General features: G+C 60.9%; 57 protein-coding genes, 1 tRNA gene and 2 pseudogenes (1 of these 60 only partly in view). 29 read left to right on the top strand and 31 right to left on the bottom strand.

The features are described 5' to 3' along the window. The first annotated feature begins 240 nt into the window (after positions 1–240). Positions 241–1,398 carry a class C beta-lactamase gene (ampC, locus tag G9X68_RS20150; RefSeq protein ID WP_171603941.1) on the top strand — a complete coding sequence of 386 codons (1,158 nt, stop codon included), beginning with the start codon at positions 241–243 and terminating at the stop codon, positions 1,396–1,398. Between the two features lie 123 nt (positions 1,399–1,521). Here ampC and G9X68_RS20155 read toward each other — a convergent pair whose 3' ends face one another. Both G9X68_RS20155 and G9X68_RS20160 read right to left on the bottom strand, forming a co-directional pair. Then, positions 1,522–2,298 (bottom strand): DUF1194 domain-containing protein, encoded by a 777-nt coding sequence (locus G9X68_RS20155; protein ID WP_171603942.1) that lies wholly within the window; start codon positions 2,296–2,298, stop codon positions 1,522–1,524. A gap of 253 nt (positions 2,299–2,551) precedes the next feature. Beyond that, on the bottom strand, positions 2,552–3,454 hold the full coding sequence (locus G9X68_RS20160; RefSeq protein ID WP_171603943.1) for a LysR family transcriptional regulator: 903 nt from the start codon (positions 3,452–3,454) through the stop codon (positions 2,552–2,554). Between the two features lie 187 nt (positions 3,455–3,641). Here G9X68_RS20160 and G9X68_RS20165 point away from each other — a divergent pair, with 187 nt between their 5' ends. Next, complete coding sequence (locus tag G9X68_RS20165; protein WP_171603944.1) at positions 3,642–4,367, top strand: SDR family NAD(P)-dependent oxidoreductase; 726 nt, start codon at positions 3,642–3,644, stop codon at positions 4,365–4,367. Beyond that, the gene (locus G9X68_RS20170) at positions 4,361–4,849 is read left to right on the top strand and encodes a RidA family protein (protein ID WP_171603945.1); all 489 of its coding nucleotides are present in this window, start codon (positions 4,361–4,363) and stop codon (positions 4,847–4,849) included. The genes G9X68_RS20165 and G9X68_RS20170 overlap by 7 nt, the downstream gene beginning before the upstream one ends. An 80-nt stretch (positions 4,850–4,929) precedes the next feature. Here the strand turns inward: G9X68_RS20170 and G9X68_RS20175 are convergent, their stop codons facing one another. Further along, entirely contained in the window at positions 4,930–5,469 is a 540-nt protein-coding gene (locus G9X68_RS20175) for a Pycsar system effector family protein (protein ID WP_168312892.1), read from the bottom strand. Between the two features lie 129 nt (positions 5,470–5,598). On the opposite strand from G9X68_RS20175, the gene G9X68_RS20180 reads away from it, so the two are divergent. Both G9X68_RS20180 and G9X68_RS20185 read left to right on the top strand, forming a co-directional pair. Continuing rightward, the gene (locus G9X68_RS20180; protein ID WP_171603946.1) at positions 5,599–9,357 is read left to right on the top strand and encodes a FecR domain-containing protein; all 3,759 of its coding nucleotides are present in this window, start codon (positions 5,599–5,601) and stop codon (positions 9,355–9,357) included. Further along, entirely contained in the window at positions 9,357–11,327 is a 1,971-nt protein-coding gene (locus tag G9X68_RS20185; RefSeq protein ID WP_171603947.1) for a CHASE2 domain-containing protein, read from the top strand. The genes G9X68_RS20180 and G9X68_RS20185 overlap by 1 nt, the downstream gene beginning before the upstream one ends. A 55-nt stretch (positions 11,328–11,382) precedes the next feature. On the opposite strand, the gene G9X68_RS20190 is transcribed toward G9X68_RS20185, so the two are convergent. Continuing rightward, positions 11,383–12,273 carry a LysR substrate-binding domain-containing protein gene (locus G9X68_RS20190; RefSeq protein WP_171603948.1) on the bottom strand — a complete coding sequence of 297 codons (891 nt, stop codon included), beginning with the start codon at positions 12,271–12,273 and terminating at the stop codon, positions 11,383–11,385. A gap of 171 nt (positions 12,274–12,444) precedes the next feature. Between G9X68_RS20190 and G9X68_RS20195 the strand changes: the two genes are divergently transcribed. Next, positions 12,445–13,341: a DMT family transporter gene (locus G9X68_RS20195; RefSeq protein WP_171603949.1), complete on the top strand. Its 897-nt coding sequence runs from the start codon at positions 12,445–12,447 to the stop codon at positions 13,339–13,341. A gap of 31 nt (positions 13,342–13,372) precedes the next feature. On the opposite strand, the gene G9X68_RS20200 is transcribed toward G9X68_RS20195, so the two are convergent. Continuing rightward, entirely contained in the window at positions 13,373–13,909 is a 537-nt protein-coding gene (locus G9X68_RS20200; protein WP_171603950.1) for a GNAT family N-acetyltransferase, read from the bottom strand. A 44-nt stretch (positions 13,910–13,953) separates the two neighbouring features. Beyond that, positions 13,954–14,706: a nucleotidyltransferase domain-containing protein gene (locus G9X68_RS20205; protein WP_171603951.1), complete on the bottom strand. Its 753-nt coding sequence runs from the start codon at positions 14,704–14,706 to the stop codon at positions 13,954–13,956. Positions 14,707–14,989: 283 nt separating this feature from the next. Between G9X68_RS20205 and G9X68_RS20210 the strand changes: the two genes are divergently transcribed. Continuing rightward, positions 14,990–15,685, top strand: coding sequence for a fumarylacetoacetate hydrolase family protein (locus G9X68_RS20210; protein WP_171603952.1), 696 nt, complete (start codon positions 14,990–14,992; stop codon positions 15,683–15,685). A gap of 10 nt (positions 15,686–15,695) precedes the next feature. Continuing rightward, on the top strand, positions 15,696–16,226 hold the full coding sequence (locus G9X68_RS20215) for a gamma carbonic anhydrase family protein (protein ID WP_168312897.1): 531 nt from the start codon (positions 15,696–15,698) through the stop codon (positions 16,224–16,226). A gap of 40 nt (positions 16,227–16,266) precedes the next feature. Here the strand turns inward: G9X68_RS20215 and G9X68_RS20220 are convergent. Then, positions 16,267–16,969: pseudogene (locus tag G9X68_RS20220) on the bottom strand (methyltransferase family protein). An 89-nt stretch (positions 16,970–17,058) separates the two neighbouring features. Then, a complete protein-coding gene (locus tag G9X68_RS20225) occupies positions 17,059–17,460 on the bottom strand; it encodes a hypothetical protein (RefSeq protein ID WP_032992435.1) in 402 nt (133 codons plus the stop codon). Between the two features lie 434 nt (positions 17,461–17,894). Here G9X68_RS20225 and G9X68_RS20230 point away from each other — a divergent pair. Next, a pseudogene (locus G9X68_RS20230) lies at positions 17,895–18,204 on the top strand (hypothetical protein). 31 nt (positions 18,205–18,235) lie between these two features. On the opposite strand, the gene G9X68_RS20235 reads toward G9X68_RS20230, so the two are convergent. The 4 genes from G9X68_RS20235 to G9X68_RS20250 form a co-directional block, all read right to left on the bottom strand. Further along, positions 18,236–18,634, bottom strand: coding sequence for an ester cyclase (locus tag G9X68_RS20235; RefSeq protein WP_171603953.1), 399 nt, complete (start codon positions 18,632–18,634; stop codon positions 18,236–18,238). Between the two features lie 167 nt (positions 18,635–18,801). Beyond that, positions 18,802–19,200 carry a Fur family transcriptional regulator gene (locus G9X68_RS20240; RefSeq protein ID WP_011652680.1) on the bottom strand — a complete coding sequence of 133 codons (399 nt, stop codon included), beginning with the start codon at positions 19,198–19,200 and terminating at the stop codon, positions 18,802–18,804. Continuing rightward, complete coding sequence (gene znuB / locus G9X68_RS20245) at positions 19,197–20,012, bottom strand: zinc ABC transporter permease subunit ZnuB (RefSeq protein WP_171603954.1); 816 nt, start codon at positions 20,010–20,012, stop codon at positions 19,197–19,199. The genes G9X68_RS20240 and znuB overlap by 4 nt, the downstream gene beginning before the upstream one ends. Further along, complete coding sequence (locus G9X68_RS20250; RefSeq protein WP_171603955.1) at positions 20,005–20,916, bottom strand: ATP-binding cassette domain-containing protein; 912 nt, start codon at positions 20,914–20,916, stop codon at positions 20,005–20,007. The genes znuB and G9X68_RS20250 overlap by 8 nt, the downstream gene beginning before the upstream one ends. A gap of 102 nt (positions 20,917–21,018) precedes the next feature. Here G9X68_RS20250 and znuA point away from each other — a divergent pair, with 102 nt between their 5' ends. From znuA to G9X68_RS32045, 3 genes are all read left to right on the top strand, one after another. Beyond that, complete coding sequence (gene znuA, locus G9X68_RS20255) at positions 21,019–22,095, top strand: zinc ABC transporter substrate-binding protein ZnuA (RefSeq protein ID WP_171603956.1); 1,077 nt, start codon at positions 21,019–21,021, stop codon at positions 22,093–22,095. Positions 22,096–22,208: 113 nt separating this feature from the next. Continuing rightward, entirely contained in the window at positions 22,209–23,414 is a 1,206-nt protein-coding gene (gene zigA, locus G9X68_RS20260) for a zinc metallochaperone GTPase ZigA (RefSeq protein ID WP_171603957.1), read from the top strand. Next, positions 23,411–23,590, top strand: a complete 180-nt coding sequence (locus G9X68_RS32045; protein ID WP_244956228.1) for a hypothetical protein — start codon at positions 23,411–23,413, stop codon at positions 23,588–23,590. Before zigA ends, G9X68_RS32045 begins: the two co-directional genes overlap by 4 nt. 113 nt (positions 23,591–23,703) lie before the next feature. Here the strand turns inward: G9X68_RS32045 and G9X68_RS20265 are convergent, their stop codons facing one another. Then, entirely contained in the window at positions 23,704–24,030 is a 327-nt protein-coding gene (locus tag G9X68_RS20265) for an RcnB family protein (protein WP_171603958.1), read from the bottom strand. Between the two features lie 434 nt (positions 24,031–24,464). On the opposite strand from G9X68_RS20265, the gene G9X68_RS20270 reads away from it, so the two are divergent. Together G9X68_RS20270 and G9X68_RS20275 are read left to right on the top strand one after the other, a co-directional pair. Continuing rightward, positions 24,465–24,848 carry a VOC family protein gene (locus G9X68_RS20270; protein WP_171603959.1) on the top strand — a complete coding sequence of 128 codons (384 nt, stop codon included), beginning with the start codon at positions 24,465–24,467 and terminating at the stop codon, positions 24,846–24,848. 241 nt (positions 24,849–25,089) lie between these two features. Continuing rightward, positions 25,090–26,421, top strand: a complete 1,332-nt coding sequence (locus G9X68_RS20275) for a hemolysin family protein (RefSeq protein ID WP_171603960.1) — start codon at positions 25,090–25,092, stop codon at positions 26,419–26,421. 1,275 nt (positions 26,422–27,696) lie between these two features. On the opposite strand, the gene chrA is transcribed toward G9X68_RS20275, so the two are convergent. After that, positions 27,697–29,115, bottom strand: a complete 1,419-nt coding sequence (gene chrA, locus G9X68_RS20280) for a chromate efflux transporter (RefSeq protein WP_171603961.1) — start codon at positions 29,113–29,115, stop codon at positions 27,697–27,699. 1 nt (position 29,116) lies between these two features. Further along, a complete protein-coding gene (locus G9X68_RS20285; protein ID WP_171603962.1) occupies positions 29,117–29,932 on the bottom strand; it encodes a chromate resistance protein ChrB domain-containing protein in 816 nt (271 codons plus the stop codon). Between the two features lie 378 nt (positions 29,933–30,310). On the opposite strand from G9X68_RS20285, the gene G9X68_RS20290 reads away from it, so the two are divergent. Beyond that, positions 30,311–30,628, top strand: a complete 318-nt coding sequence (locus G9X68_RS20290; RefSeq protein WP_171603963.1) for a hypothetical protein — start codon at positions 30,311–30,313, stop codon at positions 30,626–30,628. A 220-nt stretch (positions 30,629–30,848) separates the two neighbouring features. Here the strand turns inward: G9X68_RS20290 and G9X68_RS20295 are convergent, their stop codons facing one another. The 6 genes from G9X68_RS20295 to G9X68_RS20320 all read right to left on the bottom strand — a co-directional run bounded on the left by G9X68_RS20295 (position 30,849) and on the right by G9X68_RS20320 (position 35,342). Then, entirely contained in the window at positions 30,849–31,151 is a 303-nt protein-coding gene (locus G9X68_RS20295) for a hypothetical protein (RefSeq protein ID WP_171603964.1), read from the bottom strand. Between the two features lie 176 nt (positions 31,152–31,327). Beyond that, positions 31,328–31,624 (bottom strand): hypothetical protein, encoded by a 297-nt coding sequence (locus G9X68_RS20300; RefSeq protein WP_171603965.1) that lies wholly within the window; start codon positions 31,622–31,624, stop codon positions 31,328–31,330. A 153-nt stretch (positions 31,625–31,777) separates the two neighbouring features. Next, positions 31,778–31,853 (bottom strand) — tRNA-Lys (locus G9X68_RS20305). Positions 31,854–32,057: 204 nt separating this feature from the next. Beyond that, positions 32,058–32,969: a PhzF family phenazine biosynthesis protein gene (locus G9X68_RS20310; RefSeq protein WP_171603966.1), complete on the bottom strand. Its 912-nt coding sequence runs from the start codon at positions 32,967–32,969 to the stop codon at positions 32,058–32,060. Between the two features lie 484 nt (positions 32,970–33,453). Beyond that, positions 33,454–34,224, bottom strand: a complete 771-nt coding sequence (locus G9X68_RS20315; protein WP_171603967.1) for an NUDIX hydrolase — start codon at positions 34,222–34,224, stop codon at positions 33,454–33,456. A gap of 8 nt (positions 34,225–34,232) precedes the next feature. Further along, positions 34,233–35,342 carry an endonuclease/exonuclease/phosphatase family protein gene (locus G9X68_RS20320; RefSeq protein WP_171603968.1) on the bottom strand — a complete coding sequence of 370 codons (1,110 nt, stop codon included), beginning with the start codon at positions 35,340–35,342 and terminating at the stop codon, positions 34,233–34,235. 385 nt (positions 35,343–35,727) lie between these two features. Between G9X68_RS20320 and G9X68_RS20325 the strand changes: the two genes are divergently transcribed. Genes G9X68_RS20325 through G9X68_RS20330 form a run of 3 tightly spaced genes read left to right on the top strand, consistent with a single transcriptional unit; the run spans position 35,728 to position 36,229 of the window. Continuing rightward, positions 35,728–35,895: a DUF4189 domain-containing protein gene (locus G9X68_RS20325; RefSeq protein ID WP_342355368.1), complete on the top strand. Its 168-nt coding sequence runs from the start codon at positions 35,728–35,730 to the stop codon at positions 35,893–35,895. Beyond that, entirely contained in the window at positions 35,835–35,969 is a 135-nt protein-coding gene (locus G9X68_RS32210) for a hypothetical protein (RefSeq protein WP_280526517.1), read from the top strand. Before G9X68_RS20325 ends, G9X68_RS32210 begins: the two co-directional genes overlap by 61 nt. A gap of 47 nt (positions 35,970–36,016) precedes the next feature. After that, a complete protein-coding gene (locus tag G9X68_RS20330) occupies positions 36,017–36,229 on the top strand; it encodes a hypothetical protein (protein WP_171603969.1) in 213 nt (70 codons plus the stop codon). A 32-nt stretch (positions 36,230–36,261) separates the two neighbouring features. Here the strand turns inward: G9X68_RS20330 and G9X68_RS20335 are convergent, their stop codons facing one another. From G9X68_RS20335 to G9X68_RS20350, 4 genes are all read right to left on the bottom strand, one after another. Then, positions 36,262–37,281 carry an ABC transporter ATP-binding protein gene (locus G9X68_RS20335; protein ID WP_171603970.1) on the bottom strand — a complete coding sequence of 340 codons (1,020 nt, stop codon included), beginning with the start codon at positions 37,279–37,281 and terminating at the stop codon, positions 36,262–36,264. After that, the gene (locus G9X68_RS20340) at positions 37,269–38,963 is read right to left on the bottom strand and encodes an ABC transporter permease (RefSeq protein ID WP_171603971.1); all 1,695 of its coding nucleotides are present in this window, start codon (positions 38,961–38,963) and stop codon (positions 37,269–37,271) included. Before G9X68_RS20340 ends, G9X68_RS20335 begins: the two co-directional genes overlap by 13 nt. A gap of 7 nt (positions 38,964–38,970) precedes the next feature. Beyond that, the gene (locus G9X68_RS20345; RefSeq protein WP_171603972.1) at positions 38,971–39,948 is read right to left on the bottom strand and encodes an ABC transporter substrate-binding protein; all 978 of its coding nucleotides are present in this window, start codon (positions 39,946–39,948) and stop codon (positions 38,971–38,973) included. A 236-nt stretch (positions 39,949–40,184) separates the two neighbouring features. Next, a complete protein-coding gene (locus G9X68_RS20350; RefSeq protein WP_171603973.1) occupies positions 40,185–40,952 on the bottom strand; it encodes an alpha/beta fold hydrolase in 768 nt (255 codons plus the stop codon). Between the two features lie 231 nt (positions 40,953–41,183). Here G9X68_RS20350 and G9X68_RS20355 point away from each other — a divergent pair, with 231 nt between their 5' ends. From G9X68_RS20355 to G9X68_RS20365, 3 genes are all read left to right on the top strand, one after another. After that, on the top strand, positions 41,184–41,654 hold the full coding sequence (locus G9X68_RS20355) for a MarR family winged helix-turn-helix transcriptional regulator (protein ID WP_171603974.1): 471 nt from the start codon (positions 41,184–41,186) through the stop codon (positions 41,652–41,654). 217 nt (positions 41,655–41,871) lie between these two features. Continuing rightward, on the top strand, positions 41,872–42,930 hold the full coding sequence (locus tag G9X68_RS20360; protein ID WP_171603975.1) for an aldo/keto reductase: 1,059 nt from the start codon (positions 41,872–41,874) through the stop codon (positions 42,928–42,930). 202 nt (positions 42,931–43,132) lie between these two features. After that, positions 43,133–44,176, top strand: coding sequence for a DUF2278 family protein (locus tag G9X68_RS20365; RefSeq protein ID WP_171603976.1), 1,044 nt, complete (start codon positions 43,133–43,135; stop codon positions 44,174–44,176). Positions 44,177–44,216: 40 nt separating this feature from the next. On the opposite strand, the gene G9X68_RS20370 is transcribed toward G9X68_RS20365, so the two are convergent. Then, the gene (locus G9X68_RS20370; RefSeq protein WP_171603977.1) at positions 44,217–45,437 is read right to left on the bottom strand and encodes an aminotransferase-like domain-containing protein; all 1,221 of its coding nucleotides are present in this window, start codon (positions 45,435–45,437) and stop codon (positions 44,217–44,219) included. A gap of 268 nt (positions 45,438–45,705) precedes the next feature. On the opposite strand from G9X68_RS20370, the gene G9X68_RS20375 reads away from it, so the two are divergent. The 6 genes from G9X68_RS20375 (at position 45,706) to G9X68_RS20400 (ending at position 49,000) form a co-directional block, all read left to right on the top strand. Continuing rightward, entirely contained in the window at positions 45,706–46,806 is a 1,101-nt protein-coding gene (locus G9X68_RS20375) for a branched-chain amino acid aminotransferase (protein ID WP_171603978.1), read from the top strand. A 341-nt stretch (positions 46,807–47,147) separates the two neighbouring features. Next, positions 47,148–47,357, top strand: coding sequence for an AbrB/MazE/SpoVT family DNA-binding domain-containing protein (locus G9X68_RS20380; RefSeq protein ID WP_003541204.1), 210 nt, complete (start codon positions 47,148–47,150; stop codon positions 47,355–47,357). After that, entirely contained in the window at positions 47,357–47,734 is a 378-nt protein-coding gene (locus G9X68_RS20385) for a type II toxin-antitoxin system VapC family toxin (protein WP_171603979.1), read from the top strand. The genes G9X68_RS20380 and G9X68_RS20385 overlap by 1 nt, the downstream gene beginning before the upstream one ends. 118 nt (positions 47,735–47,852) lie before the next feature. Then, a complete protein-coding gene (locus G9X68_RS20390) occupies positions 47,853–48,104 on the top strand; it encodes a ribbon-helix-helix domain-containing protein (protein ID WP_171603980.1) in 252 nt (83 codons plus the stop codon). Further along, complete coding sequence (locus tag G9X68_RS20395; RefSeq protein ID WP_024320838.1) at positions 48,088–48,423, top strand: type II toxin-antitoxin system RelE/ParE family toxin; 336 nt, start codon at positions 48,088–48,090, stop codon at positions 48,421–48,423. The genes G9X68_RS20390 and G9X68_RS20395 overlap by 17 nt, the downstream gene beginning before the upstream one ends. Then, the gene (locus tag G9X68_RS20400; protein WP_171604353.1) at positions 48,413–49,000 is read left to right on the top strand and encodes a class I SAM-dependent methyltransferase; all 588 of its coding nucleotides are present in this window, start codon (positions 48,413–48,415) and stop codon (positions 48,998–49,000) included. The genes G9X68_RS20395 and G9X68_RS20400 overlap by 11 nt, the downstream gene beginning before the upstream one ends. 42 nt (positions 49,001–49,042) lie before the next feature. Here the strand turns inward: G9X68_RS20400 and G9X68_RS20405 are convergent, their stop codons facing one another. The 3 genes from G9X68_RS20405 to G9X68_RS20415 all read right to left on the bottom strand — a co-directional run bounded on the left by G9X68_RS20405 (position 49,043) and on the right by G9X68_RS20415 (position 51,631). Continuing rightward, entirely contained in the window at positions 49,043–49,804 is a 762-nt protein-coding gene (locus G9X68_RS20405) for a hypothetical protein (RefSeq protein WP_171603981.1), read from the bottom strand. Between the two features lie 92 nt (positions 49,805–49,896). Beyond that, on the bottom strand, positions 49,897–50,916 hold the full coding sequence (gene ilvC / locus G9X68_RS20410) for a ketol-acid reductoisomerase (protein ID WP_003560822.1): 1,020 nt from the start codon (positions 50,914–50,916) through the stop codon (positions 49,897–49,899). A 49-nt stretch (positions 50,917–50,965) separates the two neighbouring features. Continuing rightward, positions 50,966–51,631, bottom strand: coding sequence for a TetR/AcrR family transcriptional regulator (locus G9X68_RS20415; protein WP_020050738.1), 666 nt, complete (start codon positions 51,629–51,631; stop codon positions 50,966–50,968). Between the two features lie 141 nt (positions 51,632–51,772). Between G9X68_RS20415 and G9X68_RS20420 the strand changes: the two genes are divergently transcribed. Both G9X68_RS20420 and G9X68_RS20425 read left to right on the top strand, forming a co-directional pair. Beyond that, on the top strand, positions 51,773–52,252 hold the full coding sequence (locus G9X68_RS20420) for a hypothetical protein (protein WP_171603982.1): 480 nt from the start codon (positions 51,773–51,775) through the stop codon (positions 52,250–52,252). A 22-nt stretch (positions 52,253–52,274) separates the two neighbouring features. Further along, positions 52,275–52,640, top strand: coding sequence for a DUF4087 domain-containing protein (locus G9X68_RS20425; protein ID WP_171603983.1), 366 nt, complete (start codon positions 52,275–52,277; stop codon positions 52,638–52,640). A gap of 84 nt (positions 52,641–52,724) precedes the next feature. On the opposite strand, the gene G9X68_RS20430 is transcribed toward G9X68_RS20425, so the two are convergent. Next, a complete protein-coding gene (locus G9X68_RS20430) occupies positions 52,725–54,407 on the bottom strand; it encodes a hypothetical protein (RefSeq protein ID WP_171603984.1) in 1,683 nt (560 codons plus the stop codon). After that, positions 54,407–55,368, bottom strand: the 3' portion of a protein-coding gene (locus tag G9X68_RS20435; protein WP_171603985.1) for a glycosyltransferase family 2 protein. 97 nt of this gene lie beyond the right edge of the window; only the last 962 of its 1,059 coding nucleotides appear in the window; its start codon lies off the right edge, out of view — the gene reads right to left on this strand; it ends in the stop codon at positions 54,407–54,409. Before G9X68_RS20435 ends, G9X68_RS20430 begins: the two co-directional genes overlap by 1 nt.

Genomic DNA, 55,368 nt, shown 5'->3' on the forward strand with positions numbered 1-55,368 from the left:
GGGCCGCCTGCTCGACCGGCCGGCTTGGCCGTAGAGCCGGGCTACGACACGCGCCGGCCGGTCGACCATCCGACTCCGTTTGAGCCAACAGAATGCTTCAATCTAACCCGGAAAGGCTCTAGCCCTAGATTTTCTTGGATCTCCTCCGAGATATCGTCGTTTGCTGCCGTAGAACAATGCCATTAAATGCCGTCCTCATGCGCCTTTGCGCTGATGAAGCTGCTTTTAGAGGATGAAGAAATGAAGCGTGATTGGATAGGAATTCTATCGGCCGCATTGGTCTCGACATGCATTTCCACAAGTGGCTTTGCGGCTGACGAGCTGAAACTAAAAGCCATCTCGGACACCGCAATAAAACCAATCATGGATAAATACGGCATTCCGGGCATGGCCGTTGCCATCACCGCTGACGGACAGAACCACATCTTCAACTACGGCGTCGAGTCGAAGGACACTGACAGGCCCGTCACCCCGGCGACCATGTTCGAACTGGGATCGATCAGCAAAACCTTTACAGTCACCCTCACCTCTTACGCGGACGTGACCGGCCGACTTTCGCTGTCGGACAAGGCAAGCAAATACCTTCCGTCGATGAAGGGAAAGCCCTTCGGCGATGTCGTGCTGAAGGATTTGGGCACGCACACTGCTGGCGGATTTCCGCTGCAAGTTCCCGATGAAGTCAAAACCGAAAAGCAGCTGATGGAGTATCTCGCGACCTGGAAACCATCATATGCCGCCGGAACGCACCGAACATACGCCAATCCAAGCATCGGCGCGCTCGGATATATAACGGCAAAAAGCATGGGCAAAGATTTCGCAGCTCTTATGGAAGACCAATTGTTTCCCTCCCTTGGATTGAAAAGCACGTTTATTGATGTGCCGAAATCGCGGATGGTCGACTATGCCCAAGGCTACAAGCGAACCGGTGAGCCGGCTCGGATGACACCTGCCATTCTTTCGTCCGAGGCCTATGGGGTGAAATCCACAGCAAGCGACATGATCCGGTTCATCGACGCGAACATGGGTCTGGTCGAGCTGGACGATAAGCTGCAGCAGGCGATCACGAATACGCACAAGGGATACGTCGATGTCGGCGCGATGACCCAAGACCTTATTTGGGAACAGTATTCCTATCCCGCGACGTTGACGACGTTGATGGACAACAATTCCGGCGCCATGCTCAAGACCATATCCGCCAAGCAACTGACGCCGGCGATGGAACCGCGCGACGATGTGTGGGTCAATAAAACCGGTTCCACGAATGGTTTCGGCGCATATGTCGCATTCATCCCGAAAGAGCGGCTCGGCATCGTCATTCTGGCCAACAAAAACTATCCCAACGAGGACCGCGTCTCTGCCGCTTACCAGATACTGACTGATATAAGTTCGGCGCGTTGACCCGGTAGAGCATGATGCCGAAAAGTGTGCGCGGTTTTCGGACGACCTCATGCTCTAACTATGTAATTCAGGACAAGATTGAGATTTTAGGCCGACCCGGCCTAAAATCATCCTGTTCTGGCATCAACGGTCGAAGATGTCCCGCCATTGCTTCTCACCGATCAGGCAGTCGGTACCCGTCTCGGCGCCGGCTGTTTTCTGCACCGTCGCCGGCGGGGAAATGCCGCTGATCTCCAGCACCAGCTTGCGGCGCACGGCGACGGCGAAATCCTCGATCTTGCGCACCGGCAGCACGAAGGCGCCGGGACCGCCGATCACGCAATCGGCGTAATATTTGTCGAGCCCGTCAGGCGCATCGGAAGGCCGCAGCATGATGGCGAGGCCGTTGATGATCATGCCAGCTTCCACCGCCCTGTCGCGGGCGGGCGTCACGGGATTGCCGGAATTGTTCGGGCCATCGCCGGAAACATCGATCACCTCGCGCCGGCCCTGAAAGGGGCTGGCGATGATCATGCTGGTGCCCTGGGCGATCGCGGTGGAGATCGAGGTGCGTCGCTGCGTTGCGATCGGCCGAGCTTCAAGCTTGTCGGCAAAAGCAATCGCATCCTCTTCCGTCTCGATCACCTGCCAGTCGATGACGGAATCCTGGACGACATAGCCTGCCCATTCGAAATAGCTGATGGCGATGCGCCCGGTCAGCCCGCCCTTCACCGCGTCGATGAATTCCTTGTGCTTGAGCGCTTCGACATAACCCTCGCGCTGGATGCCGATCTCCTCGAAGTCCATCGACCGCGAGGTGTCGACGGCAAGCACCAGCGTCACGTCGACCTCGTTTGCGCCGGCTCCGGCGGCCGGAACGACGGCAGAAAGACCCATGAGCACCGCAAGCGTCGTCAGCATCGGCAAATCCCCGCGCCATCCAAGCCTGCGAACTCTAGCACAGCTTGACCAACGCAGGACGTCACGCCACCCGCGCAGCTTCAATTTTCGGTGATGGCTTGGCTCAGGCGACTTGAAGGGCAACCGCGGCACCCTTCAACGCCTCTCATCCTGCGGCGCGTAGCCCGCAAGCGAAGCCTCGAAGGACACGTCCCAACGCTGCTTTTTGCATCCATCTGACGCCGGCTCTCTTGGTGGCGCAGAGCCGGTGTTCTCAGTGTAAGGGAAGCCACAGGGGACTTTTCCATGCCTTCAGCGCGTCGAGAAAGACCTGCAGGCGCAGGGGCAGGAAGCGGCGGGTGGGATAGACGGTATGGACGAAAATTTCCTCGGACGACCAGTCCGGCAGCAGGCGGATGAGTTCGCCTTTTCTGATCTGCTCGTCGCAATAGGTCGAGGGCAACAATCCGATCCCGTGTCCGCGATAAGTGAAAGCGCTGACCGCGTCGAAATCCCGGCTCGATATTGACCCGGAGACATGCACGCCGACCGATTTGCGGCCGCTGACGAGATGCCATTCCGCCTCGCCGTTGCGGCCGTTCAAGAGTACGCAGTGATGGTCCCTCAAGTCTTCCGGCTTTGAGGGAAGCGCCCTGCCCTTCAGATAGTCCGGCGCGGCAACCAGATAACGCACGCTCTTTCCGAGCCTCTGCGCGACGATGGAGGAATCCTTGAGTTCGCCGAAGCGGATGGCGAGATCGACATTCTCGGCGATCAGATCGAGAAACAGGTTGGTGACGAAGAGATCGACCTGGATATTGGGATAGGTCTTCAGGAAGGATGAGATGAATTCGTAGAAGACCTCCTGCCCGAAGATGACAGGCACCGAGATCTTCAGCAGACCTTCCGGTTTTCTCTGTGTCTCGGTGAGCGCTTGCTCGGCGTCGAGGAGATGGGCGAGCGGTTCGCTGCACCTGTCGTAATAGGCCCGGCCCTGCGCGGTCAAGCTCAGCTTGCGGGTTGTCCGCTGCATGAGCGTCACGCCGAGCTGCTCCTCCAGCGACGTCACCTTCCGGCTGACGGTCGATACCGGCATGCCGAGGGAGCGGGCAGCACGGCTGAAGCTGCCATACTGCGCTACCTTCACGAAAACAGCGATGTCGTTCAGATCGGCCATGCATTGATTTTTGCATGGACGCAAAAGAGAATCCAGATATTTCCATCTAATCAGGTAATGGAGTTTTCGCCATATTCACCTTGCGAAACAACCACAACCCGATGGAGGCGCATTCGCAGCAGCCCCATCTCGAGCGACCTGGCCTTCGAAGGCCCAGGTTGCCCGAACCAGATCTATGGAGTTCAACATGACTACGAGAAAAACAGTCATCGTCACGGGCGCCTCCCAGGGTATCGGAGCCGGCCTCGTCAACGCCTTCATCCAGCGCGGCTATAATGTCGTCGCCACCTCGCGCCAGGTCAGTGCCTCAGATGCTTTTGAGGCCTCGGACAGGCTGGCGCTCGTCGATGGCGACATCGGCGATGCCGAGACCGCGGCGCGGGTGGCAAGGACCGCAATCGATCGCTTCGGCTCGATCGACGCGCTCGTCAACAATGCCGGCATTTTTCTAGCCAAGCCGTTCGTCGAGTTCACGATGGCCGACTTCCAGAAATTGTCCTCGACCAATCTCGAAGGCTTCATCCACCTGACCCAACAGGTCGTCAGGCAGATGCTGGCTCAGAAAACGGGCGGCAGCGTCGTCAGTATCACCACCCCCTTGACCGATCATCCGATCGCCGGTTTCTCCGCCTCAGTCTCAATGATGACAAAGGGTGGCATCAACGCCATCTCCAAGAACCTGGCGATGGAATATGCGGACAAGGCAATTCGCTTCAATATCGTCGCTCCCGGTGTGGTGGACACGCCATTGCACAAGGACAATCCGAAGGACTTCCTGAAGACACTGTCGCCGATGGCAGGCATTTCCAACGTCGAGGAGATCGCCGATGCGGTCGTCTTCCTCACCGAAGCGCCGCGTGTAACCGGGGAGGTGCTGCACGTCGACGGCGGCGCACATCTGGGCAAATGGTAGACCATCGGAAAGCGCAGGCAGCCGGCGCGGAACGGCGGCTGCAGGACCTCGGCATCGCCCTTCCCCCACCGCCGACGCCCTTGGGCGCGTATGTCGAGGCGGTCAGAACCGGCAAGCTGGTCTTCTTCAGCGGCATGCTGCCGGTCGTCGACCGCAAGCCCCGCTATATCGGCCGCGTCGGCGGCGCGCTGACGGCCGAAGACGGCAGGAAGGCCGCCGAGACAGCGACTCTTAGCGCCCTTGCGGCCGCCAGGGAATATCTCGGTTCGCTGGACAGGGTGGCGAAGGTCGTCAAGCTCGGCGTCTACATCGCCACCGAAGGCGATTTTCGCGACCACCCAAAGGTCGCCGACGGGGCATCCGAAATGCTGCTCCAGGTCTTCGGCGAAGACAAACTCTCCGGCCGAATCGTCCTCGGCGTGTCCAGCCTGCCGTTAGGCGTGCCGATCGAGCTCGAGCTCGTTCTCGAAATCGAAGATTGAACAGGCGGGCGCGCGTTGGCGCGCCCTGCATTCTTGGCCGCCTGCGCTTAGCGCATTCGCTGGCTTCGCCGCTTACTCCCTCACACCGCCACCAGCAACAGCACATAGGCAATCACGCTCACCATCAGTCCCCGGAACGCAAAGGTGACGCAGCGATATTTGCTGCGGGCGATGGCGGAAAGGGTGTTGGCGTTTTCGAGGTACTGATCGAAGAGGTAGCGCTCGTCGCGGCGAAGGGCGGCCTCGAAGAACATGTCGCGATGATCGGGCCATGCGCCCCAAAAGAGCGAGGTGGAAGTGCCGAAACGCCGCGGCAGCACGACGAGGATGGCCGACAGGATGGAGAAGACCGAGGCTGCGGCAAGCAGGCCGGAGAACAGCATGCTGCCCGGGGTGCCGCCGGTATACCGCGCCAGGCTGAAGACTGCCCTCACCTCGCTGGAACTCACCAGAAAGGCGAGCATGAAAGTAAAGATATAGGCAGCCTTCTGGTCCGATATCTTGATCTGATCATAAAATATGTCGTTGATTTTCTTGATATGATCGAAGTACTCGGCACCGATATCGCCGCTTGAGGGCTTGCTCAGCATAACCTCGGTCGCATTTTCGAATTCGCTCACGTGAATACTCCACCCCTAAAGTGTATCCCTGATAGTACACTTTGGAACGAAAGCAAGAACACGTGTGCAACATGCTTGACTTTTCCACTCTACACGGACAAAGGGGAAGCGGGGTATGGGGTCGAGGACATGCGGGGTTATTCAAGTAACATCTGTCGCATCGGGATGGTGCTGGCGTTTGCGGTGCCCGGTTTCGGGCTGCCGGCAATGGCCGATCCCGTGCCGCGCTCTACGCCGGTCGCCGGCTCTGTCATTTCACGCAAGATCGGCGAGGAAGTCCGCTTCATCGACGTGTCGAACTGGCGTGTCGTCGACATCAATCAGGATCTCCTGACAGGCGACGTGCTGCGCACCAATGCCAACGGCCAGCTCGCCATCGTCTTTTCCGACCACACTCAGGTCCGCCTCGGCAGGAATTCCTCGCTGCAGGTGAAGAAGATGGCGGCCGGCGGCGATACCGTGCTCAATCTCCAATCCGGCACCATCTGGGCACGCGCCGAGCGTGGCGGCCAGGGCCTGACAGTGGAAACACCGGCCGCCGCCGCCGCTATCCGCGGCACCGACTGGACCATGACGGTCGAGGGCAACAAGACTTCGATGATTGTGCTCGAAGGCCGCGTGGCGCTCAGCAATCCGCAGGGCAGCGTCGAGGTGAACGAGGGCGAAGGGGCGGTCGCCACCATCGGCCAGGCACCGACCAAGATCATCAGCGTCAATCCCGATGACCGCGAACAGATGCTCTTCTATCTGGACCTGCGAGACGGCTTCGACCTGATGCCGACGTCGCCGCTGCGGGCCGACCGCATGGCGACGGAGCGCCGCCGCCTGTTGGCGTTGCCGCCGGAGCGCCGCACCACCGAAGATTGGCTGGAACTTGCCGAAGTGCAAAGCGCCTTCGACGGACGCCAGGCCGCAGCCGCAACGCTGAAGAAAGTCCGCGACCGCAAACTGACGACAGCCCAGCAGGCGCGCGTCGATCTGATCGACGCCACTATCGCCGGCTCGGAAAAGCGTTATGGCGATGCCGCCAGGCTCTTCCAGAAGGCCTTGCCGCATCTCGACCCGACACGCCGCAACATGGCGCAATTCGGCGGCTATTTCGCTCGTTCGCTCGCCGACTCCGCCCATGCCGAACAGCCGCCGGCCAACACCACCGGCCCCTATGGCGCGATCATGGAGGCCTATACGACGGGCTTCCTGAAGAACCCGCGCGCGGCGATCGAGATCATCAAGAAAGCGGAACAGCGCTATCCCGACGATCCGACCCTGCCGGCGATCCGCGCCCAGCTGGCCGAGCTCACCGATGACCGCGAGCAGATGAAAGAAGCAATAGAGCGCTCGCTGTCGCTCGACCCCGATCATCCGATGGCGCTGTCGGCCCGCGCTGGCTACCGTGCGACCTATGAAAGCGACATCAACGGCGCGCTCGCGGACCTGAACCGCGCCATCGCGCTTGCCCCCGGGGCATCGGGCACGCTGAATTCCCTCGGCCTGCTGCAAAGTTCTCGCGATGCCAATGGCGAAGCGGAAAAGGCCTTCAAGAAGGCGATCGAGCTCGATCCGCAAGATCCGCTGCTGCGCGCAAACCTGGCCATCCTCTATCTCGACCAGGGGCGGATGAAGGAAGCCAAGCGCGAGATCGACACGGCGATCGCCCTCGATCCATCATTCGATCTCGCCTTGCTCGCCCGCGGCCGCTACTATCTGCAAACCGGCGAGCGCGAAAAGGCGCTGCAGGACCTGCTGGCCGCCAGCACCGCCAATCCCGGGCACTCGCAGTCGCAGTTGATGCTCGCCGCCGCTCACTATGAAAAGGGCGACCGCATTCCATCCCAGCAGGCGCTCGACAATGCCGACCGGCTCGATGACAACGATCCGGCTATCTCATCTTTCCGTACTGCGGTCGATATCGACGACTACGACGCCGACGGCGCGATCCACAACGCTCAGGAATATCTGCGCCGTTCGCGCGCTCGCGGCGGTGATTACAGCTCACTCGGCGCCAATGCGAGCGCCGGCTCGACGCTCAACAACGCCTTCCGCCTGCAGGGCCTGGATGCCTGGGGCCGCTATTACGGCGATGCCGTCTTCGATCCCTTCGAAGGCACCGGTTATATCGACCAGGCGATCAAGGGCAGTATCTTTCCTTTCGTCAACGCAACGAGCTTCAGCGACGACAATATCATTCAGTACCGCGGCAACGCGTCGAGCTACTCGTCCTTCATCCAGGGCCTGCTGCTCTCACCGCACATGCTCTCCGGCCGTTCGCGCTCGGCATCGCTGTTCGACGTGCCCTTCATCGAAGGCTCGCTCGGCGGCGGCATCAACAGCGTCGACGGCCATACGAGACGCATCGGCGAAGCCGATATCCAGGGCTATTCGAACGAGACCATTCCGATCAGCTTCTATGGCAACCTGACCTGGGAAGAGCTGGCGCTCGACCGCGACTATCGGGATTTCGGCGGTGTCCAGACGGATAACAAGCTGCTGAGCGCCAACGGTTATCTGACGGCAACAGTCACGCCTGATGATCGCGTCGTAGCCTTCGTCAACCACGGCAAGAATGATGGAGCGCTGAGCGCTCAGACGCAGGGCACGACACTGACGGACCTGTTCAATTTGGCAGGCTTTCCGATCAGGACGACGATATTGCCGGAATATGTCGGCCGCGATGTTGACAACGAAATAACCAATGCTGGCATCGGTTGGAGCCACACTTTTGCCTACGAAAACATATTGAACGGTGCAGTCCTCTATTCGGAGAGCAAGTCGCGAACGGCAACTTCACTTCAAGTCGACGATGCCCCGATCTTACCCCTGCCCGACCCGGATATTATTCCTGTCCTGAGCGGGACCGAGGACACCTCCTCCAAAACCTACATCGGGGCTCTCAGCCATTCTATCGGCAACGGGCCGCTGACCTGGCGGTACGGTATCGAAGGCGGCTGGATCGATGTAAGCTCGACCACCTCCTCCCGCCTTTTTGAACTCGTTCCTCGCGTCCCGCTCATCCCGGAAATCATCGAGGGTCCGACCACCACCAGCAACACTGTCAATATCGGCCGCGCCTATGTCGATGTGCTGCATGAGATAACGCCGGACCTCAAGGGCGAATATGCCTTGTTCGCCACGCGCCTGGAGGGCGACGGCATCGATATCAGCCGGCTGGAGCCGCGCTTCGGCCTCGCCTGGGCGCCGGTTCAAAACCACTGGCTGCGTGCCGCCTTCATGCGTCAAAGCTTTGACAGCACCGTCCCGACTCTTGCCCCGATCGGCATACTCGGACTCCAGGCCAACCAGTTTTCCGCCAATCCGCGAGGCTATACGGATACGGTCGCCCTGCAGTGGGATGCCGAATGGACCGACCGCTTCTTCACTTCGGTCGAGTATCAGCATCAGGAGTTGCACGATTTCTCGGTCAATATGCCGCTGATCTCGCTTCCTTCCGATACCAGCCTGCCGATCTCGCGCGGCAGCATCGATCGTGCTGCCGTCACTGCCAACGTCGCGCTCGGCCATGGTTTCGGTCTTTCGGCCACCTACGCCTATATGGATTCGGAAAACAGGGATCCGCTTGAGCCGATCTACGGCGGCCCCCTTCCCTTCATACCGCAGAATTCAGGGCAGATTGCGCTGACCTGGGTCAACGAAGCCAAGGTCAAGGCGACGGTGGCCGCCAATTACATCGGCGAGCGTGACGGCGATCGGTTCGGCACGAAACTGGACGATTACTGGAGCCTCGACGCCCATCTGGTCTGGGAACCGTTCGACAAGCGCGTCGAGCTGGAGGCGGCCGCCTATAACCTGCTCGACGAGGACTTCGAGATCACCCCCGGTGTGCCCGGCTGGGGCCGCGCCTTCAAGGGCACACTCAAAGTCCGTTTCTGATGCGGGTGCGGGACAAGTCTCGGCAGGCCAGGCAGATCAGGAGCCGCCATCTCAGGCTCCTAGTGCTGTCGCTGACGACGCTGATCGCCATCTCGCTGCTGTCGCGCCTGCCCGCCTGGTCACTTCTGGAGCTCCGAAGCTTCGACTATCTTTCGACCGTCGACGATCCCCGTCCGCCACCCGGCGGACCCGTCATCGTCGCGATCGACGAACCCTCGCTTGCCGATATCAACGCGCAATGGCCCTGGCCGCGCAGCCTGCATGCCGAGCTCATCAGCCAGCTGCGCGCCGCCGGCGCCCGCGTCATCGGCCTCGACATCATCATGGCCGAGCCCTCGAACCCCGATAATGACGCGGCGATCGCCAGGGCCGTCGGCCCGGATGTCGTCCTGGCCGGCGACGAGACGTTGATCGAGACGCCGCAAGCCTCGCAACTCATCCGTGCGACACCGCTGCCGCAGCTGACCGAGGCAGGTGCCGTGACTGGCATCGCCTCCGTCGAACTCAGCGGCGACGGCACCTTCCGGCGCATTCCGGGCTATGAGGACGGCTTTGCCGCCATGCTGGCCAAGGTCGCCGGCGTGGCCCCCGAGACTCTGCCCGCCGGCCGGCTCATCCAGTCCTTCGGCCCGGCCCGCAGCTATCCCACCGTCTCCTACTACCAGGCGCTCGACCCGAAGAACCTGCTGCCGCCGGATTATTTCAAGAACCGTGTCGTGCTGGTCGGCCTCAGCCTGCAGAATGCGCCGGCGATCGACAAGGGTGGCGTCGATGCCTTTGCGACGCCCTACACCGTTCATACCGGCAAGCTCGTCTCCGGCGTCGAGATCCAGGCGACGATCTACGACAATATCCGCAGCGGCCTGTCGATCGCCGAAGCCCGGCTGCCGACGGTCGCTGCCTGCATCCTGATATCGGTGCTGCTGGCCGCCACCACCGTCTGGCGCTCGACGGGATGGCTGACGATCGTGACGAGCGCGGCGGCCCTCCTTGCCTTCGCCGCCGTCAGTGCCGCCGGTATGCGGCTAGCCCATATCTTCGTCTCGCCGCTTGGCCCGACGGTCGCCTATATCTCTGTCGTCTTCGGCCAGGCCGCCTTTGATTTTGCCGAGGAGCGCCGCAACAAGCGCCAAATCACCCGCGCCTTTGCCCAATATATCTCGCCCGATCTCGTCAAGCGCCTGTCGAGCGATCCCTCGCAACTGAAGCTCGGCGGCGAGCGGCGCACCCTCTCGGTGCTGTTCTCAGACGTACGTGGCTTCACCACCATCGCCGAAACGCTGAAGGACGATCCGGAGCAGCTGACCGGCCTGATCAACCGCTTGCTGACGCCGCTTTCCGACGTGGTGATGGATCATGGCGGGACGATCGACAAATATATGGGCGATTGCATCATGGCCTTCTGGAACGCGCCGCTCGACGATGCCGACCATGCCCTGCACGCCGTCAAAGCCTCGCTTGCCATGCAGGCGGCGATATCGAGTCTTAACCGCGAGCTGGAGCGAGAGGCGGCGATGCGCGGCGTCAGGCCGCATGTGTTGAAGATGGGCGTCGGCATCAACACCGGCGAATGCATCGTCGGCAATATGGGCTCGACCCGCCGCTTCGACTATTCCTGCCTCGGCGACAGCGTCAACCTCGCCTCGCGTCTTGAAGGCGCCTCGAAGAATTATGGCGTGGCGCTATTGCTCGGCGAGGAGACCGCAAGGCTGGTCACTGAGACCTACATCGTCGTCGAACTCGACCGCATCATCGTCAAGGGCCGCACCGTCCCCTCACCTGTCTATACCGTCGTGCACAAGGCCGAAGCCGAAGCCCTTGCCGCCCATCGGGCCTTGCTCGAGGCGAAATACGCCGGCACGCTTGCGCCATCCGACCCCGCCTTCGACAGGCTGGCCGTCGATATCCCCGAGCTTGCCGGCTATTACGCGATCATGCGGGATGCGTTGGCCGAGTCCAGTGAGGAATGACCATCATTTTCAGAGAGCGAATGCCACCGGCGGCTCTCCGTCCTAATGCGGCAAATCAGCTCGCCAAGGTCAGGCCGCCGTAACGACTGACTTCATTTTCGATTTCGGCGACCAGCGTATCGAGGGCAGGATTTCGCGCCTTACGGGCCCGACGCACCACATAGGCCAGGGCGGGAGGCGTGGGCAGGCGGTTGGTGATGATATCCATCGCGGGGCGCACGTGGCGCCCGTTCAGAAGCGCCACACCCAGGGCTGAGGTGACCGCCGAGACGATTCCCGCGGCGCTGGCGCATTCAAACACCGTCTCGAGAAGCGTGTCGTCATCCTGGCCGATATCGAGTGCCCATTGGCGATAGAAGCATTCGTCGTCGAAAGACAGGAATGGAATGGGACCACTCGGCGGCAGAGGCAAGTCAGTATGCTTCACCCAGTAGAGCTGCTCCCGGAAAAGGACGATATCGGTCGGGCGGACCTCATGGGCAAAGATCTGGACGATCGCAGCGTCGAGCTCTCCCCGCTCCAGCATCGCCCTGAGGACCAGACTCATTCTGACCTTGGTGCGCACCGCGACATCGGGATGGAGATGACGAAACCGGCCCAATATGCGGGCAAGGTCCGTGCAGGTCGTGTCCTCGGTCAGCCCCAGCGCGATGCGCCCTACGAGCGGCGTTTTCGTCAGGCTGAGAAGCGCTTCGTCATGAAGGCCAAGGATACGCTCGGCATAATCGAGCAAGTCCTCGCCGGCCGCGGTGAACATGGCCGTGCCTGATTTGCGGCTGAGCAAATCGCAATCAAGGCTGACCTCGAGCCGCTTGATCTTATGGCTGACGGCCGATTGCGACAGACCGAGCGCCTCGGCGGCACGGGTGACTCCACCGTGACGGCGAACGGACCACAGGACCCGCAACGCGTCTATTTCCAATCGTCGGCTGTTGAGTTCGGTCACGGAGGCGCCCTCTGCTCACTGTGTCACAAAACCTATGCATGGAGCTGGCCGGCCTGACAAGTCATCATCGATAAACCGATAGCTCTGTCATGTCGTGATCGAAATTTGTCATGTGTGATAGCGGTTTGCCTGATCTATGCCGGAGCAGATCGTTATCGAAATGAGTATGCCATGACAGATCAAACTATCGCTCGGCTCGAGCCGCGACGACACCCTCTCCTCTGGCCCGCGCTGGCGACGCTTCTGGTGATCAGCTGGAGCTCCGGTTTCGTCGGCATCCGCTACGCCAGCGAGGAGGCGAGCATCATCCTGGTCTTGTTCTGGCGCACCCTTCTGTCGGGACTGATACTGCTGCCCTTCGCGCTGACCATCGGGCCGAGGATGCATCTACGCAGTGTGCTGGGGCAAATGCTGTTCGGCGTGATGTCGGTCTTCCTCTATCTCGGTGGATTCGCTCTCGCCATCGAGCAGCGCGTGCCGACGGGGCTGGTCGCGTTGATTGCCGACCTCTTGCCGCTGGCGATTGCCTGCCTGTCGCAACCTCTCCTCGGCGAGCGGCTGACGCGGCGACAATGGCTGGGAACGGCGATTGCCGTGGCGGGCGTTCTGCTCGTTTCGCTCGAAAGCCTCAGCTTCGGCGAGGCCCCGCTCTGGGCTTATGGGCTGACGGCCGGCTCGATGCTGGTTTTCGCCCTCGCCTCCGTTCTCTATAGACGGCGACGCGAGGAGCATATGCCTGTCCATCAGAGCCTTTGTATCCAGACCCTGACCGGCTCGGCCTTGTTTTCGTTCTGCGCCGTCATGCAGGGCAACATGATCCCGCCGATGACCGTCGATTTCGCCATTGGCATGACATGGCTCGTGCTGATCGCAACCTTTACCGCCTATTCGGTCTATTACACCAGTCTTCGACTGTTCCCGGTGGCGCAGGTCAGCGCCGCGATCTACCTTAGCCCACCCGTCACCATGTTATGGGCCTGGGCCTTGTTTTCCGAGCCGTTGACGGCAACGATGTTCATCGGACTGGCAGTGACATTGGTGGGTGTCTGGATGACCTCGCGAGCGTGAAGCTTGTGCCGATGCGATTGGCGCTTGCCGCTTAAGTCCGGAAACTGCCGGTGGCGTACATGTTGGTCGGCGCTCCGTGCAACATCACCTCGCGCTCGAAGACGAAGCCACATTTTTCGAGAATGCGTCTTGAAGCGGCGTTGGCGGTGCGAACCAATCCGATCACCCGATCCGCCTGCAGATCATCAAAGGCAAATGTCAGGGACTCCCTGACCAATTCCGTGGCATAGCCATGCCCCCAGCTTTCAGGTTGCAAATGATATGAAAGGTTGAGGCCGTCGAATTCTTTGGAAACGGTCACACCGCCGAACCCCATCAGCACACCGTTTGACTCGACCGCCCAACGCCCGAACCCGTGATCTTTCCAATGCCCGATATCGCGCGCAAGTCGCGCTGCACTTTCCTCCGGCGAGTCTGGACGAGGCACCGGTCGGTGTGTGACCAATTCCGACCGCGAAAAAAGTCGGGTCAGGAAATCGGCATCCCCTTCCACAGGAGGCCTGAGGCGCAATCTGGCGGTGCGCCTCACGGCAGACTGCAAGGCACCTTTGAATTCGTTCTCAAGCATCTTCCGTCCAATTTTCAAAACGCGGCAACGTGACCGATACCAAATTATTCCAGGCGGCGCGCTTCCAGCGGCGCGTTCTGCCTGTATCCCTCGAAATAACGGCCGCCATGCAAGCCAAGCTCTCGGTCGGCCAAAGCCAGGAATCGGGTGCCGTTGCCCGCAGCCGCCAGTCTGAACGCCGCGTCGAACTCGGCTGCCAGTTGCGCATCGAGCTTCTTCATGAGGCGCGGCGCCCATTTTCCGCGGCCGGTCCATGCGCCGCATCCGAGCAGAATCAGGTCGGCCAGCTTCTGGTAGAGGAGCGCAGCAATGGCGGCGATCTCTTCGGGCGGGCGGGCACCGCGCAGATCATCGGCCAAATCGGTGATCTGGTAACGCAGCATGTCGTAGTCTGCCCCGGCAAGAGGTTTCGGTCCTGCCGCCAGCATACTTGCCGCCTTTGCCTGTATGACACCTGCGCTGTCGATATCCGATCCCACTATACAGCCCGTCGCTACCATGTTGGCCATAATGGGATAGCCGCTGTCTGCGTCCTGATGGAGATAATGCGCCAGCGTCTGCGGATCGTGGACGAAGGCCTCGACTGGAAAACCATCCGCGGTGAACGACTCCCGCCATGCTCTTTCGAGCGACGAGAACACGACGACCAGATCGATATCCGAAAAAGTGGTGCCTTCGCCCCGCATGATGGAGCCGGCGACATAGGCGAATGCGGCCCCGGGATAGCGGCTGGCGATGCAGTGGCGGGCGACGGCCAGCGCTCGCTCCGCAAGAACATGTTTCTGGATGTCGTCCACGATCTCGTCCTCGAATACGGGAGACGAGCGGTAACAAAAAACCCGCTCGTATCCGGCGGGTTGGTTTCAGCAGCAATGAACGGAATTCAGTTCACGCGTCTACCACCCACCGCGATGCGGTGGTCGTAGACGTCGTCGAAACTGCAAAAGTCCTGCTCATGGCGGTAACGCTACCGCTGGATAGTGATAGCGTCAATGCGCCGGCCAAGGAAGCTTCCCCGACGCGCCGATTTCCGTCTAAGATGACCCGCAAAGCAAGACTCGAAACAGGAAGAACCCGCCAATGCCCCATCCCGCCACCGTCATTCCGCGTCCAGCACCGGTACTGCTGCCGGTGGACGGCAGCGCCGAGCGTTTTCCGGTGCGCCGCGTCTATTGCGTCGGGCGCAACTATGCCGACCATGCGATCGAGATGGGCCATGATCCCAGTCGCGAGCCGCCCTTCTTCTTCCAGAAGAATGCCGACAACCTGCTGCCGGCGGGCAAGGCCTTTCCCTATCCGTCGCTGTCGAACGACGTGCATTACGAGGTCGAATGCGTGCTGGCGCTGAAATCGGGGGGCGCAAACATCGAGGCAGCGGACGCGCTCGACTGCGTCTACGGCTACGCCGTCGGCATCGATTTCACCCGCCGCGACCTCCAGGGCGAGGCAAAGAAGCTTGGCCGTCCCTGGGAGGTCGGCAAGGCCTTCGAACATTCCGCCCCTATCTCGCCGATCGTTCCGACAAGCCGCCTCGGCCACCCCGCTGGAGGCAAGATCTGGCTGGAACAGAACGGCAAGCGTGTGCAGGACGGCGATCTCAACCAGATGATCTGGAAGGTACCGGAGATCATCGCCGAACTGTCGAAGCTCTTCACTCTCGCACCCGGCGATATCATCATGACGGGCACGCCCGCCGGCGTCGGCGCGGTGGCCAGGGGCGATCGCATCAATTGCGGCATCGACGGCGTCGCCACCCTATCGGTCGAGGTCGTCTGAGGAGAGAGCAATGCCTGTCTACGCGCTTGGCGGATCGACGCCGAACCTGCCCGCCGCCGGCCTCTATTGGATCGCCCCGGATGCCAACATCATCGGCCAGATCGAACTCGGCGAGAATGTCGGCATCTGGTTCGGCGCCGTGCTGCGTGGCGATAACGAGCCGATCAGCGTCGGCGAAAGCACCAACATCCAGGAAGGCGTGATGGCCCATACGGACATGGGCTTCCCGCTGACGATCGGAAACGGCTGCACCATCGGTCATCACGCCATCCTTCACGGCTGCACCATCGGCGACAACACGCTGATCGGCATGGGCGCGACCATCCTCAATGGTGCGAAGATCGGCAACAACTGCCTCGTCGGCGCCAATGCGCTGGTTACGGAGGGCAAGGAATTCCCCGACAACTCCCTGATCGTCGGCGCACCTGCCCGCGCAGTGCGCGGGCTCGACGAGGCGGCAATCGAAGCCATCCGTCGCTCGGCAGAAAACTACGTCGCCAACTGGCAACGCTTCGCCAGGGATCTCAGGCAGATCGGGTGATTGGGTAACGCAGCGGCGGGTGGCGAAGCATCCACTCCGCTCACCACACGCCCGGAATCCACCGCCAGCGCACACGCGCCATATAGTCCGCATAGCCTCCGAGGCCCTTGCGCAGTTCGGCTTCCTCGCCGAGTGTGCGGCCGAAGAGGACGACGACGAGCAGGCCGGCGGAGCGCGTAGAGCGATCCAAGCGACAGCGCCATGCCGGCGCTGAGCACGATGGCGGTTGCGTATCCGGGATGGCGGATTACGGCGTAGGGTCCGGTGTCGATCACCTTGTGGTCGCGGTCGGTTTGAATGCGCACGGTCGGTTCGAAATGCCGGTTGACCGATTGCGCCCAGATCAGGCCGAGATAACCTGATGTCATCAGGAGATAGCCGATAAACACGACCCAATCGGGCTGCGGCGCCCAGTGGAACCGTCCGTCGTCGAATGCGTCGACCGGAAGAATGGCGGCAAAGAGAATGATCGTCAGCGTCGCCCCCACGGCGTCCCAGGATTTGGTACCCTTCTGGTATCGGCTACGCGCCGCAAACAGCTCCGGATTCGTCCGCCAGATCCAGATGATTGCGACAACGGTCAGCACAAGGAGCAGGTCGAGAAAAATCCAGCCGCGCGGCCAGTCGAGCGTGCCGGCGGGCCAAAAACAGCGCGGCAAACATGACGGCAATGGTGATGCGAGCGATCCAAGCGATGGCGCCGCGGCGAATGAGTGACCGGGCCGGATGTCCCGCTGCGTCATGATCGCTCTCCGTTCCATTACAGCGCCGCGCGTCCTTTTAGACGCGCAGAAGGGCGCTGCACATGGCGGATTTCATTGAAAAAATCGCCTTACTCGGCGGCTTCGAGAAATTGGCTGTTTCGTGAGGATGAGGCAAGAGCCTGAACCCTGGCTTCGGCCTTTGCGATCAGCTGATAGAATTCGTCCTGCGCTTCGACATCCAGCTGAATGACGGCATTGACGTCGTCGGGCGTATCGCAAACGCAGGCGACCGCAGAAATCGGACAGATACCGCCGGGATAGCGTCTTCCGGTGCCCGTATAGGCGCGACGTCCCCAACGCTCGGAATAGACCGTCTCTTCCCGCTCAAGCTGCAGGATCGTTCCCTTGCAGGCGGTTACGATAGCCGCCTTGCCGTAGGCGAACCAGTGATAGTTCAGCCTCCGGAGAATATATTTGCCGGTGATATCTTCGCCAGCCAGTTCGGCAGGGTTTTCAATCATTCTAATCATGACGGCTTCCTCAACGTTTAAACAATATCCGTCATGTCTTCGCGCGCAGCAAGTCAAAAAACGCTGCTTTTGGAGACACTTAGTCACAAAGTGTTTCCGATTCTTACATTAACCACGCGTCGAGCACCCCCTTGCGCACACAATTCTTCGTCGAATTTCCCGCAACCTGCTACCGATTTCGTCATTGTCCGAGGTGGCAGTCAGGTCAATGTCCCCTTGTGTTTTTCGGCGCGGGCTCGATATCTCTCCCTGATTGGCCCGAAGACTGCGCCGTTTTCATCCCGGAAAGCGGGCGGCCGGTTCGCCATGAGCATAATGCCGAAAACTGTAAACGGTTTTCGGATGACATCATGCTCTAACTCTTTAATTTAGAACAGGATTCAGGTTCTAGACCGATCCGGTCTAAAATCATCCTGTTCCACCAGGAGAATCTCATGGTCGATGCGATCAACCCCATCTCCGCCACCGCCGGGTCCGAGCCCACCAAGGTCGGCACCAGCACCTCGATCGGCAGCGAAGAAGGCCTTGGAGAAGGAGGCCGCAAACGGTCTCATCCCGCACGCGGATCTGATCGTTGAAAACGAGGAGCATCCGCAAAAGCGGCACGGGCATGCGGCATCGGACGACGGCGAAGAGGCCGGCGAACAGCCGGAACAGCCGGTCTTGTCAGGCGAAAGCGATCGGATCGGCACCCGCAATTTCGACGACGATACGCCCTTCGGCGAGCGTGTCGCCATTATCTGATCGAAACGCAGACCGGAAACCGTCGGCGGGGTCATTTCGAGCGCGCAAGCTGGGCTTCGATCGCCGCCTTATCGATGACCGACCAGACCTCGACGATCTTACCGCCGTGAAATTCATAGATGACGTTCTCGGTGAAGGAAAGGCGCCTGCCGTTCACATCGAGGCCGAGGAATTTTGCCTTCGGCCTGCAATCGAAGCCGAGCCGGCAGGCGATGTATGGCGGATCGCAAAGCAGCATCAGCACCTTGAAATAGAGATCGGGAATCTCATCGAAGTCCTGCTCGAGCATGGCGACGTAACCCGACAGCCCGAGCCGCCGGCCGTTATGAGCCGCATCGTCGCCGACGAACTGCCCGAGATTGGGCCAGTCCTGTCTGTTCAAGCAGGCGATGTAGCCGCGGTATATCTCCGCGAGTTCTGTTTTCGTCACGCGATCGCCCCTGGCTTGGATTCTCAGGTAAAGATAGCGGAATGCAATATCGTAAGAACTGGAAGACGCCGAAGAAAAGGCGGAACAACCAAATCGGCACCCACGACTTTGATGACGACACTCCTTTCGGTGAGCGCGAGGCGATCGTCTAGCGAATGCGAGGAAGCTTACGCCGCGCAGGCCTCGCACAATCCGCGGATCTCGATCGTCGTCTTTTCAGGCTTGAACTTCTGCCCGCGCACCCATTCCATCAGCCGGTGGTCGACCTCGTGGTCGTGGAACTCCGTCACCTGGCCGCAGCTTTCGCAGATCGCGAAGGCGACGATGCCGTGGCTGTGGCAGTCGTCGCCCGGATGGGCGCAGGCGACGAAGGAGTTGATGCTTTCGAGCCGGTGCACCACGCCATATTCGAGCAGCTTCTCCAGCGCCCGGTAGACCTGCAGCGGCGCGCGAAAACCGTGGTCGCGCAGCTTGTCGAGGATGGTATAGGCGCTGAGCGGCCCTTCGGCCTTTTCGAGCACGTCGAAGACCAGCGACTGGTTCTTGGTCAATTGCGGTGTCGTCATGAGCCTTGTCCTTGCATGACCGCGCGGTGGCGCCTGACGGGAAGCAGGCTGAGAATGAAGAGGATCAGTGCCGCGACGACGATCGAGGGGCCGGAGGGCGTGTCGTAGGTGAGCGAGCCGAACAGCCCGCCGACGACGGCCGCCGCCCCGATCAGCGAGGCGAGCACCGCCATGATCTCCGGCGTCGGCGAGAAGCGCCGGGCCGCAGCCGCCGGAATGATCAGCAGCGAGGTAATCAGCATGATGCCGACGATCTTCATGGCAATGGCGATGACGACGGCCATCAGCAGCATGAAGAACAGCCGCGCCCGCTCCGGCTTCAGCCCCTCGGCCTCGGCGAGCTCGGCATTGACGGTCGCAGCCAAGAGCGGCCGCCAGAGCCAGGCCATTGCCACGAGCACGAACAGCCCGCCGCCCCAGATCAGCGCGATATCGGTGGTGGAAACGGCAAGGATATCGCCGAACAGGAAGGCGATGAGATCGATCCGCACCCAGCTCATGAAGGCGACCATGACGAGGCCGATCGCGAGTGTGGCATGCGAGAGAATGCCGAGCAGCGCATCGGCCGACAGCGCCTGGCGTTTCTGCAGGAAGAGCAGCAGCACCGACACGAGGGCGGCGACGGCGAAGACAGCCAGTGTCAGGTTGAGTTCGAAGAGCAGCGACAATGCGACGCCGAGCAGCGCCGAATGGGCGATCGTATCGCCGAAATAAGCCATGCGCCGCCAGATGATGAAGCAGCCGAGCGGCCCCGTCGTCACCGCCAGGCCGACGCCGGCAAGGATGGCACGCACGAAGAAATCGTCAAACATGGCGCTCTCCCGCTACATGCGCGTGCGGATGGGCATGGTCGGTGTGATCGTGACCATGTTCATGACCGGCATGCCCATGCTCATGCGCGTGATGGCCGTCGTCGGGGTGGCAATGATCGGTCACCGTGCCGTCAGCATGTTGCACCCGACCGTCCGGCAGATGCGTATGATCGTGGTGATGGCTGTAGACGGCCAGCGTCTGCGCCGCCCGGCTGCCGAACAGGCGCACATATTCCGGGCTGCGGCTGACGGATTCAGGCGTGCCGCGGCAGCAGACATGTCCGTTGAGGCAGATGACCGTATCGGTTTCGGCCATGACGACATGCAGGTCGTGCGAGATCAGCAGGATGCCGCAGCCCGTCGCATTGCGGATCGACTTGATGAGGTCGTAGAGGGCGATCTCGCCGGAGAAATCGACACCCTGCACCGGCTCGTCGAGCACTAGCAGATCCGGCTTGCGGGCAATCGCCCGGGCCATCAGCGCCCGCTGGAATTCGCCACCGGAAAGATGCTGCACTTCGGCATCGAGCATGTGAGCGATGCCGGCGGATTCGAGCGCCGAGAGCATGTCGCGCTCCGGCAGCGGGCCGGTCAGCGTCATCAGCCGGCGCACCGAAAGCGGCAGGGTCCAGTCGATCGTGAGCTTCTGCGGGACATAGCCGACCTTGAGGCCGGCCCTGCGCTCCACCCTGCCCTCGTCGGGCTTCAACACACCGATCGCCGCCTTGGCGCTGGTCGATTTGCCCGAGCCGTTCGGCCCGATCAGCGTGACGATCTCGCCGCGCGCGACGGAAAAATCGACGCCGCGCACCAGCCAGCGGCCGTTGCGCAGAATGCCGACATCTTCAAGCGAAACCAGCGGTTCGGCCCTGATACCAGCGGAGGTCTTTGCGGGAGAGAGCATCAAATTTTCCGAAAGTGCTGTTGCGTCCTGCTATTGCACACGTTATAGCATAACGCAATTGATGTAATAACATAACGACTGCAATTCAAGCGGAGCATATTGATGAAACGCGCCTTGGGGCCCGCCCTCAAAATCTTGGCCCTCAGAATGCCGGCCCTCGCAATCCCGGTCCTGGCGATCCCCACCCTGCTCTTTTCCGGCACCATGCAGGCAGCCGATGCGCCCGTCGTCGTCACCTCGATCAAGCCGATCCATTCGCTGGTTTCGGCGATCATGCAGGGTGTCGGCGAACCTGAATTGATCGTCGATGGCGCCGCCTCCCCGCATACTTACAGCATGAAGCCATCGAACGCGCGTGCCCTGCAGGAGGCGAAGGTCGTCTTCTGGGTCGGCCCGAACCTGGAGGCTTTCCTGGAAAAGCCGCTCGAGGCGCTAGGCTCGAACGCCAGCGTCGTCGAGCTCGACAAGGCGCCTGATCTGACCAGGCTGCCCTTCCGCGAAGGCGGCGCCTTCGAGCCGCATGACGACGCCGACCACGACAGCGCCTCCGCCGATGATCACGATCATGATCATGATCATGATCACGATGCCGCCAAACCCGGACATGATGATGGCCACGCCCATCGTGATGATCATGAAGAACATGACCACGGGCACGGCGCCTTCGACACGCACCTCTGGCTCGATCCGATGAATGCGAAGGCGATGGCCGCGGTAATCACCACGACGCTGGTCGCCGCCGATCCCGCCAATGCCCTGACCTACCAGGCCAATGCCAAGGCGCTTGATGATAGGCTGACGGCACTGGACAAGGAGATTGCCGCCACCGTCGCCCCCGTCAAGGACAAGCCCTTCGTTGTCTTCCATGACGCCTACCAATATTTCGAGCACCGCTACGGCATCCGCGTCGCCGGCTCGATCACCGTCAGTCCGGAAACTATTCCCGGCGCCGAGCGCATCTCTGAAATCCACCGCAAGGTCGGCGAACTCGGCGCAACCTGCGTCTTTGCCGAACCGCAGTTCGAGCCGCGCCTCGTCAAAGTCGTCACCGAAGGCACGAAAGCCAAGTCAGGCGTGCTCGACCCGGAAGCGGCGACGCTGAAGGCCGGCCCCGATCTCTACTTCACCCTCATGCGCGGCATCGCCGACAGCATGAAGGCTTGCCTCTCCGGCGCATGATTGCCGCGCGGTCTCGCGGAGAGAGCTGAGGCGGAAAGAGGCGGATGACCCCGTTCCGCCTTTTTTCGGCACTCCATATGTAATGATATAACATTAATAGCAATGAGGTTCCCATGGACAACAGGCTTCCGGTCACGGTGCTTTCAGGCTTTCTCGGCGCCGGCAAGACGACGCTGCTCAACCACGTCCTCGCCAATCGCGAGGGCCTGCGTGTCGCCGTCATCGTCAACGACATGAGCGAAGTGAATATCGACGCCACGCTGGTGCGCGACGGCGGCGCCAATCTCTCGCGCACCGAGGAGCAGCTGGTCGAGATGACCAATGGCTGCATCTGCTGCACGCTGCGCGACGACCTGTTGAAGGAGGTCCGCCAGCTCGCCGATCAGGGCCGCTTCGATTACCTCGTGATCGAATCCACAGGCATCGCAGAGCCCCTGCCCGTCGCCACCACCTTCGAATTCCGCGACGAGAACGGCCAAAGCCTTTCCGACGTCGCAAGGCTCGACACCATGGCGACCGTTGTCGACGCCGCCAACCTGCTTTCCGACTACGCCTCAGCCGATTTCCTCGCCGACCGCGGAGAAACGGCCGGCGACGGCGACAACAGAACCATCGTCGACCTGCTGGTCGAGCAGATCGAATTCGCCGACGTCGTGGTGCTGAACAAAATCGGCACGGCAACCAATGATGAGCGCGACGCCGCGCGCAAGATCATCACCGGCCTCAACCCGGATGCAAAGCTGATCGAGGCGGATTTCGGCAAGGTCGCCCTGAAAGACGTGCTCGGCACCGGCCGCTTCGATATCGACAAGGCCGAGACCCATCCGCTCTGGTACAAGGAGCTGCACGGCTTCCGCGATCACGTGCCGGAGACCGAGGAATATGGCATTCGCTCCTTCGTCTATCGCGAGAAGCGGCCCTTCCACCCGGCAAAGCTGCAGGCCTTCCTCGACCGAAGCTGGCCGGGCGTGGTGCGCGCCAAGGGCTTCTTCTGGCTGGCGACCCGCCCGCATCATGTCGGCGAGATCAGCCAGGCGGGCGCGATCGTGCGCACTGGCAAGATGGGTCTCTGGTGGGCAGCCGTACCCCGCGAACAATGGCCTGAGGAACCGGCCTTCATGCGCGCCATCGGCCCCTATCTCGACCCCGTCTGGGGCGACCGCCGCCAGGAAATCGTCTTCATCGGCGCCGATCCCATGGACGAAACCTGGATCAGAAAGGAACTCGACGCCTGCCTTATCAGGACAGAGGCCTTCGCGCCCGAGCGCTGGCGCGACCTGCCCGATCCTTTCGCCAGCTGGAACAGGCAGGCGGCATGAAGGCGAAGGCAATCAAACGCTATCTCTGCGTCTGTACCGAATGCGAACCACTGCAGCCGATCGAAGGGCTTCATCCGCTTACGCATGAGGAGGATACCGACGCTGAAGTCGGAAGACCAAGAGGTTTTCTCCGCATCATTGCTGAACGGGTCATGCCGTCACGCAGGCAACCCTGAAGCGGGTCATAACCGCCGCCAGGTCAAGAAGAGGAGAAAGGGCGCGAAACGGCTGCGCGCCCTCCCAGAGTCAAAAAGGCGGCCGAAGCCGCCCTTCCTGATTTATCGACCGATCAGCGACCGGCAATAATGCTGGAGATGATGCCGCTGGTGACGCCGATCAGCAGGTAGTCGTTATCGGCCCGCACCCAGCGATAACCGCGCGGCGGGGGCGCCAGCCGGTAGCGGCGGTAGTCGTTGACATCGGAGAACCGGCGACGTTCGCTGGCATTGACGCGGTATCCCCTCTTCCAATGCGACCGGACGACCGTCTTTTTGACCACCACCTTCTTATGCACGACGACAGGCGGACGGCGATGATCGTCGGCGCTGGCCTGGGAAACAACCATCGGGGACAGAAGGAAGGAGGCGGAAAGAAGAGCTGCAAAAATCTTTTTCATGTGGGGTTCCTCGTGTTGGGCGCGTAACCAAACTAGGGCCGAAAAGATGAACCGAAACTGAAGTAAAAATTAAACTTTTGTAATGGAATCCAATAGCTACGGGTCCAAGCTTATACTTTAGATTAAACTCATACACGGTGATCGAGGTTTTGGCGCGGCCGGTTGGCTTCGTCCTCTGAATCCCTTCGGCCTCTGTTGCTAATCGCCTAGAAGGTGCGGCCGTGGAGGGTTGTCCTACTGCTGGCGGCAGGCGGCAGGCTCTCGATTCGATCTAGTCTCGCCCAAAGGTGCTCAGCGGTTTGGCATAACGAGATACATAAAAAAAATTTGAAACGGGCGCATAATCGAGTTTCGATCTTGGGAACAGGAGAATTCTGCATGTCCCGCGAGGGGACGATCAGATCGAGACAACGAAGACCACAATGGAGGAAAACATGCCCGGTATCAGCATGCGCTACATCGTCGACGACGTCGACGCCGCGGTGGAATTCTACACAAGACATCTCGGCTTCTCCGTCGCGCTTCGTCCCGCACCGAGTTTCGCCATCCTGACCAGGGACGGTTTTCGTCTGTTCGTCAGCGCCATGACGGGACCGGGCGGAGCATCTCAAGCAATGCCCGACGGGCGAAAGCCGGAGCCTGGCGGATGGAATCGTATCCAGATTGAGGTCGGAGACCTGGAGGCGAAAGTCACCACGCTGCGCCAGGCCGGTGCGCGCTTCCGCAACGAGATCGTGCAGGGCATCGGCGGCAAACAGATCCTGCTCGATGATCCGGCCGGAAACCCGATCGAACTCTTCGAAGCGCCCAAGAGGTGAATGGGGCGACGTCGGGCATGCGGTTGGCCAAGCTTTTACGCTTCGCATCGGTGAACCGCACGCATGATCCCGGTCATGCGGTTTGCCACGCATTTTGCGGCCAGCATCGCAAATCGCCGCAGTATTTCGATTACGGCAGCCCGGCTTCGGCATCTCTCGCCTCAGGACTAGCCGGAACGCCTTGCCACCGGTGTGCGAGCGTGTAGTTTCGCATTCCCATCAATTCGAAGGCAGGGAAAACATGTCCGATTCCGCCGGCGGGCTCTCCGACTATGTTGGGATACTAGCCGTGTTTCTTCTCGTCGCCGCCAATGGCTTCTTCGTTGCCGCCGAATTCGCCCTGGTGTCGGTCAGGCGTAGCCGCGTCGCCGAACTCGCTGCGGCAGGCCGCATGAACGCCTCGGCACTTCAGCGCGCCGTCGACAATCTCGACTCCAACCTTGCAGCCACCCAGCTCGGCATCACCATCTCGTCGCTCGCCCTCGGCTGGGTTGGAGAACCGGCGCTTGCCCACCTGATCGAGCCACTGCTATCATGGCTGCCCGGGCAGTGGGCGACGGCCGGCGCGCATACTGTTGCCGTCGTTATCGCCTTCGTCATCATCACTGCCCTGCATATCGTGCTCGGCGAGCTCGCGCCGAAGAGCCTGGCGCTTCAGCGCAGCGAGGCCACTTCGCTTGCCGTGGTGCGTCCGCTCGGTCTGTTCCTGGTGTTGTTCAAGCCGGCGATCTTTGTCCTGAACGGCATGGGCAACATGGTGCTGCGGGGCGTCGGTCTTCGCGCCGGAACCGGCGAATCGTCGTTCCATTCGCCGCAGGAGCTCAAGCTGCTGGTGGCCGAGAGCCAGGAGGCCGGCCTTCTCAACCAGGTGCAGCAGCAGCTCGTCGAGCGGGTGTTCAACATCGGCGACAGACCGATCTCCGACATCATGACCCCGCGTCTCGATATCGAATGGTTCGACGCCAACGACAGCGAGGCCGAAATCCTGAAGACCATCCGCGAATGCAGCCATGAGCAATTGCTGGTCGCCCGCGGCTCGATCGACGAGCCGATCGGCATGGTGTTGAAGAAGGACCTTCTCGACCAGGTTCTCGATGGCGGCAAGATCCGGCCGATGGAGGTGATGAAGCAGCCGTTGGTGCTGCATGAGGGCACCTCGGTCGTCCGCGTGCTCGATAGTTTCAAGGCCTCACCCGTTCGCCTCGCCATCGTCATCGACGAATATGGCAGCCTCGAAGGTATCGTCACCCAGACCGACCTGCTCGAAGCCATCGCCGGCGACCTGCCGGGATCCAACGAAGAGCCCGATATCGTCGTCAGGGAAGACGGGTCGCTCCTGATCGATGCGATGATGCCGGCCTTCGACGCCTTCGAACGGCTCGGCCTGCGCGATCGTCCGGATGCCGATTTCCATACGCTGGCGGGCTTCGCGCTGCATCAGCTCCAGCACATACCCGAAGCCGGCGAAACCTTCGTCTTCGACAACTGGCGCTTCGAAGTGCTCGACATGGACGGCATGCGTATCGACAAGATGCTCGCGACGCGTATTCCCGCGGATGGGGCGGAGGCGTAGAACGGATCGACCCTAGAATACCACTTCATGGGAACGAGAGATGTAGAAAGCCTGTGAAGTAGGTTGTATGTCGCGTGACGAACTATCGCCGCCATCGTATAAAACCGCCACAGTGCATCCCGTTGCGCTGGATAAAATAATGCACTATCAAATTTCGGATCAACTTAGCAGGTTCTGGAGATTCTCTATGTCTCTGACAGCGAATCTAAGCCTCTTATTACTCAATTCAGGTGGACCGTTATCCGGCCACACATCCCGAGGAAATCTCACCTCTTTCAGATGACCAATTTTTCTTCCGATTTCCAAGAACTCATCGAAAAAAGAGCTGATCGTATGGAAACCAACATTTTCGATGCAGAAGAATGAACTCTGAAATGTAAGATAGTCGTTCGCGATCCCTATAGGCAGTTTGCATACCCTCTGAAAATTATAGCCTGCATGTTGTGGCCCATCCATTCTGCCCACCGAAACCCGAAAACCGTGGGGAACGTGTCCGGCTTTGAGTTGATCGCGCTGGTGTTGAGTGATCGTTTCAATACGTGCGTATCTTTCCAAATTTACAGTTATCATGATCACCCATCTGGCCAGCGTTTTGCATTCGGCTGACGACAATCTGGGCCAGAAGCCATCCGCGAACCGCTCAACAATTGATCTGGCTTCCACATGGAGTCTACTCAACCACCCATTGTTACAATCCTCGCAAACGTTGTTTACGGCGACGGAATAGGCGCTGCCTCGTGTGGGTTCATCAATATGGTGCAAAGGAATTTCTTCCCAAAAGCCGAACCTTTCTGGTCGACTGAGCCTGTGCCACCGTTGCTCCACAGGCTTCGGATATCGATTATGCAGCCAAAGACCAAAAACGTGCTCTTTGCTCAAAGCTCCCGAGTAATCGCAGTAACTGCATTTCCCCGTCACCACCGACTTGGGACTGCCGTACCTGAGATCGAATTTGCATCTGAGACAAAATGGGCTTGTCGGCTCGGTTTGTGCCGTACAACGTGGACAGCTATCGGGGTGATGTGGCTGTTTTGGAGGAGGATCGAAAAAAGGCATTTCAGTTCACTATGATCCCTTCGATGTTTATGTCGCCATCGGCGATAGATAAAACGCAATTCGTCTAGTGCAATCGAATACAGATATTCTGCTGTAGCTTGCGGCAAATGGAAATACATCGATTGGATATCTGCTGCTTGTTGAGATTTTAGAATTGTCCAGGCACGCCGTTTCGTCGCCAACGCTGCATGTGTCTGCGTTCAACGTTTTGCGCAACATTCACGTGGCCAGCGTCCAGATCATCCCTGCGGCCGCGCAGGCTAGCAGCGTCGCGATCACGGAAGCCTTGAAGCGGAAGATCGCTATCGCCGCGGCGGCAGACAGTGCCATCGCCGCCGGCACGGCCGATTGCAGCACGGGGATATCGAGCCGCAAGCCGCCAAGGCGGACAGTCGCAACCTCGGCAAACAGCGTGTGCAGGGCAAACCAGATAGCGAGGTTGAGGATAACCCCGACCACCGCCGCCGTTATGGCCGACATCGCGCCGGCGAGCGCGATGTTACCGCGCAGTTTTTCGATGAACGGCGCGCCGAGGAAGATCCACAGGAAGCAGGGCACGAAGGTGACCCAGCTCGTCAGTATCGCCGCAAGGGTTGCAGCAAGCATCGGGTTCAGCGCTCCCGGATCGCGGTAGGCGCCCATGAAGCCGACGAATTGGACGACCATGATCAGCGGGCCCGGCGTCGTCTCGGCCATGCCGAGACCGTCCAGCATCTCCCCGGGTTTCAGCCAGCCGAAATGCTGCACGGCCTCCTGTGCAACATAGGCAAGCACGGCATAGGCCCCGCCGAAGGTGACGACCGCCATCTTGCTGAAGAACAGGCCGATCTCGGTAAAGACGTTGTCGGCGCCGAAGGTTGCGTAAAGCGCCGCGAGCGGCGCGAGCCAGAGGGTAAGCAGCACGGCCGAGATGCGCAGCGACCAGGCGAGATTCGGGCGCGCATGCGCCGGTATGCCCTCGCCGAGCACTGACTCGGCATCCGAGAGCACCGGGCCGCTTCCGGCCTTATGGCCGCCGCCCGTCTGAAAGGCGGCAAGCCCGAACCTGCCGCCGAGGAAGCCGGCAATGCCGGCCGCGAGCACGATCAGCGGGAACGGCACATGGAGAAAGAAGATGGCGATGAAGGCCGCGGCCGCGATACCGACCATGACGCGATTCTTGAGCGCACGGCCGCCGATGCGGATGACGGCCTGCACGACGACGGCAAGCACCGCCGCCTTCAGCCCGAAGAACAGGCCGGCGACGATGCCGACATTGCCGTAAGCCGCGTAGATATAGCTAAGACCGAGGATCGACAGAAACCCAGGCAGTACGAACAGCAGGCCGGCGACGAGACCGCCCACTGTCCGATGCATCAGCCAGCCGATATAGATGGCGAGCTGCTGCGCCTCGGGTCCGGGAAGCAGCATGCAATAATTCAGCGCATGCAGAAAACGATGCTCACCGATCCATCGCTTCTCGTCGACGATGATCCGGTGCATGACGGCAATCTGGCCGGCGGGGCCGCCGAAGCTCAGGGCGGCGACGCGCAGCCACACCCTGAAGGCCTCGCCAAACGAGACGCCGTGATGATGCCCCTCTCCCGCGTCTTCCTCCGCCATTTTGCCGTCGGGCGCATTATCCGTCATCTCGACCATCTCATGCCCTCTTTTTCGGCGCGGGCCAGTTGTGGGTTTCCTCGGTCGCATCGCGGCACCAGCGGAAGAAGGCGTCGTAGAGAAGCATCCCGGCCTCGAGCTGTTCCAGATCGTCGGAATACATCCTGGAGAGGCCGAGCGAGGCGGCCAGCAGGCCTGCCGCCTCGGGCGCGAGATCGAGCCTTGCTGTATCCGCCGCCCTGACGATCCGCGCCAGGCGCAGGAGCGGTTCCGACGCCAGCCCGAACTCCTCGACCATGACATCAAAGGTGCAGAGTTCGCCGCGATGGCTCCAGAACACGTCATCGATATCGAAGGGCACCGCCCCGAAGCGCTCGCTGACGGCTAAAACCTCAGGCGCCGGCACGAACAGGAATACGGCGCTCGGATCGACGAAACGCCGGATCAGCCAGGGACAGGCGATGCGGTCGATCTTCGGCCGCGCCCGCGTCACCCAGACGGTGCGTCCCTCCGCGTCGCGGCGCGGCAGCTTCTCCTCGGGCACGACAGGTCCCGCCGCGACCCAGGCTTCGAAGCCGCCTTCGAGACTCTCGGCGTCGATCCCGGCATGGCGCAGGTAGGCGGCGACGCCATGGCTGAGCTTGGCGCCCTTCTGGCAGACCACGACGACGGCATCGGCATCGATGCTGCCCGCCCAGGACCCGAGCTCGGCATGACCCCGCCGGATCGAGCTAGGCACCAGACGGGGATCGAGCGCGAAGTCCTCCTCGGTGCGAACGTCTATAATGCAAGGCGCACCGGGGGTTCCAATAAGGCGATTGAGCTTGTCAGGGGAAATTTCGAGAAATGACGGCATGACGCGTCCCTCCGTTGATCGGTTTTACTGGACGCGATTCTTCAGCATGACGCCTCGTGGGGTGATCGCGACCCCATGCAGAAATCATTCGCAAACAGACCCCGTGGTGTCAAGCGCATTGCGCCATAGCGGCGTGCAATCCACCGGCGGCCTGCCATCCGCCAACGCACCCGATCAGCCGGCAGCTCTACCACCCGGGTCTCTGCCGGTCGCCCCCAAGCAGATGAGGGGGTGAGCGGCAAAGCCGCGAATGGCACGGAGCGCCAGTAAAGCGAGAATAATGAGTAGGAAAAGCCAATCAGCACAAGCGCTTCGGCCCAGAACGGAACAAAATGCCCACTTCTGCATTCTTCTGTCACCGAAAGAGGAGAAAGTACCATGACGTACGACCCCAATAATGCCAACGACCCGAATCGCCCGCTGAACCCAAATCTGGATCTGCGCACCACGCCGAGCGCGCGCAGCAGTAATACCTGGGTTGTCTGGGTCGCTGCATTGGCCGTGATCGCTGTCGCTGCATTCGCCTATTCGCAGTGGAGCACCCCCGGCACATCTCCGGACACGACAGCTTCCACAACGCAATCAGAGCCGGCGCCGGCCACGCCGATCGCTCCGACCGACAATAGCGCAACACCGGCACCGGCACCGGCAACTCCGGCTCCGGCCACGCCGCCGGCTGCCCCTGCCCAGCAGTAACGGCTGCTCTGCCGAAAGAAGCCGACCCAGCGCCGGCTTCTTCTCTGCTGCGCGCTCTTGAAGCTTTTTAAGTAAACCCTATTTAAGGGATAGTAAATTTGTCTCTGACGGCTGACCACGGATGTACTGGCACCTGTTATCGAGACGGATCGAGGAAGGTCGGTGCGAGTTTCGCCCGGCCTTTTTTCTTGTCCCTATTGGCAACGCCGGGATCGGGATATTATTTCGGGATCCTGTTATAGAAGGACTGCGGATCGTACACGCACTCGTAGTTGAGGAGGCAGAGCTTGCCATTGGCATCCCTTACTCTTGCGGTGTCGTACTTGTCGCCAAGATTGCACCTGGCCGGCGGATAACGGAAGCTGCGGCCGCCAAAGCCCATGCGCACAAAAACCGCCTTGTCCTTGCGGATGATCTGCGCAAGCTCTTCGCAACTGTGATCCCTGGCATTGACCTCCACCGCCTCGACGGCCAGGGATACGGACGGAAACAACAGTGCGACGGCCAGAACAACGCTTTTCATGGAAACTCCTGAATGTGAGAGAGCGAAGTTAGGGCATCGCACCGCGTGCCGCCAGTGCGGGAACCCTGTGAACAGTACCTCTGAGCACAGCCGCATGCACTTCCCGCTCGATCCCTGTGTCAACAGGAAGCGCCAAGAACGCCATGCGTCCTTTCGGACGCACAAAGCAAAATGCGCTAGGGAAAATTATAAGGCGACGCAGGGTCAAAGACGCAGGCATAATCGAGAATGCACTGCTTTCCCTCGGCATCGCGAAAACTGGTCGTGGTGCGCTTTTCGCCCATGCTGCATTGGGCCGGCGGATAGCGGAAGCTGCGGCCACCGAAACCGATGCGGACAAAAACCTTTTTATTCTGACGGATGATCTGGGCAAGCTCGCCGCAGCTGTGATCGCCTGCTTTGACCTCGATCGGGCCCGCGGCAAAGACCGGCAACGGGAGAGACAAGGCGACGGCAAAAATGATGCTTCTCATGGACCCCTTCCATTTACGAGAGAGGAAATAGAGCGCGAGGATCGACGCGGCTAGGTCTGCGAGGACCTGAACCATTCCGCCCGCTCCGGAATAGTTTTCGGCAGGCCGGAAAATCCGGCCTGAATTCGAAAACATCAATTTTTTCAAGAGATTTGGTGGGTGATGTAGGGCTCGAACCTACGACCCGCTGATTAAGAGTCAGCTGCTCTACCAACTGAGCTAATCACCCGTTCGCGCTTGGCTGCGCGGTGTGACGGGGCGTATAAACAGGATCGGCAGGCTTGTCCAGCGCATCGGCGAAATTTCTTTGGTTAATCGCGAAGATTTTTCGGCATGGCTGAAATGCAGCGCATAACCCCGAAAGTCGGAATCAATTTTCGGAGAGGATTATGCGCGGATTCAAAGTGATAGAGCGTCCCTAGCGCTGATCAAATCAAAGGTCGAGCGTGCCGCTGGCCAGCCGCACAGCCTGGCCGCCGATCCGCGCGTTGGAGATCGCCCCGCCGTCGACATCGATATGCAGGTGGATGAAGGACGGCCGGCCCATCTCGACCCCCTGCTCGATCATGATCGGATGATGCCCGTCCGTCAGCCGGTCGAAATGGTGGATCGCGCCGGAGAGTGCGGCCGCCGCCGAGCCGGTAGCCGGGTCTTCGACGATACCCATGCCGCTTGCGAACATGCGCGCATGGAACTTCGCCACGTGGTTGACGCCGCCACGGCAGTACACATAGGCCGAGGCAAGCGCGCCATCGACGAAGGGCACGATTTTTTCCCACAGTTGCGGATCGAATTCCACCCGCTGCGTGGCTCCGACGTCGTGCACCGGAATGAGCAGGAAGGGAACGCCGGCGCTCCAGATCGACGGTACGTGATTTTCGAAGCCGATCTCGGTCACCTTCAGCGATAGCGCATCGGCGATGCCGAGCTTATCGAGCGGCATGGTGGCCGGCTGCGATTTGCGCGGCAGGTCGAATTCGGCAAAGCTCGCCTCTCCCTCTCTCAGCCGCACCGCGCAGCGCACCGGCCCGACATTCTCCTCAAGCACCGAGACGAGATCGCGCGTCGCATCACCATGCGCCCGTTCGGCCAGCGCCACCGCCGTGCCGACCGTCGGATGGCCGGCAAAGGGCAGCTCGCGCCCCGGCGTGAATATCCTCAGCCGTGCCGCATAGGCTGGATTGGTCGAAGGCTGCACGAAGACCGTCTCGGAGAGATTGATCTCCCGGGTGATCGCCTGCATCGCCTCGTCGCTGAGATCGTCTCCGTCGAAGATCACCGCCAGCGGATTGCCCGCAAGCTTTCGATCAGTGAACACGTCATAGACGCTGTAGCTTCGCGCCACATCGGCCTCCTTGAATCGTCATCGCGCCGCCAACCTGCCCGACCGGGCGAGCGAGTGCAAGGCGCTAAGTCCGCTAAGAACAACCCATCCCCGGCAGGAGACGGCGGTAGTCTCGGATTTATGCGTGATCGTTAATGAAAATCGATTTTGTTTTTCGGGAGAGCGGCGTTGGAGCGTGTGCGAACGCGCGGCTGTCACAGGAATAGAGAGGGCACGCCGTGTGGCACCCCCCTCTGCCCTGCCGGGCATCTCCCCCACAAGGGTGGAGATTGGCAAGAGGCTTGACCATTGCTCCCTCTCTGAAGGCAGCGACAATCACAATACTTTAGTTGTTTGGGAAACCTCTGCGCCCAGCCGATCTCCCCACCTGTGGGGGAGATGCCCGGCAGGGCAGAGGGGGGTGTCCCACGGCACGCCGGCGCTCAGGAATCCGGACACGGTGCGTTCGAGAGGCCTCACCCCATGGTATCTTGACCTCTATCCCTCACACACCACCTTTGCCGAAATACCACTCAATCACCGGCAGCATGGCGACATTATAGGGATGGGCCGAGGCATCGGCCGAGCGGATCGCCACCGCGCCGGCGATCTCCTTGTCCTCGGCGACCAGCATATGGGCCTCGATCCGCTTCACCATCTCGTCCGCCGTCATGTCGAAGCGGAAGAGCCGCATGAGCGTTACCGTGCGCCTGGAATAACTGGCGTAGAGCCCCTCCCCCGCCACCGCGTGAGCCAGATCCAATCCGGTCTCCTCATGGACCTCGCGGCGCATATTGGCCTCGATGTCGCAACGCCCGTCGACGATATCCTCCGGCTCCAGCGAACCGGCGGCGAAATAGACCTGGCCGGGATTGGCGGTATGGGCGCCCATGCGGATCGCCACCAACGCCCCATCGGCGCTTTCGAGCACCGGATAGGCGAAGATGTGCAGGCCGCCCTGGCGCTGCGGCTGGCGGCGCCACCACATGAAAGCGGAAAAGGGAGTGACGTAACCCTCGCCCGAAATCCCGTCTTCACCGAGCGATATCTGCTGCTGGAACACCAGGCGCCCATCGAAGAGCGCCGGGTTGGCGGCCGTTTCCTTGGCCCAGTTCTCGCGGATCGCCGCTTCCTCGGCAAGGACGAAGGGATGGGTTCCGGGCAGGACGCGCAGATCGACGCCGGCGATCGGGAAGACGGTGGCCTCAGGCGGCCAGCCGGCGAAATCATCGGAAAAATCGCTGTTCGGAAAATTCACGTTCAAATTGGTTTTCATGTTCGCTCTCAAGGGAGATCCAGTGTCATGACGACGGGGCAGTGATCGGACGCCTTCGGCCTGTCCCAGCCGGTGCGCGGATAACGCTCCACCTCCTGCCCCGGCGGGAAGATGGTGCGGTAGGGCTGGCCGCTGCGGATGATTTCGGGCAGGCGGCCGGCATTATGGGCGGCAAGTGCTGGCGAAAGCCAGAGATAGTCGAGTTGGCAAAGCCACTGCTCCTGCGGCCCGCGCGCGTGATAGAGCGTCCAGCGGTCGAGGGGTTCGCGGCGGCGCACGACATTTTCGGCAAAGCCGTCGCCACTGAAAACGTCGAGCGCGCTTTCGGTCTCGTTCTGATGTTCGAAGCGATAACCGGTGCCCCGGCGGCCGATGACATCGACACGCTCCTGATAATCGTTCATGTCTCCGCAGATGGCGAAGCTCTTCGTACCGGCTTGCTCCGCACCGAAGCGATCCTCGATGATGCGGCGCACGGCGCGCGCCTCGGCGCGGCGGATCGGCATCGTCGATTGCCGCCCGTCCAGCCCGTCGCGCGGATTGCCCATCGACTTGAAATGCACGACGTAGAGCGAAAACGGCCGGCCGCCGATCAGAAGGTCGAGCTCCAGGCAGTCGCGCTTGAAGATCTTGTCGTCGATGCGGTTGGTGAGCGCCAGCTCCTCATTGAACAGATCGAGATCGCGATAGGTCGTCATCGCATGGCTTCTGATATCCCTGAGCTCGATCTTCTGGCCGTCGCGCGTTTCCTCGCGCATCAGCACGGCAACATCAATGCCGCGGCTGTCATTGCCCTCGACCAGGTATTTCTGCCGGTAGCCGTTTCCGACCATGCGGAAGAGATAACCGTATTCGAAGGCCTGAAGGGCAGCCATGTTGTCGATTTCCTGCAGGCAGAGGATATCGGCGTCAGCGTCGGCGATCGCAAGTGCCGACATCTGGCGCGTGTCGTCGGTCGCGGCAATCACCCGCGCCTGCTCGAGCTGCTGATAGACCCCCTCGCTCGACACCTCGAAAAGCTTGATGACGCGGTCCTGGCGCAGCTGGTTTCGGAAACCGGTGAAATCGAAACGGGTGAGAAGATTTTCGACATTGAAGGTGGCGAGGCGAAGCGACATGGGAAGGATCCGGTTGCGGGCAGTACCTTATCCGGCAATAGCCGCGGGAAAAGATGGCAGGGCCAAGAAATATGCGAATAATCACTCCTCTTGGAGCCGCAGAGGCGATTGCTTGTGACTTGGGCCGCAGCCATTCCGCCGTAAGCCTCGGACAGTTCTCCGTACAGGACAATCGTCGTTCCGGCGCGGGGCATTTCATGAAGCGGGTTCTTGCATCGTTTGCGGTTCTGACGTCCCTCGCCGGCCTGGCCCTTGCCGACACCTATGGCGCCATTGCTTATTCGCCGTCGACCCGCGCCATCGGCTGGTCCTATGCTTATGCGGCAACGCCGAAACCGTTGCCCGGCGCAATTGCGACAGCAGCGCCAACGATTGTCGCATCACAATCTGGTTCCGAAACGGCTGCGGCGCGGTGGCCGTCGGCCATCGCAGCGGCTGGGGCTCCGGCTGGGGTAATGATGGCCGCGAGGCCCAGCGCCAGGCGATCCGCAGTTGCAGAAAGCAAACCGGCAGCTGCCGCGTCATCCGCTGGCAATGTTCGGAGAACGAATAAGCCCGGCTGGGTTGCCGCAAAACCATCGCACCATTAATCCCAAGACGGTGGCGGTGATCGCTGAAGTCATGTAGCCTCTGATTTCATTGTGTATTTTAGGTGCGCAGGAGCCTCAAGAGTCATGACCCTCGAGATACTGAAAGCGCTGGCGTGGATGTGTGAACAATACATAAGCGAAGGCAACGGCTATCTGAATCATAAGGCGATGTATGCCGGCGAACTGGCGGTCGAGGTTCTCGCCGCTTACGGGCTGGTTGAGCCAGCTCCCCTAGGTGGCCGCTGGACGAATAAGGGAATGCTTCTTCTCGACGATTCATCGGGCTTCAGCTTTTGAATGTCACCGTACGAGTCTAGCGACGCCCTCTATCAAAGCCGCCAGCCGGCGCGGATGACGACGCGCACCGTCTCGCCAGACACGACAGCCACGCGGCTGAAGGCGCGCAGCGTCTGGCCGTTGCCGAGCGTCAGTTTCACAGCATAACGCTCGCCCTCGAAGAGCGCGGATTCGACGATTGCCCGAGCCCCCTCGCCGCCGATGATCACATCCTCCGGCCGCACCAGAATATCGGCGCCATCAGTACTGGCGGCATGAAGCGCATCCTGCAGCTCGTCCCACTCCAACTGGCGTTCGCCGCCCATCACCGGCAGCGTCAGGATCGCGCCGCGTCCGATCAGGCCGCCGACGACGCGCCCATCCGGTCGGGCATAGATTTCGGCCGGCGGCGCCACCTGCAGCAGCCGCCCCTCGGACATGACGGCGACGTCGGTCGCCAACGCCATCGCCTCGCTCTGGTCGTGGGTGACGTAGATCATCGTCGCGCCCGAGCGCTGGTGGAACTCGCGAAAAGTCTCCTCCATCTCCTGTTTCAGGTGCCGGTCGAGATTGGCAAGGGGCTCGTCGAGCAGCACCACGTCAGGCGATGTCACCAGGCAGCGGGCGAGCGCCACGCGCTGGCGCTGACCGCCGGAAAGATCGGCCGGGCGTCGTTCGGGGTAGTCGGCGAGCCGGACGGTGCCGAGCGCGTCGCGCACCTTCGCCCGATAGGCCTCGCCCGATATGCCGCGCACCTTGAGGGGATAACCGACATTGTCGGCGACGCTCATATGTGGCCAGAGCGCATAGGACTGGAAGACCATCGCCATGTTGCGCTTTTCCGGCGGCAGCGACTGCGCGGCGTCGGCAAGCAGCCGCTCGCCGAGACGGATCGAGCCGTCGGTGGGCGTCTCGAAACCGGCGATCATCCGCAGCACCGTCGTCTTGCCGCAGCCGGAAGGTCCGAGTAGCGCCAGGAAGCCGCCCTCGCGCACATCGAGCGAAAAACCGCTAACGGCGGCGCGCCCGGTGCCGAAATCCTTGCCGAGCTGGTTGAGGATCAGCCTCGCCATGGGACCACTCCTTTCGGCAGTCGTTTCGCCAGAAGTTCGAGCAGCAGCATCAGCACGACCACCATGAGGACGACGAGCACCGAGAGCGCCGAAGCAAGGTCCGAGCTGCCGCTGTCGTCGAGATTGTAGATGGCGACACCGAGCGTCTGGGTGCCCGCCGACCAGAGCAGCGCCGAGATCGTCAGCTCGTTGCAGGCAATCAGGAAGACCAGGATGATCGAGGCGCCGGCGGCCGGTGCGACCAGCGGCACGATGATATCGGCAAGCCGGCGGAAGAAGCCGGCGCCGGAAAGCCGCGCCGCCTCTTCCAGCGCCGGATCGAGCTGGTGGAAGGCGCTGACCACGGGCTTCAAGCTGACGGCGAAGAACGAGGAGAAATAGGCGATCAGGATGATCCAGATCGTGCCGTAGAGCGAGACGTGCAGGAACGGGATCGGTGCTGCGAACACCAGGATGAAGCAAACCGCCATGACGATGCCGGGCAGCGAATAGGGTATCTCGATCAGGCTGGAGACGATGCTGGAAGCCGCATCCTTGCGCCGCGTCAGCGTGTAGGCTGCGAGCACCGTTATAACGAGGAGGCAAAGCGCAGTCGCGCCGGCGAGCGACAGCGAATTGATAAAGGCGGTGCGCGTCACCGCCTGCCGGAACAGGATCTCCTCAAAGGCATGCAGCGACATCGTCTTGAAAGTGAGCGGCACACCATAAGCAGGCACCAGCGCGCCGGCGACGAGCGCGAAAAAGGGTGCTGCCAGCATGAAGAACAGGATCGCCCAGACGAGCGGTGTGAAAACAAACCGCCAGGCGCCGAGTTCGAAGGCGGCGCTCGCGCCCGACAGCCCGATAACGCGGTAGTCGCGGCCGCGCAGCGCCCGGTCTTGGATCATCAGCCCGACGACCGAGATGATGGCGATGATCGCCGAGAGCACGGCGACATCGCCGAAGGTGCGGCTGGTGAAAGCGGAAAACTTGGTGAAGATCAGCGTCGGCAGCGTGAAGATCGAGGCCGGAATGCCGAGAATGGCCGGAATGCCGAAATTGCCGGTGCAGGAGACGAAGGAGATCGCCGCACCCGCGATGATGCCGGGCAGCGACAGCGGCAGGATGATATCGCGGAATACCCGCAACCTGGAGGCGCCGGAAAGCCGTGCAGCCTCGACGCCGTCGCGCGGCAGCGTCATCAGCCCGGCCCGAAGCGCCAGGTAGACCAGCGGCGCATGCTGCACGCCATAAAGCAGCGCGATGCCGCCCACCGAATAGAGCGGCTGCGGCGAGCCGAGTGGCGGGGCGATGTGCAGCGCCTTCAACAGCGGGCTGGAGGGGCCGGACATCTGCACCCAGGCCAGCGCCGTTACCTGCGGCGGGATCATCATCGGCAGCACGAAGAAGAAGCTCAGCGGCCCCTTGGCGCGAATATCGGTCAGCGTCAGCAGGAAGGCGAAGAGGCAGCCGATGGCGAGCGAGATAATCGTGCCCAGAATGGCGGTGACGATCGTGTAATAGGTCGCCGACCACAGCGACGTCTCGCTCAAAACCGTGATCACGCCGCCATCGGCGAAGGCCGCTATTCCGACCATGGCGAGGCGGGCGAGCGGCAGCACGCTGAGGATCAGGACGATGATGACGACAAAAGGAAACAGCCAGGCGGGCTGGCTGTTTCCGGTTTTGATGTATCCGTGCATGAAAGGATCAGTTCGAGCCGTAGATGCCCGAGAAGGTCTTGAGATCCTGGTCGGTATTCTTCAATGCTTCGGCCGCCTTGATCGGCAGGACCTTGATGGTGTCGCGCGCCGGAAAGCCTTCCGGCAGCTTCATGCCGTTGCGGGCCGGGATGTAGCCGAGCTTCAGGAAGCCTTCCTGGCCCTTTTCGGAGAGCACGTAATCGACGAACTTCTTGGCGGCATCGGCATTTTTGCTGCTGGCGAGGATGCCGACCGGCTCGGTGACGGCCGAAACGCCTTCGCTCGGGAAGACGAATTCGACGGGAGCGCCCTTGGCCTTCTCGCGGATCGGCAGGTAGTCGACGACCACGCCGTAGGCCTTTTCGCCCGAGGCAACCGACTTCAGCACGGCGCCGTTGCCGCCGGCGGCGATCGCGCCGTTAGCCTGCAGCGACTTGTAGAAATCCCAGCCAAGGCCGGGAACAGCGGCAAGCGTCTGGGCGTGGATGAGGGCCGCACCCGAGGCAAGCGGGCTCGGCATGGTGACGAGGCCCTTGGCTTCCGGCTTGGTCAGGTCCTTCCAACTCGCAGGCTTCATGGCGGCCGAAGTGTTGTACATGATGCCGGTGGTGATCAGCTTGGTCGAGTAGTAATAGCCGTCGGCGTCATAAAGGGCGGCATCGTACCCTGCGGATTCCGGCGACTTATAGGCCAAGAGCTTGCCGTCTTCCTTGAGGCGCTCCAGCGTCACCATGTCGGCGATGAGGAGAATGTCGGCAACCGGGTTGCCGGCCTGGATCTCGGCCTGGAGTTTCGCCATGATCTTCGGCGTGCCGTCGCGTACCCAGTCGACCTTGATATCGGGATTGGCGGCCATGAAGCCATCGACCGTTGCCTGCGCGTCTTCGTTCGGCTGGCTGGTGTAGAGAACGAGGTTTGCGGCAGAAGCCGGAATGGCAAAGAGGCTCGCGGCGAGAAGGGCTGCGGCGGAAACGATCGTTTTCATGGGGAGGGGTCCTCGGAATTGCGTCACCCTCCCTTATTAGGGATCGTTGACAGAGATGTGACAGGGCGCGTCGGTTAATCCACGCCCTGCACCACTACTTTGTCATCGAGCAGTCGTAACCTCTCCAGGGCTGTCGGCATCGAATGGAACGGGCTGAGCCCGGCTTTAACGACGGCGCATTTTCAAGCCGAATGATCAGGCTCACAGCATCCGGGCCACGCCCCTCGGATCGAATATTACTTTGCAGCCTCTTCGATCAGTTCCGCCACCTTCTCGGGATGCGACACCATCACGACGTGGGAAGCGCCATCGACTACCACGGTCCGCTTGGAGCCTGCCCGCTCGGCCATGAAGCCAAGGGCTGCGGCCGGGATGTTCTTGTCGCCGGTGCCGTAGACAAACCACGACGGTAGCTTCTTCCAGGCGGGCTCGCCGGATTTGTCGGTCAGGGCGGCCTCGGTGACTGGACGTTGGGCAGCCGCCATCAGGGCCGCCTGCTCGGCCTGCACGTCGCTGGCGAACTGATCATGGAACTTCGCTTGGTCGATATAGAGATCGACACCGCGGGTGCTGAGCTTTACCGGGGCCGCCAGCGCTCCGCTCAGCGTGCCGCCCGGAAACTTGCCGGCAAGATCGGCAACTGATTCCCCTGCATCAGGGGCGAAGGCCGCGACATAGACCAGCGACTTCACGTTGTCGTGGCCGTTGGCCGCGGTCGAAATGACCTGGCCGCCATAGGAGTGACCGACAAGGACCACAGGGCCGGCAATGCTGCCGACCACGTCGGAGACATAGGCAGCGTCGTTGGAAACGCTGCGCAGCGGATTAGCGGCTGCCACGACAGAAAAGCCATCCTTGCGCAGGATTTCGACGACGCCGTTCCAGCTGGATGAATCGGCAAAGGCGCCATGGACGAGGACAACGGTCGGCTTGGCCGGCTGAGCAACGGCAGCACCGGAAAGAAGAGCGCCCGCCAGGGCGACGGCAGCAGCAAACTTGAACATTGGTCATTTCCTTTCGTCGGTTGAGTTTCAAAGGAGTCGAATTGGGAGCCACAAGGGACTTCACCTGTTTGCGCATCTGTTGACGCAGCAAACCTCTGCAGCTTTCCGTGTTTGGCATATATTTTGTCAGCGATTTCTTTGTACACGATCTAACTAAGTTCTCTCGTCTATCGAGTCAATAGCTTGCAAATAGATCGCGCACAAATTATATTGAGATCAAAGGAGAGCGTGATGAAAGACACCACATCGAATGATCTCGCTGATGTGCCCAAGATCGATGAAATGCTTTGCTTTTCGATCTATTCGGCAAGCCACGCCTTTAACCAGCTTTACCGTCCCCTGCTCGACGAGCTGGAACTCACCTATCCGCAATTCCTCGTCATGACCGCCTTGTGGGCGCGCGACGACCGCACGGTGAAGGATCTCGGCGAGACGCTTTTTCTCGACTCCAGCACCCTCACTCCGCTGCTGAAGCGGCTGGAAAATGTCGGCCTCGTCACCCGAAACCGCAATCCCGCCGATGAGCGCCAGGTGCTCTTGCGCCTGACGGAGAAGGGGCTGGCTCTCAAGAGCCGTGCCACCCATGTGTTCGACTGCATCGGCAAGGCCGTCGGTCTCGACGCCGACGCTGTCAGCAAGATTCGAGACACAATCGCTTCGCTTCGCGACAATATTCACAAGAAAGACAAGCACGAGAGCTAATGCGGCCTCCAGGCGTCGACCGCCAGGACGATTTCCGTCGACAAGCCGATGACATATTGTACGATCTGCCGCCCGGCTCGTGATCGGCCATAGCCGCCGCAAGGCCGGAAGATGCCGGCGTCAGAATCTTGCCTAAGCCTCACGCTGCCGTGAACACGCCGCCATTGCCATCTCTGAGCGTTGAGGTACGTCAGCCTCGTTTAAAGGAGGAGTTTCAATGGAATATCGTCTGCTTGGCCGTTCCGGCCTGAAGATTTCGACATTGACCATGGGCACGATGACCTTCGGCGGCGTCGGTTGGGCGAAGATGGTCGGCGATCTCGGCATCACCGAGGCGAAAAAGATGATCGATATGTGCATCGATGCGGGCATCAACCTGATTGACACCGCCAATGCCTATTCATCAGGCGAATGCGAAAACATCATCGGTGACGTGCTCTCCGGCAAGCGGCCGCAAGGCGTGCTGCTCGCCACCAAGGCCCGCTTCAGCATGGGTGACGGCCCGAACGACCAGGGCCTGTCGCGCTACCACCTGATCCGCGAATGCGAGGCGAGCCTCAAGCGCCTGAAGACCGATGTCATCGACCTTTACCAAGTACATGAATGGGATGGTCAGACGCCGCTCGAAGAGACGATGGAAGCCCTCGACACCCTGATCAGGCAGGGCAAGGTGCGTTATGTCGGCTGCTCGAATTATTCCGGCTGGCACATCATGAAGGCGCTCGGCATCGCCAACGAGCACAGATACCAGCGCTTCGTCAGCCAGCAGATCCACTATACGCTGGAAGCCCGCGACGCCGAATATGAACTGCTGCCGATCTCGATCGATCAGGGCCTCGGCGTGCTGGTCTGGAGCCCGCTCGCCGGTGGCCTGCTCTCCGGCAAGCATCGCCGCAACCAGGCAGCGCCCGAAGGTACGCGCCAGTTCGCCGGCTGGACCGAACCGCCGATCCGCGACGAGAACCGCCTCTGGAATATTGTCGAGACGCTGGTCGCGATCGGTGAGGAACGCGGCGTTTCGGCCGCTCAAGTTGCGCTTGCCTGGCTGATCGGCCGCAAGGCAGTGACCTCGGTCATCATCGGCGGCCGCACCGAAGCCCAGTTCCGCGACAACATCGCCGCCGCCGAGCTGAAACTCACGGACGAGGAGCGCAAGCGCCTCGACGCGGTCAGCCTGCCGCCGGTGATCTATCCCTACTGGCACCAGCTGAACACGGTTAGCGACAGGCTGAGCGAAGCCGATCTCGAGCTTTTCGGACCGCATCTGGAGCAATAGGCGATAGCGGATCAAGCATTGCACGGCGAAAGACAAAGCATGTCGCGCAAAAGTGTGCAGCGGTTTTGCGACCACGACATGCTCAAATCAAAGACCTAAAGTGTGGCAGGCGAATCTGAAAGATCGCGCCATACTTTAGCCGTCACAAAAGATGCACTTTCGCCGTGTTACCGTCAGATCCCGCCACCCCGCGAGGTTCTCCATGCTGAAGAATTACAAGGTCCTGAAGGGCACGGCGAGCGCACTCGCCCTCGACGACGACAACGATCCCCATATCGAGATCCGCATCGAGGCGGACGGCGTCAGCTACCGGATCGCGCTGAATGTCCGCTCGAAGATGTCGCCGCACGATCTGCTCTATGCCAACATCGTCGATTTCAAGCATCCGGCACTGACGGACGCGCTCGAAGCCCTGCCGATGGGCCTGACCGACATCCGCAAGGACCGTCCGGAGCTTGCGATCGACTACGTCCGCGGCGGGCTGATCGAGCGCGAGGACATGAATGTCGCGCCCTTCCAGCTCTCCGGCCCGAAGAACGATCTCAGGGAATTCATCGAGCCGATCGTCGAGGAAGGCATTGCCGATTCCGACATCCATTTCTATGCCTTCGGCGAGGCCTGGGGCCCCGAGCACAATAAGCCCGACCAATATTTCGATTTCGAGCCGGGCAACGGCATCCACGACATCCACATGAACCAGGGCGATGGCGGCAGCTTCAAGGCCACCAACGGGCCGAACCAGGACGGCGCGCTGCTCGTCCATTTCAACGATACCGACGAATGGGCGGCGATCTTCCTCTGCTTTCAGTCGCAGAACTGGAATACCGATGCAGCGACCGGCCATCCGGTTTCCGACAGCCGTGGCGGCCAGGGCCGCGGCGAAGGCACACGCCGGCCGCAGCCGATCGTCGCCTCGTCGCTGCGCATCGTCGCCGCGCTGATCAACCCGGTCAACGGCGAAGGCGGCACCGAGGCCGAAACGGTAACGATCATCAACCGCTCCGACATGGAGGCATCGCTCGAAGGCTGGAAGCTGGAGGACGAAAACGGCAGGACCCAGACGCTGTCGGGATCGCTGAGCGCAGGCGAGCTGCGCACCATAGCGCTCGATGCCGCAGCCGGCGGCCCGCAGCTTGCCAACCGGGGCGGTGACATCATTCTGCGCAATGCCGACGGCGCCGTTGCTGATCGGGTCGGCTACGGCAAGAGCGAGACGGCGAACGAAGGCTGGACGACAATCTTCTGATCGGCGCCCTGCCCTTGATCCGTCAGCCGGGCGGCTGGAGTCAGCCGCCGATTTCGGCCGAGATCAGCGCGCTCAGGCGGCCGATGCCATCCTCTATCATCTGCTCGTTGGCGCAGGAGAAGCTGACGCGGAAGGTGTTGGCGCCGGAACCATCGGCGAAAAACGCCTTGCCGGGCACGAAGGCGACCTTGGCGGTTTCGAGCGATTTCGCCAGCAGCTTGGCGCCGTCCATGCCCTCCGGCAGCGTGATCCAGATGAACATGCCGCCCTCCGGCTTCGTCCAGCTGGTGCCTTCAGGCATGTATTTGTCGAGGGCGGCCAGCATGCAGTCGCGACGCTTGATGTAGGCAGCCTTGATCTTGGCGACCTGCGCGTCGAAGCCGCGCTCGGCGACATCTGATATCGCCATCTGGTTGATCGTCGAAGAATGCAGGTCGGCCGCCTGCTTCATCAGCACCAGCTTGCGGATGACGGACGCATTGGCGACGATGAAGCCGACGCGAAGGCCGGGCGCCAGCGTCTTCGAGAAGCTGCCGCAATAGATCGTGCGCGTATCGTTGATATGGCCCTTCTCGGCGATTTCGAGCGCCAGGATCGGCGGAATCGGCTCGCCGTCGTAACGCAGCGACTGGTAGGCCGCATCCTCGATGACGGCGATGTCGAGATCTTCGGCGAGCGCCAGCACCTTGTTGCGGCCGTCAAGATCGACGGTCTCGCCGGTCGGGTTGGAAAAGTCTGCGGAGAGATAGGCGAACTTCACCTTGCCGCCGGCAGCGGAAGCGGACGCGCGGTAGGACTCGGGCGTCCGGTTGCCGTTCGGCGTCAGCTGGTCGTAGGCCGGTTCATAGGCGTTGAAGGCCTGCAGCGCGCCAAGATAGGTCGGCCACGTCACGAGCGCGGTATCACCAGGCGACAGAAAGAGCTTGCCGAGATAATCGAGGCCCTGCTGCGAGCCGGACACGATGAAAACATTGTCGAGTTCACAGGGGATGCCGAGAGTCGCCATCTGCCCGACCAGCCATTCGCGCAGCGGTTTGTAGCCCTCGCTGACCGAATATTGCAGCGCCGCGTTGACAGCGGCGCCGTCGAAGATATCGGCATAGGCCTGCTTGAATTCCTGATCGGGAAAGAGCGCCGGATCCGGAATGCCGCCGGCGAAAGAGATAATGTCGGGCCGGTCGAGAAGCTTCAAGAGTTCGCGAATCTCGGATGCGCGCATGCGCGACGAGCGCGACGCAAACATGGTGTCCCAGTTCAGCATGGGGTTTCCTCGTATTTTCTATACCGTCGACAAACCATGCGGCGGAAATTATGTCAATAATGCTGACCTATTTTCTTGTCATGATGACAAGTGTAGACGCCATCCCATATCGAAGACGCTCGATCCCGAATTTGCTGCTCGACGTCAGCCACTCCAAGCGATTATTCCTCTGATCGATGCCGAAACCGGCTGATTCAGACCTTTCCAAGACCGGTCCGGCGGCAGTAGTGTCGCCGCCACTATTCAATTTACTATCAAGGTGCCAGCAATGACCGCGACGACGACCGTTCCTGAAATCAAAATCGAATTGCACAAGTCTCCCGTCTCCGACGCCGACCGCATCCAAGCGCTGGAGACGCCCGGCTTCGGCAAGGTCTTCACCGATCATATGGTCCTGGCACGATGGACTGCCGACAAGGGCTGGCACGATGCGAAGGTTACGCCGAGGCGTCCTCTGGAGCTCGATCCTGCGAGCGCTGTGCTGCACTACGCTCAGGAAATCTTCGAAGGCATGAAAGCCTACAAGGCAGACGATGGCCGGATTTTGCTCTTTCGGCCAGAAGAGAACGCCCGCCGCTTCGCGCAGTCGGCGACCCGCATGGCTATGCCTCCTGTGCCCGAAGAACTCTTCCTGAAGGCGGTCGAAGAGCTGGTCCGCGTTGACAAGGCCTGGATTCCATCCGGCGACGCCAGCCTCTACCTGCGCCCCTTCATGTTCGCCAACGAAGCATTCCTGGGCGTTCGTCCGGCTCAGGAATATGTCTTCTGCATCATCGCCTCTCCGGTCGGCGCCTACTTCAAAGGCGGTGCGAAGGCGGTCTCCCTATGGGTCGAGACCGAATACACCCGTGCCGCCGCCGGCGGCACCGGTGCTGCAAAATGCGGCGGAAACTACGCAGCCAGCCTCGTGGCGCAAGCGGAAGCCGCGAAGAAGGATTGCGATCAAGTCGTCTTCCTGGACGCAGCAGAGCATCGCTGGGTCGAGGAACTCGGCGGCATGAACGTCTTCTTCGTGATGAATGACGGATCGGTGGTGACCCCGCCTCTTGGCGGCACGATCCTGCCGGGCATCACCCGGGCCTCGGTGATCGTGCTCGCTGGAGAAAAGGGCTTGCGCGTCGAGCAGCGTCCCTACTCCTTCGCGGAATGGCAGGCCGACGCTGCCAGCGGCAAGCTCGTCGAAGCCTTCGCTTGCGGCACTGCTGCGGTCCTGGCGGGCATCGGCCTGGTTCGACATGCCGGCGGCGAGTTTCTGGTCGGAGACGGACAGACCGGCAAATTGACCAGCGAACTGCGCCAGCAGCTCGTCAGCCTGCAGAAAGGCGTAACGAACGATGAGCGCAGCTGGACGCGCCTTATCCCGGCCTGAACTCCGGACGCTTCGCGCAACGGCGGCGTCAACACCGACATGGTGGGCGCCGCTCTCCGCCTCGCCCCGCAAAAGCCGCCCGGGCTGGCGGTCTATTCCGCCTCGCCGAAGTTCGTTTCGATCTGCAGATACGATGTTCTTCGAGCCGACAGCCATTAAGCAATCCGCGGATCTCTTTCGAAACCGGGCACCGCCCGGTTTTTTGTTGCCGAGTCAGCCGGGAAAACCATCGTCAAGTTCCCATTTGGCGACCGAGATAGCACCAACGCCAAAAACGGTTCGCCATTGACCGATGCCAAGTGAATTCTTACTATCCACTAATCGATAGAGGAAAGGTAAGAATGGCAACCGCAACCCTCTCTACAAAATTCCAGATCTCCATTCCCAAAGAAGTGCGCGAACAACAGCACTGGTCGGCGGGACAGGAATTCGTGTTCATACCCAAAGGCAAAGGCGTATTGCTGATGCCGGTCCCGACGCTTGCCGATCTTCGCGGCATCGCCGAAGGCGCAGACAACAAAAACTACCGCGACCGGAACGACCGTTTCTGATGCGCGTGATCGACAGCTCCGCATGGATAGAATGGCTGACGAAAAGTGCTGCCGGAACCCGGCTGCAGGCCGAAATCCCGGAACGCGATCAATGCATCGTTCCGACGATCGTGCAGCTCGAGCTTTGCAAATGGCTAGGACGCGAAAAGGACGAGGAAGCCGTCGACAGCTTCATCGCTTATACCGCGACATGCATGGTTGTTGCTCTCGACACAACGCTTGCTCGCCGGGCTGCCGAAATATCGGCAGCCCATAAACTCGCCACCGCCGATGCGATCATTTATGCGACCGCGGAGCGCCACGATGCCGACATCCTGACCTGCGATGCCCATTTTAAGGATCTCGAACGCGTCATCTATATCGATAAAAAAGACTGATCCGCATGTGACCCAAGCCCTCGACGACTGGGCACAACGCTTCTATCACAAACGGGGAAATGATAATCTGGCATCTGGAGTGGCTGAAAACCGGCATGTGCAGGCGGCACCGAATCCAATGGCGAAAATGACGATCTCGCTTCCGGATCATCTGGCGGAATACGTCGAAAACCGTGTCGCAAGCGGCAGATACAGCAGTGCCGACGCATTCCTGGCGGAGCTTATTCTGAAGGATCAGCTCCATCACAAGCTTGACGACGAAGAACTGCGCAACATTCTGAGACAGGCTGAGGAAAGCGGCCCGAGCGAGCGGCGCATTCCCGACATCCTGTCGGAAACGAAGGCAAAGCTGCGTGACAACCACCTATAGGCTAACCCGAACCGCAGACGCAGTGCTATCAGGCATTGACGAATATGCTTGCCTCAATTTCGGCGAGGCGCAGGCAGACGCCTATCTTCTCGACTGGGACAGGATTTTCGTGCTTCTTTCGCATGCTCCCTCCATGGGAGAAGAGTGCGACGAACTTGGCGCTGGCCTTCGCCGCCTCCTCCACATGCGTCACGTCGCGTTCTACCGGGTGACGTCAGAAGGGATTGTCGTCATTGACATCATCGACGCCGACCGGCTTCCTGAAAGACATCTTCAATCCAACCGACGCCCGCGATCGGCCGAACAGCATGCCTCTTAACCGCACCTCCGCCTTCTATGAGGAAAATGCCGAGACATACGCCAAGCGGGCGCGCAGCCTGCCGAAGCAACAGCTCGATGCCTTCCTCGCCGGGCTTGCGCCGGGTGCGGCAATCCTCGAACTCGGCTGCGGCGGCGGACAGGACAGCGCCTACATGCTGTCACAGGGTTTCGACGTGACGCCGACGGATGGCTCGACCGAGCTTGCAAGACAAGCGGAAGCGCTGATCGGCAGGCCGGTCAGGGTCGTGCTGTTCCAGGAGCTCGACGCCGACAGCGCCTTCGACGGTGTCTGGGCGCATGCAAGCCTCCTTCACGTCCTAAGGCCTGAGCTGCCCGACGTCTTCGCCCGCATCCGGCGCGCCTTGAGAACCGACGGCGTCATACATGCGAGCTTCAAGGCAGGCGAAGCCGAAGGCCATGACGGCTTCGGGCGTTATTACAACTATCCCTCCGCCGAATGGCTTTCGGAGCTTTTGACGAAAGGCGGTTGGCGGAACATCGCCATCAGCGAAAGCGACGGCGGCGGCTATGACGGCAAGCCAACCCGCTGGCTCACCGTCGGCGCGCAAAGATAAAGGCCAGAGCTTCCGCTCCGGCGGGGCATCACGCCTATTTTCTCACTCCGACGCCCCAACGCGAGAAGGCAGACGTCGCAATTCTCTGATTTCATCGAGGAGACGATCGATAATCCAGTGCTGTTGCGGCGGTATCGCATCGATCAGCCCGATGAATGCATTCTCAATCACCTCCCCCTTGAACCATTCAAGGACGAGATCGCGCTTTTCCCACGCGACATCCTGCCAAAAACCACTGCCCCTGTAGAGACTTTTAAGATCGGCACCGGCAAGCTGAATGAAAGCGTTCGGCGTCGGCTGTTTCAGCCACAAATCAAGGCATGCCTGGAATTGAAGATCGAGTCTTGCCATCGCCACGATCCAGTCCCAAGCAGAAGCATCGAAATCGGGATCCTGCAGCCTCCTATAAGTCCAGGCCGAATAGAAAAAATTCGCGACCGCTGTCTGTTTAGCTATCGGCCATTGTTGCCAGTCGCACAATAAAAGCTTGGAAGCGATAATGGGCGGCTCGAAGCCATACGTGGAAGGGCTGAGGACGGCACAATGGAGGATACGCGGCAGGAGGTGTTTGAAATCATCCGCCGAGCCAACAGTCGTTATAGCGCTTGCCACATACTGGCCCAACTCTGCCGCATCGATCTCCCGCAAAGGCGCTGATTTGAATGCAGCGAGAATGTTCTCGGCGTCGCGTAGCGGCGAAGCGTCCAGCGAAGATGGGAACGGATATTCTAGAAATGCTGGATAGAGCGCCCTGAGGCTATCTTCAAGGTCCTGCTCTGCCGAGCGCATGATCGCTTCAAACACATCAGATCCAATATAGCGGCTACGGACGCACGAATGGCAAAAGAGGCCGGCGCTTTCACTCCGGCCTCCCAGTTTTATTTCACCGGAACCGCTTAGTTGACCGACTTGTCGACCAGCTTGTTCTTGCCGATCCAGGGCATCATGCCGCGCAGCTTGGCGCCGACTTCTTCGATCGGGTGGCTGTCGTTCAGGCGTCGAATGCCCTTGAAGCGCGAGCCGCCGGCGCGGTATTCCTGCATCCAATCGGACGTGAACTTGCCGGTCTGGATGTCCTTGAGGACGCGCTTCATCTCGGCCTTGGTCTCGGCAGTGATGATGCGCGGACCGGAGACATATTCGCCCCACTCGGCCGTGTTGGAGATCGAGTAGTTCATGTTGGCGATGCCGCCTTCATAAATCAGGTCGACGATCAGCTTCACTTCGTGCAGGCACTCGAAATAGGCCATTTCCGGCGCGTAACCGGCTTCGGTGAGCGTTTCGAAACCGGCGCGAATGAGCTCGACGAGACCGCCGCAGAGAACGACCTGTTCGCCGAAGAGGTCGGTTTCGCACTCTTCGCGGAAGTTGGTTTCGATGATGCCCGAACGGCCGCCGCCGACGCCGCAGGCGTAGGAGAGAGCGAGTTCAAGCGCATTGCCGGAAGCGTTCTGGTGAACGGCAACGAGGCAGGGAACGCCGCCGCCCTTCTGGTATTCGCCGCGAACCGTGTGGCCCGGGCCCTTCGGTGCGATCATGACGACGTCAACCGAAGCCTTCGGCTCGATGAGACCGAAGTGAACGTTGAGGCCGTGAGCGAAGGCGATGGCTGCGCCATCGCGGATGTTGCCAGCGATGTCGGCCTTGTAGATGTCGGCCTGCAGTTCGTCCGGGGTCGCCATCATCATCAGGTCCGCCCAGGCGGCAGCTTCGGCAACCGTCATGACCTTGAAGCCATCGGCTTCGGCCTTCTTGACGGTCGGCGAACCGGCCTTGAGTGCGATGACGACATTCTGGGCGCCGCTGTCCTTGAGGTTCAGTGCATGGGCACGGCCCTGCGAACCATAGCCGATGACGGCGACCTTCTTGGCCTTGATGAGGTTGAGATCGGCATCACGATCGTAATAGACGCGCATTTGAAGTTCCTTCCCTTTGCTTGTCTTGTTGACTGTCATTAAAGCGGAATCAGCCGAGAACCGGCATCTCCGCCAGAACCTTGTCCGTGCCATAAAGCCTGAGGAAGGCGGTCACCGCCCTCTCCGCCTGGCGTGCGGTATCCTTGAGGCCTGGTTCGCCGAGCAGCATGCGCACATGCAGGTCGGAGACAACAAGGCCGTAAAGCGTGTGATAAGCCTCGTCGGCATCGGCAAAACGCAGGAGCCCTGCCCTTTTGCCGGCGTCGATCAGCGCCATGGCGCGCCGGTCGATCTGGCGACGGCCGCGCTCGAGCAGCAGCTTGCCGAGTTTCGAGCCGTCGCGGTTCGACTGCCCGATCGCCAGCCGGTTGAGCGCCAGCGAGACGTCGCCGGCGAGCACCTCCAGCAGGTCACGCGCGAAAATGACGACATGGTCATGCAGGCTCGCCGCCGTCAGCCGCTCGCCGTTGCGCTCGAAGGTACGCACCTTGCTCGCCTGATAGGCGATCATCGCCGATAGCAGCCCGTCGCGATCGCCGAACCATTTGTAGAGGCTTTCCTTCGAACAATTGGCAGCACGCGCCACGCCCGAAGTCGTCAGCGCCTTCTCGCCGCCATCGACGAGCAACTGCAGCGCCTGCTCCAGAACGGCGTTCTGGCGCGGCGAAAATTCGCTCGGCTCTGCGGTATCGACGGACACGATCATAGCTCCCATATACGTACCGTACGGTACGGTTCGCGAAATTTATGCGATAAACAGATCAGGTCGTCAAGAAGCCTGGATAGATTTTTTTAATACGTGAAACCGCGATGAAAGACCAGAATTGGATAGGCGCGAATCCTCGGCGATCGCATAATGTCACGCTACGCCATTTGCCCGGAGGCTTCGATGTCACGCCTTTCTGCAGCCCTTCTCCTGCTCGGAGCAATCCTCCTTGCCGGCTCAAGCGCTCTCGCGCAGTCCGACAGCGACGTCTATAATCGCATCGAGGAACTGCACGGCGATGCAGCAAGCTTCGACCCGCCGCTGCGCCAGCTTGTCAAGGCGATGCACTCGGGCGACGCCGAGACCATCGCCGGCCTTGCCGAATACCCGCTGACGGTCAAGGCCAATGGTGAGACCTACGACGTCGAGAACGCCGAGGATTTCATCAACAATTTCGATGATCTGGTGACGCCGGAAACGCGCAGCGCCGTCGGACGCCAGCAATACGAGGATCTTTTCGTCAACAGCGACGGCGTCATGCTGGCCGGCGGTGCCATCTGGATGGGCGCGATCTGCGAGGACAACGCCTGCGAGGCGAGCCATTGGGCGATCACCGCAATCAACAACTGATAACTTTCGAGGGTAAAAGGCAATGAGATACCGGATAGCCGCCGCGGTCATGATCGCAGCTCTTGTCGTCGCAGCCAATGCGCAGGCCGCCGAAACGCGCTGCGGCTGGATCGAGAATCCGACGCCCGCCAACTGGTGGCTGGAGGACGCGGAGAACACCTGGACGATCATGACCCAGGGCGACGATGCCGGCGAAGTGGAAGGCATGGAGCTGATCTCCGACATCTCCGAACATGACTATGTCAGAACCAACGGCAATTACGGCTATGCATGCGCCTGCATGAATGTGGAAACGGATGGCAAGGACCGCATCACCCGCATCCTCTCCTTCCGCCAGCTAAAGCTCGCCAAATGCCGTGCCGACAAGGCGCTTAAATTCCCCGGCTGACTAGCGCCTCACCCGAAAGCCGGATGGCGGCCCCAATCATGACCCAATCGTCCAGAGGCAAATCGGTCCACGAAGAGCCCCGACCTACGACGCCCTGGCGCAGCCGATGGGGATTGAGAGAGGCTCCGCCGGCATCGCCTTGTCGATTGCGTAAAGCTTCGCGAAACCGGCATCTTCGAGCAGCGTCAGGCCCGCCGGCATCAAGGTGTCGACATAGCGGTCGGGGATATCGGCATTGGCTACGAGGACGAAATCGAAACGTCTGCGCCAATCCGACAGGTAAGGCGTAAAGTTTCTATATTCCTGCATCATTGCCGGGCATGAAAGCACGCCGATCGACAGCAGATTGCCCTCGGGAACCGCGATCTCGGACCATGGCGACAGAACGGATAGCGGCTGCTTGCCTATTGCCGTGAAGAGCGTCGGCACGAACGCATGCGAGAAGGGCACGGCAAGCGTCGGCAGGTGCCGGAAAGTATCCAACCCCCAGGCGAAATGCCGGTTGGAGTGGGCAAGACCGCTCACTGTCTCGGGTTCATGTCCCAGAGGCAGCACGGCTGCACCGGCCGGCACCTTTTTAAGCACAGTCTCGACGGCGGCAACATCCTTCTGTGCCAGCCACCAGTTCCAGCCGACCCAGCCAGTGCGGCCGAAGACAGCGAGATTGATGATGAGCGCCAGCAACAGCGCTTGCCGGCGCGTGAGATTGGCGAAGGGGCACACCATCGCCATGGCGACGAGCGCAGTCATGATCGGAAAGCGCCAACTGATCCATCCGGTGCCGAGCATGTGGCGAGGCGAAACACAAGACAGAAGCAGCAGGCCGCAGGCGGCGACGGCAAGCCCCGCATGGATGCGGATGTCACCGGCGCGGACGGCACGCGTGGAGATGAGGATCAACGGCAGAACCAGCACGACATCCACCACCGGCACATAAGTCGTGATGGCGGAGAGCAGATTCAGGACGATCAGGACGATGCCGTCGTTCCAGGCAAGGCCAAGGCCGTCGCCGCCGGCGTTGGGCAAAGCCGCCGTATGGAGATAGAGCGCGAGCGGCGGCAGGACGCAGGCGCCGAGCGCCAGCGCCAACCGGCCGGCGAGCCTGATCAGAGCCGCCTTCGATCGCACGATATCGATGCGCCAGGAAAATTCGAGGCCGCAGACAATCGCTATATAGAAGCCAAGCGCGAAGAGATGCATCACCGTCAGCAGCAGCGCGGCGGCGAGCCGCCAGGCAAAGACCAGGGCGGGATTTCTGCGCTGCAGCTGCAGATCGACGCAGGCGAAGGCGAGCGCCATGCCGAGGCCGATCTGGAAGTTGATGAAGCCGCCGATCATGGTGGCGCACCAGCTAAGCGACAGCATGGCGGTCTGCCAATGGTGACGGCCGCCGAACAGCGCGCGGTGCAGGCCGATTGCCCCGAGCGGCGGCAGCAGGATCGCCAGGAAAAGCAAAGCCCGCGCAAGCCTGTCGGCACCGACGAGCGGCCCCAGCCAGGTGGCCAGAACGTCGATCCCGACATTGGTGAAGGTGCGGTTCCAATCGACTGCATAGATCTCAGGAAACGGCTGCTCGCCGATCCCGCCCGAAAGGAGCCAGATACGGGCGTAGTGATTGGCGTAATCGAGAACCGGCGGAAAGGGAAACACGAGAACCAAAGCCGCGGCAAGCCCGACGAAAGCGACGATAGCAACGGTGGAATCCTGCCTGGCGATCGATTCCTCAGGCCCGGCTGCGGCCACAGCAGGCGCGGCAATCCGGTCCATTATCCGATCCGGCTGTTCTTTTGCGAGCGCGGCGGCTCTTCGGATGCAAAGGCCGCACCCAGCGCGGCGCGCTTGTCGCTGGCGCTCATCTCCGAGAAAGCGATCGACAATTCTGCCTGTTCACTGCCGCGCACGATCGTCTCGACCATGAACATTGGCCGCTTCTTGCTCTCCTGTACCAGACGGCCGAGATACTCGCCGATGATGCCGATGCAGATCAGCTGGATAGCGCTGAAGGCGCTGACCGCGGCCATGATCGACGACCAGCCGGTCACCGTCTCGCTTTGCAGCCAGCGAATGAAGGTGTAGACGAGCAACGCCATCGCGACACCCGCGCTCATCATGCCAAGCCATGTGCTGATGCGCAGCGGCGTCGTCGAGAAGCTGGTGATCGCATCGAGAGCGAAATTGATCATCTTTCGCAGAGGATATTTCGTCGTGCCGGCAAAACGGGCGTCACGCTCGTAGGGGAGCGCCACCTGCCTGCCACCGATCCAGCTGACCATGCCGCGGATGAAGCGATCGCGCTCCGGCATCGCCAGCAGGATATCGACGACGCGCCGGCGCATCAGCCGGAAATCGCCGGTATCGCGCGGAATGGTTACGGAAGCGAGCTTGGACAAAGCGCGGTAGAAAAGCGAAGCGGAGGCCAGCTTGAACCAGCTTTCGCCCTGACGGCGCGTACGCTGACCGTAGACGACGTCGGCGCCGCGCTCCATGATCGGCATCATCATCAAAAGCAGCTCGGGCGGATCCTGAAGATCGGCATCGATCAAAAGCACGCGCTCGCCCCGCGACGCGGAAAGACCCGCCGTCGCTGCCAGCTGGTGGCCGTGATTGCGCAGAAGACGAACACCGAGCACCTGCGGTATATGAGCCGCCAGATCCGAAATAATCTCCCAGGTGCGGTCGGATGAGCCGTCATCGACGAGAATGAGTTCGAAAGCATCACCAGTGACAC

This window comes from Rhizobium changzhiense, from assembly GCF_013087625.1.
Taxonomy (GTDB): Bacteria; Pseudomonadota; Alphaproteobacteria; order Rhizobiales; family Rhizobiaceae; genus Rhizobium; species Rhizobium sophorae.

What these genes read in the sequence shown, in the direction of transcription:
- ampC (WP_171603941.1), top strand. Translation starts at nt 241, where the DNA reads ATGAAGCGTGATTGGATAGGAATTCTATCGGCCGCATTGGTCTCGACA.
- G9X68_RS20155 (WP_171603942.1), bottom strand. Translation starts at nt 2,298, where the DNA reads ATGCTGACGACGCTTGCGGTGCTCATGGGTCTTTCTGCCGTCGTTCCG.
- G9X68_RS20160 (WP_171603943.1), bottom strand. Translation starts at nt 3,454, where the DNA reads ATGGCCGATCTGAACGACATCGCTGTTTTCGTGAAGGTAGCGCAGTAT.
- G9X68_RS20165 (WP_171603944.1), top strand. Translation starts at nt 3,642, where the DNA reads ATGACTACGAGAAAAACAGTCATCGTCACGGGCGCCTCCCAGGGTATC.
- G9X68_RS20170 (WP_171603945.1), top strand. Translation starts at nt 4,361, where the DNA reads ATGGTAGACCATCGGAAAGCGCAGGCAGCCGGCGCGGAACGGCGGCTG.
- G9X68_RS20180 (WP_171603946.1), top strand. Translation starts at nt 5,599, where the DNA reads ATGCGGGGTTATTCAAGTAACATCTGTCGCATCGGGATGGTGCTGGCG.
- G9X68_RS20185 (WP_171603947.1), top strand. Translation starts at nt 9,357, where the DNA reads ATGCGGGTGCGGGACAAGTCTCGGCAGGCCAGGCAGATCAGGAGCCGC.
- G9X68_RS20195 (WP_171603949.1), top strand. Translation starts at nt 12,445, where the DNA reads ATGACAGATCAAACTATCGCTCGGCTCGAGCCGCGACGACACCCTCTC.
- G9X68_RS20200 (WP_171603950.1), bottom strand. Translation starts at nt 13,909, where the DNA reads ATGCTTGAGAACGAATTCAAAGGTGCCTTGCAGTCTGCCGTGAGGCGC.
- G9X68_RS20210 (WP_171603952.1), top strand. Translation starts at nt 14,990, where the DNA reads ATGCCCCATCCCGCCACCGTCATTCCGCGTCCAGCACCGGTACTGCTG.
- G9X68_RS20215 (WP_168312897.1), top strand. Translation starts at nt 15,696, where the DNA reads ATGCCTGTCTACGCGCTTGGCGGATCGACGCCGAACCTGCCCGCCGCC.
- G9X68_RS20225 (WP_032992435.1), bottom strand. Translation starts at nt 17,460, where the DNA reads ATGATTAGAATGATTGAAAACCCTGCCGAACTGGCTGGCGAAGATATC.
- G9X68_RS20240 (WP_011652680.1), bottom strand. Translation starts at nt 19,200, where the DNA reads ATGACGACACCGCAATTGACCAAGAACCAGTCGCTGGTCTTCGACGTG.
- znuB (WP_171603954.1), bottom strand. Translation starts at nt 20,012, where the DNA reads ATGTTTGACGATTTCTTCGTGCGTGCCATCCTTGCCGGCGTCGGCCTG.
- G9X68_RS20250 (WP_171603955.1), bottom strand. Translation starts at nt 20,916, where the DNA reads ATGCTCTCTCCCGCAAAGACCTCCGCTGGTATCAGGGCCGAACCGCTG.
- znuA (WP_171603956.1), top strand. Translation starts at nt 21,019, where the DNA reads ATGAAACGCGCCTTGGGGCCCGCCCTCAAAATCTTGGCCCTCAGAATG.
- zigA (WP_171603957.1), top strand. Translation starts at nt 22,209, where the DNA reads ATGGACAACAGGCTTCCGGTCACGGTGCTTTCAGGCTTTCTCGGCGCC.
- G9X68_RS32045 (WP_244956228.1), top strand. Translation starts at nt 23,411, where the DNA reads ATGAAGGCGAAGGCAATCAAACGCTATCTCTGCGTCTGTACCGAATGC.
- G9X68_RS20265 (WP_171603958.1), bottom strand. Translation starts at nt 24,030, where the DNA reads ATGAAAAAGATTTTTGCAGCTCTTCTTTCCGCCTCCTTCCTTCTGTCC.
- G9X68_RS20270 (WP_171603959.1), top strand. Translation starts at nt 24,465, where the DNA reads ATGCCCGGTATCAGCATGCGCTACATCGTCGACGACGTCGACGCCGCG.
- G9X68_RS20275 (WP_171603960.1), top strand. Translation starts at nt 25,090, where the DNA reads ATGTCCGATTCCGCCGGCGGGCTCTCCGACTATGTTGGGATACTAGCC.
- chrA (WP_171603961.1), bottom strand. Translation starts at nt 29,115, where the DNA reads ATGGTCGAGATGACGGATAATGCGCCCGACGGCAAAATGGCGGAGGAA.
- G9X68_RS20285 (WP_171603962.1), bottom strand. Translation starts at nt 29,932, where the DNA reads ATGCCGTCATTTCTCGAAATTTCCCCTGACAAGCTCAATCGCCTTATT.
- G9X68_RS20290 (WP_171603963.1), top strand. Translation starts at nt 30,311, where the DNA reads ATGACGTACGACCCCAATAATGCCAACGACCCGAATCGCCCGCTGAAC.
- G9X68_RS20295 (WP_171603964.1), bottom strand. Translation starts at nt 31,151, where the DNA reads ATGAAAAGCGTTGTTCTGGCCGTCGCACTGTTGTTTCCGTCCGTATCC.
- G9X68_RS20300 (WP_171603965.1), bottom strand. Translation starts at nt 31,624, where the DNA reads ATGAGAAGCATCATTTTTGCCGTCGCCTTGTCTCTCCCGTTGCCGGTC.
- G9X68_RS20315 (WP_171603967.1), bottom strand. Translation starts at nt 34,224, where the DNA reads ATGAAAACCAATTTGAACGTGAATTTTCCGAACAGCGATTTTTCCGAT.
- G9X68_RS20320 (WP_171603968.1), bottom strand. Translation starts at nt 35,342, where the DNA reads ATGTCGCTTCGCCTCGCCACCTTCAATGTCGAAAATCTTCTCACCCGT.
- G9X68_RS20330 (WP_171603969.1), top strand. Translation starts at nt 36,017, where the DNA reads ATGACCCTCGAGATACTGAAAGCGCTGGCGTGGATGTGTGAACAATAC.
- G9X68_RS20335 (WP_171603970.1), bottom strand. Translation starts at nt 37,281, where the DNA reads ATGGCGAGGCTGATCCTCAACCAGCTCGGCAAGGATTTCGGCACCGGG.
- G9X68_RS20340 (WP_171603971.1), bottom strand. Translation starts at nt 38,963, where the DNA reads ATGCACGGATACATCAAAACCGGAAACAGCCAGCCCGCCTGGCTGTTT.
- G9X68_RS20345 (WP_171603972.1), bottom strand. Translation starts at nt 39,948, where the DNA reads ATGAAAACGATCGTTTCCGCCGCAGCCCTTCTCGCCGCGAGCCTCTTT.
- G9X68_RS20350 (WP_171603973.1), bottom strand. Translation starts at nt 40,952, where the DNA reads ATGTTCAAGTTTGCTGCTGCCGTCGCCCTGGCGGGCGCTCTTCTTTCC.
- G9X68_RS20355 (WP_171603974.1), top strand. Translation starts at nt 41,184, where the DNA reads ATGAAAGACACCACATCGAATGATCTCGCTGATGTGCCCAAGATCGAT.
- G9X68_RS20360 (WP_171603975.1), top strand. Translation starts at nt 41,872, where the DNA reads ATGGAATATCGTCTGCTTGGCCGTTCCGGCCTGAAGATTTCGACATTG.
- G9X68_RS20365 (WP_171603976.1), top strand. Translation starts at nt 43,133, where the DNA reads ATGCTGAAGAATTACAAGGTCCTGAAGGGCACGGCGAGCGCACTCGCC.
- G9X68_RS20370 (WP_171603977.1), bottom strand. Translation starts at nt 45,437, where the DNA reads ATGCTGAACTGGGACACCATGTTTGCGTCGCGCTCGTCGCGCATGCGC.
- G9X68_RS20375 (WP_171603978.1), top strand. Translation starts at nt 45,706, where the DNA reads ATGACCGCGACGACGACCGTTCCTGAAATCAAAATCGAATTGCACAAG.
- G9X68_RS20380 (WP_003541204.1), top strand. Translation starts at nt 47,148, where the DNA reads ATGGCAACCGCAACCCTCTCTACAAAATTCCAGATCTCCATTCCCAAA.
- G9X68_RS20385 (WP_171603979.1), top strand. Translation starts at nt 47,357, where the DNA reads ATGCGCGTGATCGACAGCTCCGCATGGATAGAATGGCTGACGAAAAGT.
- G9X68_RS20390 (WP_171603980.1), top strand. Translation starts at nt 47,853, where the DNA reads ATGGCGAAAATGACGATCTCGCTTCCGGATCATCTGGCGGAATACGTC.
- G9X68_RS20400 (WP_171604353.1), top strand. Translation starts at nt 48,413, where the DNA reads ATGCCTCTTAACCGCACCTCCGCCTTCTATGAGGAAAATGCCGAGACA.
- ilvC (WP_003560822.1), bottom strand. Translation starts at nt 50,916, where the DNA reads ATGCGCGTCTATTACGATCGTGATGCCGATCTCAACCTCATCAAGGCC.
- G9X68_RS20415 (WP_020050738.1), bottom strand. Translation starts at nt 51,631, where the DNA reads ATGGGAGCTATGATCGTGTCCGTCGATACCGCAGAGCCGAGCGAATTT.
- G9X68_RS20420 (WP_171603982.1), top strand. Translation starts at nt 51,773, where the DNA reads ATGTCACGCTACGCCATTTGCCCGGAGGCTTCGATGTCACGCCTTTCT.
- G9X68_RS20425 (WP_171603983.1), top strand. Translation starts at nt 52,275, where the DNA reads ATGAGATACCGGATAGCCGCCGCGGTCATGATCGCAGCTCTTGTCGTC.
- G9X68_RS20430 (WP_171603984.1), bottom strand. Translation starts at nt 54,407, where the DNA reads ATGGACCGGATTGCCGCGCCTGCTGTGGCCGCAGCCGGGCCTGAGGAA.